This window comes from Vibrio sp. LQ2 (genome assembly GCF_023920125.1).
Classification (GTDB): Bacteria; Pseudomonadota; Gammaproteobacteria; order Enterobacterales; family Vibrionaceae; genus Vibrio; species Vibrio fluvialis.
Genome location: NZ_CP085308.1, coordinates 1 through 56,392, shown reverse-complemented (window position 1 = coordinate 56,392; position 56,392 = coordinate 1). Strand labels below are relative to the sequence as shown.

Here is a 56,392-nt window from a genome sequence, read left to right as displayed (position 1 = left end):
GTACCATGAGTTGCACTTTAATCTGCACCATCCGATCGCGAGTATCACCACTGACATTAAAGACAAACGGTTGGGCAATGTTGACGTAAGATACCGGATCAACCGGCACTACCGCTTCCTGAGCCGCTTCCGCCGGAGCATTTTCACTGCTGTCTGAGCCCATCAGAAAGAATGCAGCACCGCCTCCGCCAAGCAATAACACCACGGCTGCGATGATAATAACCAACATCTTCTTTTTGCTCTTCGGGGCTTCTTGTGGGAGTTCTTCAACAGCCATAACTTACTCTATGTCGTTATTTTCTATTTAGTTTAAGCGTAATAACTGATTCCATCACGCTTTGATGCCACATTCAAATCAAGTTTGACGTCTGTATCAAGATTTTCTTCACCGCCAAAGTGTTCATTGCCTGCGGTTTGACCACTCTGACCTCCGCCACCTGCGGCGTAGCGCTGCTGCTGTCCCGAGTTCTGTTGTTGAACAGAGGTATCCGCCAGCTGTACGCCTTGTTGGGCGAGCATCTCTCTCAGCCTTGGCATCGAGTGTTCCAGCGCATCACGCGCCTGCTGGTTGGATACGGTAAACTGCACGCTGGCACCATCACCATGCATGTTCATGCGAATGTGTAAACGACCGAGTTCAGGCGGATCCAAGCGAATATCCACATGCTTAAGGTTTTTCGACATCATGACCTGAACGCGCTCTGCCATATCATCGGCGCTCATCTCCTTGCTGAGATGCAAAGGAGCCGATTGCTGAGGTTGCATCTGGTCGGCACGCAAGGTTTGAGTCGCGCTCAAGCCTTGCTGACCTGCAGCCGCCGCCACCTGATGCGCCAATTGGCCATCACTGCCGTGTGCTCCACGCAGCTCTTCGATGCCACCCAAACCTTTGGCACCTAACGCGGCTTTCAATGCTGCCGGGTTGAAGGCTTCGGTTTTGGCCATCATCTCCGGCGTCAACATCGGGTTAAATTGTGCCGCCGCCGGATTAAGCGGGGAAGCATTCTGCGCCTGATTTAAAGGTTGTCCCGCAACATCGGCGCTGAGTGCTGATTGCGCTTGAGTGACCGCTTGTTGAGCTGGCTGCAGTTGATGCAGAGGCTGCTGCGCAGTCGCCCCATGTTGAGCGGCCATGGCGATCTGCGCCTGTAATGCCGGTTTTGCTTTGGCAGCGAGATCGGTATCAGTGAAATCGGCCGACAGCGGTCCACCCGGCATGCTTGCCTGAGCTTGATCTACGTTGGCTTTGGCCCATGGCACCGCTGCCGCTTCCATCGGTGATAACGGCATCGCATCAGTGTCCATCAAGGGTGCGGTTTGCGAAGCTGGCGTGCTGGCAGGCTGCGCAGCCATCATTGCAGCAAGTTCGCTGTCACTGATGGCGTGCACGTTTTTATCGGCTTTCGCCTGTTGATCCACAGAAGGAGCCAAGGTGTCATCATCTAGGGCAGTGCCAGATAAAGGTTTCTCAGCCGGAGGCAATTGTGCCTCAACGTCCATATCTTTGGCGACGTCTGCCTCTTGAGCAGATTTTGCTGCCACAAACTGAGGGTTGGATAACTGAGCAGAGACAGGCAGATCCGAGGTCTCGCTTGAATCGACAGGCGCCGCTTTAGCTGCAGCAGAGTGCTTTGTTTGCGTCGTCAACTCAACACTTTGTTCCTCGGTAGCCGTCGCCTCATGAGGCAAAGTCTTGCCGTTATGTTTGGCCAGTGCCTGATTCGCTTTCTGCAAGCGTCCGAGCAGTTCATCACCATCACTCATCGCCTGCGCCGTTTTTGCCTGAACATCCTGCTCAGTGGTGTTGACATCTTTGGCAATAAAAAGTTTTAAATTCTCTGGAATTTCAGCAACTTCGGTCGCCGATTGTTCACCATCAGCGGTGGCAGAGCTTGCTTTGGTGTCGGATTCGCTGTTGCCTTGTTGCAGGACGGCATCGACGCTTTTAGCTGCATTTTCGGCCTCAACCGCCTTACCAGCTTGGCTTGATTTGCTGTTCGCTGCCACAGATTCGCTGTCACTCCCCTCTGCACTCGATTTCGAGCCGAACAGTAATGCAGACAGTTTACTCAGGAACCCGCTGTTATCTCCGGCTTCGCCCTCTGTAACACTTTGTCCTGTGGCACCTTTAGCCACACTGGTGACTTTGGTGTTATCGACTGAAGAGGTTGAATTGACATTCATATTCACTAGCTCGCATTTCGTACTGCACAGAACGCTACCGCAACACAGACTGCCAGTAGCACAGAGTTTTCAAACTTACTGCTTGTACTTTTGCAAAAAGCACGCCAATACAAATTAATCCCAACGGGAATCAGCGAAAGTTGGAACCAGTGCGACGTCGGTTGAAACTGAGCGTCGAAAATTCATCCATTAATTTCTGCTCACGTTTTTCCTGCAGGCGGGCTTTCTCTGTCTGCTTTTTCTCGATGAGCCACTCGTAGGAGCGGCGCTGCTTACGTACGGCCATCCAGTGCTGCTCACAATTCTCAACCTGAGTCTTGAAGTGCTGCTCCGCATTGCGCTGCTTCGCCAGTGTTTCATCGAGCTGAGTCAGAAATCGGTTGAGGTGACCGTACTGGCTGGCCGTGAGCCCCGCCTGACCACGTTCAACCAGTTGTTGGCAGTACTCAAGGCGATACTGCTCAATCTGTTTAAGCTGATGATAGTAGCCGTCGAGCTCGCTGCGCGCTTTGCTCAGAGCCATCACCGCTTTATCTTCATTATCCCGAGCCTGATCGAGCAGGAATTCCAACGCGTTGTCCATTCAGTTACCCCACACTGAGCACATTTTTCAGCATGCTGATGCACATCTCGTACGGCACCGAATCTTTCATGCCTTGCTGCAGATAGTTATCCAGTTTAGGTTTGAGAGTAAACGCGCTGTCAATCGCCTTATCAGTGCCAGGTTTATAAGCACCGATCGAGACCAAATCCTGATTTTTACGGCAGATAGACAGAATTTGTCGTACCGCCTTTGACATCAGAACGTGTTCATCGGTGGTGATTTGCGGCATCACCCGGCTGACGGATTTCTCCACGTCAATGGCTGGATAGTGGCCAGCATCGGCCATTTCACGCGACAACACGATGTGACCATCGAGGATCGCTCGCGAGGCATCGGCAATCGGATCCTGCAAATCATCGCCTTCGGTCAGTACGGTAAAGAATGCCGTAATCGAGCCTTGATGTGGACCGCCGTTACCAGCTCGCTCCACCAGCGCTGGCAGTTTCGCAAACACCGATGGCGGGTAACCTTTGGTCGCTGGTGGCTCCCCCACCGAGAGCGCGATTTCACGCTGTGCCTGAGCAAAACGAGTCAGCGAGTCCATCAGCAACAGCACATCCAAGCCCTGGTCACGGAAATACTCGGCAATCGTCAGTGCCGTTTGACACCCTTTCAGGCGCATCAGCGGCGAGGCATCAGCAGGTGCTGCGACCACAACGGAGCGTTGGCGGCCATCGACACCCAAAATTTCTTCAATAAATTCTTTAACTTCTCGGCCCCGTTCACCAATCAGCCCGACCACCACCACCTGTGCGGTGGTGCCGCGGGTCATCATGCCGAGCGTGACCGATTTACCCACACCAGAGCCGGCAAACAAGCCGATACGCTGACCTTTGCCCACCGTGAGCAAACCGTTAATGGCTTTAATCCCTACATCGAGCGGTTCACTGATCGGCTTACGTGCCAGCGGGTTAATCGGTTGAGCATTGAACGATGCGCGTTGGTCGGTATAAATCGGCCCCAATCCATCGAGGGGGTTGCCCACCCCGTCAATCACGCGGCCAAGCAGTTCCATCCCGACGGGCAGTCCCGCCTCTTCCGTCAACGGCGTGACTTTGGCCCCCGGCAGCACACCTGTGATTTGCTCGCTCGGCATCAGAAACAGGCTGTCTCCGGAGAAACCCACCACTTCGGCTTCCATTTCACCGGACATAGTCTGCACCCGACACAACGAGCCAATTGGCGCGCGGCAGCCAGTCGCTTCCAGTGTCAAGCCGACGACGCGAATCAGTTTGCCCGAGGCAATCGGACGGCTGGTCAGCCCTTCGGTTTTGTACTGTGCTAAACGGTCAGCCAATGACAGCATTATTCGTTACCCTGCTGATGACGATTGGTGCCACAGAAACTGTGCAGAACATTGCGAATGCGATCTTCCATTCGGTAATTAACACTCGACTCACCCGCTTCAATCTGAACATCGCCACGATTGAGCGCTGGCTCACTGACCAACGTCCAGTTGCGCAGATCGAGTTCCTGTTCACCGTAAGCCTGTCGAATGATGGCGCAATCTTCCGGATTGAGTTTGAGCGTAATGGCGTGGCCGGAAATAGGCAGCGCCTCTACCGATGCTTTGACCGTATCGAGGATCACCTGAGGATTAGTTTGCACCTCGACATGCACCACTTCTTTCACCAGCGTCAGCACCATGTCGACCAACTGCTTTTCAACCTGAGCATTCATCAGCTCCAGTGGCTGGGCAAACTGGTTCGCCAGGCCAATAAAGGTTTGCACGTGCTCTTCAATCACTGACTGACCCGCTTGCAGACCTTCATCTTTGCCCGCCGCCAAGCCTTCTTCGTGACCCGCCTGAAAACCAGCATCTTTGCCTTGCTCAAAACCTTGTTGATAACCTTCAGCCTGACCTTGTTCGATACCTTCCTGATAAGCAACCTGCTTGATCAGTTCGATGTCTTGTTCTGTTAGCTGAACTGGCTCTTCGTTTTCCGGTTCATCGAAACTCGGCATCCAGCTCGGGTCGTAGTTCATTGCCGTTTCACGGGCTTGCTTGTGCGTTTCCGCGCCATAGTCCGGCAGGCCCCACTTTTTCGGAGGCTCCACTGTGTTATCCGAACCGAGACGAATAAAACCGCGTTTTCTTTCACCTGACATGGTACACCTACCCAAAGATAAAAAGGGCCTGCTAATTAAGCGGGCCCTTGGCATTACAAGAATTCGTCTGCCCCGCCAGACAACATGATTTCTCCGTTGTCGGCCATACGGCGGGCAATCGCCAAAATTTCTTTCTGTGCGGCTTCCACATCCGAGACCTTGATTGGTGGCATCGCCTCCAGGTCGTCTTTCATCAGTTCAGCAGCACGTTTCGACATGTTCTTAAAGATCTTGTCACGCAGCGCATCGTCGGCACCTTTGAGTGCTTTTTGCAGCACATCTTGCGGAACGTCGCGCAGCAGTTTCTGAATACCCTGATCGTCGACTTCGACCAGGTTTTCGAACACAAACATCAGATCCTGAATCTGCGTTGCCAGGTCTTCGTCCTGATCGCGCATCTGGTCCATCAACACGCCTTCGATATTGTTGTCCAGATAGTTCATGATGTCGGCTGCCGCTTTCAGGCCACCAATCTTCGCCGCTTGCGCGCCCGCTTGACCGGCAAACTGTTTCTCCATGATTTCGTTCAACTCGGCCAATGCCGATGGTTGAACTTCTTCCAGGTTAGCAATACGCATCATCAGATCGAGGCGGTCACGTTCGGAGAACTGCGCCAGAATTTCCGCAGACTGATCCGGGTCGAGATACGACAGAACGATGGTTTGAATTTGCGGGTGTTCGTTAACAATAATGCTGGCCACCTGACGTGGGTCCATCCATTTCAGTGAATCCAGACCTTTCGAGCCGGTACCCAACAGAATTTGATCCACCAGGTTGTTCGCTTTGTCTTCACCCAGAGCAGCAATCAGCGCGTTACGCATAAAGTCTTCGCTGCCCATACCAATATTGGTGTATTTCTGAATGTCTTCCAGGAAGGCACGGTGCACCGCACTCACTTTGTCCTGGCTCAGATCTTTCGCTCGCGCCATGGCACTACCCACGCGCTGAACCTGCTTCGGTTCTAAATGGCGAATAATCCCGGCGGCGTCTTCTTCATTGAGACTGAGCAGCAGAATCGCCGCTCGCTCTTCACCGGGAATACTCGAGATGTCTACAGATGATTCGACCACTTCTCCACCATCTTTCTTTACAATTTCGTTAGGCATTTTGCATCCAGTTCTTCACAACTTGAGCCGCAAGTTCAGGCTCGTTGGCCACCAGAGCACGTACTGCTTTGAGTACATCCTCGTCCTTGTGCAGATTTGGCAGGTCAATACCTGAACCAAACTCGAACAGTTCTCCACCTTCAATATCACTGCCGATTAAGCTGGTTTCACCACCCATCCCCATAGGCAAGCCATCCGGACCGTACAGCTGCTCGTCGTCTTCTGCTGCTGGGTTGAGCAATTTCTTCATCGCCGGGCGAACCAGTACCAGAACCACCACGATGATCACCAGTGCACTTGCCAGCCAACGAATCCAGTCGCTGAAGTTCGGGTTATCCCAAATCGGCACATCAGCCATTTGTTCAACTTCCGGCTCAGCAAACTGCATGCTCAATACGTTCAGCAAGTCACCACGGTTTTCGTTATAACCCACGGTACCAATCAGTACCTGACGGATGGAACTGAGTTCGCTTTCGCTCAGCGGCGTATACGTAATTTCACCCGTGTCCGGATTCACGTTGGCGCGGTTTTTCACTGCGACCGCAACGGTTTGACGGTTGATCACGCCCGTTTGCTTACGCTCGTGGCTGATGGTGGTATCGAGTTCAAAGTTGCGCGTCGCTTCTTTATGCACCGAGCCCTGGCCCATGACTGAACCGTCTTTCATCTGTGCCACGTCTTGTGGGATCGAGGCATCGGCTGGTGGCTGATTGCTCAGTGCGCCAGGTACACCCGCCACCACGTTACCGTTGTTGTAATCTTCCAGCGTGTATTCGCTGCGAGTCGATGGCGTGTTGGGGTCAAAACGTTTACGAGTCTGTTCGATGGCGCTGAAGTCGAGTTCAATATCAACCTGTGCGGTGTAGTTGCCAAGGCCCAGAATCGGAATCAACACGGAGTCGATTTTGTCACGCAGGTTTTGCTCCTGCTTGCGCTCCATCTCCTGCTCTTTACGACGTGCAGAGGAGACCGGATCCTGAGACCCCGAGCTGAGTAGTCGACCATGTTGATCGGTCACGGTCACGCGGGTCGGGGTCATGCCCGGAACCGCACTGGCGACCATATCGACAATTGAGTCCACTTCTTCTTGTTTGAGGTTGGTGCCAGTACGCAATGTCAGAAAGACCGATGCCGACGCTTCCTGATTGTGACGGACAAATACGCTTTGCTTTGGCAGCGCCAAAAGTACGCGAGCTTTGTTGACCTGACGCATCTCTTCAATGGCTTTACCGAGCTGACGTTCACGACTCAGCTTAAGGCGTTCCTGTTCAAGACGTTGAGAAACACCAAAGCCCATGTCTTGCAGCAGAATGTCATCACCGGCTTGGCGGGACTGATTCAGTCCGGCACGCACCATGTTCAGTTTGAGGCTGTTGTAGTCGCTGTTCGGCACCAGAATGGTGTTGCCATCCAGCTTGTATTCTTGTTTCTGCTGATCCAGGTAATCCAGTACCGGAATCAGTTCTTCCGTTTCATAAGCACCGAGTGGACGCATTTCCGGCTCTTTGACCCAGAAAAACAGCATCACAATCAAAGCAACACAGATAGAGATCGACAGCACCAGCACAATCTGACGCAACAGGTCGAGATCGCCCATTGCGAAATCAAGTTTGGAGGAGCTCTTTTCGTCCATATCCGGGTTTTGTACGCCACCGTCCAGATCAGTGCTGGACAGCAGTGAATGGTCACCACCGTTGGACAATGCCAGATCCGTTGTTTGCTTATCATCAGCCACAGTTCACACCCTACACTTACACTGGCATGTTCATCAGTTCTTTATACGCATCAACAAGTTTGTTGCGTACCTGAATCGTGGCCTCAAAGGCCACACTCGACTTATTACGCGCAATCATAACGTCCGATAGCGACACACCTTCGTCACCACGGTCAAATCGCATCTGTAAATCGCTGGAGGTTTTCTGCAATCCATTCACATTATTGATGGCCTGAGTGAGCATATCGCCAAAGTCAGCGCCAACTTTTTGTCCTGTTGCTGCCGGACGGCTGTTGGCAGCTTCTACCATCATCGCCTGCATTTCGCTTTGTAAGCCGTCTAGTCTCATCATTACCTCTGATGCCAATTCTTTGACTCAAACCAATCTCTGGTTACTATTGCAGCAATTAATGTGCCACTCTCCGTACGGGACTCCGTTAACCGGGAATATCAATGCCTGCATCGCGCATTTTAGCCAGTTTATAGCGTAATGTGCGAGGACTAATCCCAAGCTTTTCAGCCATTTCTTTGCGCCGACCGTGACATTCCACCAGAGTTTCCATGATGATGGCGTATTCCTGATCGCGCAGCTCACCGCCCAGACCTGCGCCGCTGCTGATTGCTTTGGCAAAATCCACTTCAGCGACCGGTTTGATTTCCGGTGTGGCCACTTCGCCGCTCTCGACGACCTGCTGCAAGCTCGACGCATCCTGCCAATCAAGGCCTTCCAGCAGAATGTGCTCCTGATCGATGTTGTCTTGCTCGCTCAAAATCAGCGCGCGCTGAATGACGTTGTCGAGTTCCCGTACGTTACCCGGCCAGTTGTAGGCAAGCAGCTTGCCAATCGCCGCGGACGAGACTTTCGGGACCGCCAGACCAAGCTTTTTGCAGTGACGCTCAACCAGATGATTGGCCAGCGGCTCAATGTCACCTTTACGCTCACACAGCGCTGGCCAGGCGATTGGGAACACGTTCAGGCGGTAGTACAGGTCTTCACGGAATTTTTTCTCTTGAACATACGACTTAAGATCACGGTTACTGGTCGCCAGCACGCGCACATCAAGTTTGATGCTCTTGCGGCTGCCAAGACGCTCCACCTCACGCTCTTGCAGCACACGCAGCAGTTTCGCTTGCAGGTTGAGATCCATTTCGCTGATTTCATCCAGCAAAATCGTTCCGCCCTGAGCCTGTTCAAACTTACCCGGACAGGCCTGAACTGCGCCAGTAAACGCACCTTTTTCGTAGCCAAACAGGGTGGCTTCCAACATGTTGTCCGGAATCGCCGCACAGTTGATCGCGACAAACGGGCCATCTTTGCGCGGTGACGCATTGTGAATGTAACGCGACATCACTTCTTTACCCGAGCCACTAGGGCCCAGAACCATCACGTTGGCATCCGTTTTAGCCACTTTCTCTGCTAAGGCCAGTAGTTTCAGGCTCTTCTCATCCGCGACCACCGCATCACCGTTATCGTCAGATTTAACGGGGGCGTATCGGCTCACCATGTTCAGCAGCACTTCCGGCGCAAAAGGTTTCGCCATGTAGTCTATCGCGCCCTCTTTCATCGCCGAGACCGCATCTTCGATGTTGGCGTATGCTGTCATCAGCAGCACAGGCAAGTTCGGCCAATGCTGTTTAATGTTACGCAGCAGCGCCAGACCACCCATGCCTGCCATCTGCACATCAGACACCACGATATCCACCGGATAGGTTTTCAGTTTGACCAAAGCGTCTTCGGCGCAATCGGCCTCCAGCCATTCGTAGCCAGCCAGAGCCAGGGTGTCTACCAGGGCTTCGCGTAGACCTTCGTCATCTTCAACGATTAAGACTTTGCTTTGAGCCATCATCATTCTCCAGTGTCTGATTGAGAAATTGGTGGTTGACGGTCCAGAGGCAGGCACATGGTAAAACACGCACCATCCCCCGGTTCAGAAATCAACTCGAGTCGGCCGTCGTGAGCACGACAAACCATTTGTACAACCGCAAGACCCAGGCCCGTGCCCTGAGAGCGGGTAGTAAAGAAAGGCTCCATGATTTTTTGCTGCAGCTCTTTCGCAACTCCCGGACCATTGTCCTGCACAGAAATTTTTAGCTCGCCGTTTACCGGACGGAAAAAGACATCGATTTGCGCACCTTTGCCAACAATCTGAATCGCGTTCATGACTAGATTACTCAGCGCTGATGCAATCGCATTGACGTTGCCCAGCAAGATCGTCTCTTCCTGCTCGACTTCCTGACCATAATCGATGCCATTATTTTTGACCGCCGTTTCGATCATCGGCATAAATTCGGTCACCAGTTCCGCCAGCGAGAACGGCTTAATCACTTTGTTGTCGCCACCTTTGGCGAACAGCAACATATCGTTGACCTGCTTTTCCAGGTCGTGCAGACGATCGAGCAGTTTCGTCTGAAAACGCTCGCGGGTCGGCGGCGGTAAATTCGGTGCTGACAGATTGGCAGCATAAAGCATGGCACTCGACAAAGGCGTGCGAACCTGATGCGCCAGCGAGGCCACCATACGCCCGAGCGATGACAGACGCTGCAGATCACTGATACGCGACTGCAACAAACGCGTTTCGGTCAGATCGGTAATCAGGATCAACTGGCCCGTTGCCGATGCGGAAATCGCCAGACGTACTTTGCGTCCGTTCCGCAGTGAAATCTCATGGCCGTCATCTTCACGCGGCGCAAACGCAGTATGAATCACGGTATACCAGCGCTCGCCCACCAGCGGGACTTCTAACAAGCGGCGCGCTTCCGGATTGGCTTCACGAACAATACCCTGGGTATCAAGCAAAATAACGCCGGCTGGCATCACATCCAGCACCTGTTGGTAACGCTCGACCTGATGTTCCAGAGAGTCTAAATGTGAATGCTGTTCTTGCGCTGCGTCGTCCATCGTCGAAAATCTGCCTTTAAATACAACAATAGCCTGACACGCAAGATACATGCCAGGCTATTTACATTTATTTTCAATAACTTACTGCAATGACAATAAATTGACTCACCAATTATGAGGTTTAAGATCAACGTTGCATATTGTACTTGCGCATCTTTTCAACCAGTGTAGTACGACGCATACCCAGCATATCCGCGGCGCGAGCGACGACTCCACCCTGCGCTTCCAGCGCCTGGTTGATCAGGTTCACCTCAAGGTCGGCCAGTAACTCTTTAAGGTTGACCCCTTCCGGTGGCAACGATTGCGGCGCATCCATACGGCCATTGAGTTCTTCTTCCGGCTCGAAACTGAAATCTTCTGAGAAAATCTCTGCCAGCACATCACGCTCCTGCTCTTCCACCGAGCTGAAACGGCTCGGCTCAGGCTGGAATTCGGGAATATCACTGTAACGATATTTAGTCGGCAAATGGTTCACATCCACCAGACTATTCGGATAGAGGATAACCATTCGTTCCACGAGGTTAGCCAGCTCGCGCACATTGCCTGGCCAGTCGTGTTCCATCAATGAGTTGATTGAACGCGGCGTAAAGCAAATCGGCATGCCCCCTTCCGCTTCGAGACGAGTCATCAATTCCTGCAGTAAAAGCGGGATATCTTCTTTCCGCTCTTTTAATGCCGGCATCTCGATTGGGAACACATTGAGGCGATAGTAGAGATCTTCGCGGAAACGCTGGTCTTCAATCATCGATTCCAAGTCGCGATGCGTCGCCGCAATCACACGAACATTGGCTTTAATCGTGGAGTTGCCTCCTACGCGCTCGAAACAGCGTTCCTGCAATACGCGCAGTAGTTTTACTTGCATGCTCATCGGCATGTCGCCAATTTCGTCCAGAAACAGCGTGCCACCTTCAGCCAGTTCAAAACGGCCTTTACGAGCGGTTATTGCTCCGGTAAACGCGCCTTTTTCGTGACCAAACAGTTCGCTTTCCAGCAATTCAGCGGGAATCGCGCCACAGTTGATTGGCACAAATGGACCACCGCGACGGGAAGAATGATAGTGAATATTGCGGGCAACCACTTCTTTACCCGTGCCCGATTCACCGAGGATAAGCACATTGGCTTCAGTACCTGACACCTGTTCAATCAGATGGCGGACTTCCTGAATGCCATGGCTCTGGCCAACCAAGCTGCGGAACAGGGTATTTTTACGCGCTGTCGCCAGCACCTGAATACCTTTGCGTCCAAGGAACTCTTTGCAGTGTCTGAGCGCTTCGCTCAACTGAGGATAATTTAACGGAAATTCTAGCTCACCCACGAATTGCGGGAACTCTTCCAGAGAGTATGGCTGCTTATTAGCTACCAATAGAGGGATATGATTGGCTTTTGAAAGCGTTTCGGACAGAGACTCAGATAACGTTTGAGCACTGATCGAACCAAGAATGCAACCAGCCCAAACAGCAGACCAGTCAATCTGATCCAACTGTGAAGACTCAATCACCTCACATTGTTCCCCTACAAATTCTAATATGGTACTGAGACTCAGACGAATAGACGGATCGTCCTCGATCACAAGTAGTTTTGCTAAACCTTGCATAGGTGAGAATATTTGCCTTAATTCTGGGATGTTGTGGTTGTACCGTTGAAAATCATCGGCAGGCTTTTTAAATTTTAGTATTTGCCTGACTAAACGATAGACAATTTATGGAATTCAGCAACAAAAAAAAGCCACTTGGCTAGTTAGTGGCTTCTATTCTATTTAATTAAAAAAATAAGGCAACCAAGCAATTAGCTGGTGTGATGTCAGTTGAAAGTTTCAGAAATAACTCACAGTCCCACTTCTGAAGCAGTCAAATTGTGATATTCCGCAGGGATTTGGTCCCACGCTGACTTGATCTCACGAATAATGTCGATTACGTCATCCAGTGGCTGAGGATCGTTTTGATGGTTCGCCGCCGTGATTTGGGTGATCATGAACTCGTACAGCTGATCCAGATTCTGTGCGATATCGCCACCGTCATCCATTGAAAGACAGCTGCGCAGGCTGATGATGATGTCTAACGCCTTACCAAGACGTTCGCCTTTCACCGGAATGTTGCCCTGAGCCATTGCTGCTTTGCCCTGAATCAGGCGTTCGATGGCACCGGCCATTAGCATTTGTACGATTTTATGCGGTGAGGCCGCACTTAGCTGGCTATCCACTGATACTTTTTTGTACGCCTGTAAAGAACCACGCATAGTCTTCCTCTTTATAAAAACTTTTTGTATTGCTGAACCGATTTATTGCCGTGGCGATATTTATGGAGCGTTTTGCCTATCGCGGCGGTTTTTGACTGCATCAATTCAACAAGGAGTTGTGTATCTCGTACGGCACTGCGCCATTCATCTGAACGAGCGAAGTCCGGGTTGTCTGACGCGTAGGTCAGTAAGTCATGCAATAACTGTTCTCTGTTATCGACCAGCGCTGTAATTTCTTCAGTATTAATGTCGTCGACTGCAAGCTTATCTTTTAATTGGTGATTTAAATCACACAACGCTTGAAGTGTACCTTTCATATTACTGTCCTAGCGCATTCATCATGCTGGCAAGCTGCGACTGCATTTTGCCGGTGGCATCCTGCATGGCCGAAAACTTAGAATGAGTCCGTTTCTCTAAACTGTCCATGCGGCGATCCAGTGCAGACTGATCGTCAGACAAACGACGCGTCTGCTCACCTAGGCTCTTCTCGCGGGTACGAATTGAACCCGTCACACCGGTCATGCTTTGAATGGCATCTTCTACCCGTTTTGCAAAACCACGGTTGCCACCAAAGAAATCCCCCAGCTTAGTGAAATTGTTATTCAACTGGCGGTTGAGCATATCATAGTTGATTTCCAGCGTCCCTTGACGCGTGGTGGTGATACCAAATTCCGTCAGGCTTTTGAGCTCGTCCGGTGCCTGGTCAATCGATGACGAGAACACCGACTTGAGACGTGAGTCCGCACTGCGCACAATACTGTCGCCCGCGAGCGGGCCGGCTTGTCCGGTGCGAGGGTCAACACTGCTCAGTTCCTTACTTACCTGAAAGAACTGGTTATAGGCCGCAACGAATTGTTCTATATCACCACGCACACTGTCGCGGTCATACTCAATGCCGATTTCCGCGGGCTGTTCAACGTTGTTGGTTTTGCCTTTTAAGGTCAGATCCACGCCGTCAATCGCATCTTCAATCACGTTGTTGTGGCTGGACAGCTTAGCCACACCATCCAGCAGCACCAGCGAATCCTGACCCGCTTGTACCTGACTCATCCCTTTGTAGGCATCGAATGCTTCTTGCGCCGCTTTAAGTTCAGACTGCACTTGCTCGGCTTTTTCGAGCGCTTCACGCTCTTCAGGTGCCATCTTCGCGCGCTCAGCCTGCTTAGCTTGCTCCGGCGTCATTTTGCCGCTTTTGACCGCTGCATCAATCGCCGCCTGCTCTTTAGCCAGTTTAGCATCCAGTCTTGCTTGCGCTTCTTTCGGAGTCACATAAGAGTCGGTCAGTGTCCCTGAAGCGGTGTTGCTCCACCCCGGCACATCCGGTGCTTTCTCTAGCGCTTTGTCATCAAGTTCCGGCTCCGGCTCAGAATAAGAGTCCAACAACGTGCCGGACGCCGTTTCTGTCCAGCCCGGAATGCGATCTTCTGGCTTGAGATATTTGTTAACTTGACTGCCTGCGGCCGCGGCCGCTTTTAACGCCGAGTCCGGCAACTCGCCCGGGCTGCCATCCGGTTTTGGCTGACCGTTAGCGGCGGTTTGCGCCACGTTATCGATCTGCTCGGCGACGGATTTATCTACTTCACGTGCGGCATCACCAATTTTTTCTGCCACTTTAGCGGCAATTTTTTGCTGCTCTGGTGTCAAAGGGGCAAGGAGTTGCTGCGCCTGAGCACGGGCTTTTTCCAGATCTTTGACCCGGTCTTCTAACGTTTTATATTCGAGATGTTTGAGCGCATCGCCAGCTTGCGCGTCTGCGCGGATACTGATGCGATGGTCTTTACCTGAGACATTGGAAGCCACGATCAGGCGAGGGCCATCAACGTCGTTGATGACGGAAGCACGAACACCTGGGTTGGCTTTTTCGCCGTTGATACCACGAACGATATCAATCAGCTTGGAATCGGAGCGTACATCGACGCTGAAAGATTTGTCGCCAAGCGAAATATGCAGCTTACCCGGGCCAAACTTTGCGTCTTCCGGTAATACGTCGGACGCCAGTTTATGGCTTTGAGCAAGCTGCAACACATCGACTGCGTATTTGCCTGCGATTGCATCTGTGGTTGCGGTCGCTGAGACGACCTTGTCGTCAGAAGTATCGACTTTACGCACCGCGAAAGCCTTCTCCTGACGAAAGTTCGTCATTAGATTCTTCATCGTATCCAGCGACTCTCTGAGTCTGCCGTAGGCACTGATGCTCGAATCAATTTCGGTTCGCTTATTGTCAATGCTTTGCTGCTTAGGCACGCGCTCCGCATTCACAATTTTGCTGACCATTGAATTGATATCAAAGCCAGTGTTCATCCCCATTGGGCCTAAACTCATCCAATCACCTCAAAAAATACGATTACGCCTTCACCACTAACAGGCCCGATTTATGGTTCTGTTCCTTGGCTAGACGCCGCAATACTTCAAGCATTTCCTCTTCTGGGATTTGACGAATAATGTCGCCGGTTTTAGCTTCATAAATCGTCACCACTTCCCGTCCGGATTCTTCATCCACTCTGAACGCCAGTCCCTTGTTGATTGAAGTCACGAAGTCATTCATTCGTTCAACCATTTTTGCCCGTTGCTCTTCGTTAAGACGCTCCCGTTCCCGGGATTGTTCAACGGCGGCTTCCAGCGTCTGGTCCTGGCTGCGTTTCAGCTGTTCAGTAATGTGTTCCGAGACTTTTTCAGTCCGTCGCACTGAACGGTAGTCTTCCTTCGAATCGGAAGCGCTTTTCACGCTCTCATTTTCTGAAGCAAGTTTAATGCCACTTTGCGAGCCGTAAGGCTGGATGTTCGACGTGTATGATGATACTTCCATAACAATCTCCCCTCCACCTTATAGGTAGCACTACTACCACTACCCATTAAGCTCTTTTAACCGTATGGAATTAACCTAACAGGCTAAGAGCTGCAGATGGTGACTGCTTCGCTTGTGCCAGTACAGAAGTACTCGCTTGTTGCAGAATCTGCGACTTAGTCATCGCTGTGGTTTCACGGGCGTAGTCGGTATCTTTGATACGGCTGCGAGACGCGTTCACGTTTTCGTTGATGTTATCTAAGTTGCTGATTGCGTGGCCAAAACGGTTCTGGAACGCACCCAGAGATGCACGTTGGCTGTCCACTGACTTCAGAGCGCCATCCAATACGGCTACTGCTTCCTGAGAACCGGCAACGCTGGTCACATCGATATCTTTAACGGTCACGTCCTGCGCAGCACCAAAGCCGATTTCAGAACCCAGATCGCCGCCAATAGTCACATCACCAGTCACTTTTTGTGAAGATGCGAACAGTTGCAGTTTGCCGTCTTCACCGACCGATGCTTTTACGTCATCGCTCTGACCGTTGATGTAAGTTGCCACTTCTTCCAGATCATCACCTTTTTTCGCGGTGATGGTCAGTTCGCGGGCTTCGCCTTGTTTGTCAGTATAATTCAGAGTCAGGTCTTTCGCGTCGCCGACTGTCCAGTCTGCCGCTTTGCCTTCCTGTGCACGGTAAGATTTACCGCCCATCGCCGCGTTGTCTGAACGCAGGTTACCCATAGTCAGGTTCACTGCTTCGCCAGAGTCTGCGCCGATTTGGAATGATTTGCTGCCGAATGTGCCGTTCAGCAGTTTGTTACCACCGAAAGAGGTTGTTTCTGCAATACGGTTCAGCTCATCGTTCAGAGCTGAAACTTCTTCCTGAATCGCTTTACGTTCAGAACTTGAGTTCGAGCCGTTAGACGATTGCAGCGCCAGGTCACGCATACGTTGCAGAATGTTGGTGCTCTCATTCATTGCACCCTCAGCGGTTTGTGCAATAGAGATACCATCATTGGCGTTACGTACAGCCATGTCCAAACCACGACTTTGAGAAGATAAGCGGTTTGAAATCTGTAAGCCTGCAGCGTCGTCTTTTGCGCTGTTAATGCGGTAGCCCGAAGACAGACGTTCCATAGACTTCTGTACGCCGTCAGCTGCACCGTTTAGGTAACGCTGGGCGGTCATCGCCGAAACGTTAGTATTTACGTTGATTGCCATATTGTTGATCTCCTTAGGCGGATAGTTAGCGTGCCTTCGAGTCTCTCACCTCTCGTCGGCACACCTCATTTCTCTCGTATCCTTTAACGGCGAGAGATTCATATCCTTTAGGAAAAAAATTGGCTTTTTTTTAATTAATTTCGATTTGAACGAAAAACGTGATGGCAAACACAAAATTTCAGGCATAAAAAAATCCAGCCGAAGCTGGATTTTTCTGTTCAGTGTGGGGGATTAACCCAGCAGGCTCAGTGCTGCTTGTGGCGCTTGTTTTGCTTGAGCAAGAACAGAGCTTGATGCCTGAGAAAGAATCTGAGACTTGGTCAGTGCCGTTGTTTCTTTCGCGAAATCAGTATCTTTGATACGGCTCTTAGACGCATTCACGTTTTCGTTAATGTTGTCCAAGTTGCTGATCGCGTGGTTGAAACGGTTCTGGAACGCACCCAGTTCTGCACGGTGGCTGTCTACATATTTCAGCGCGGCATCCACAATCGCAACTGACTCTTGAGCACCACCAACGCTGGTCACGTCAATGTTGTCGACTGTCACTTGCTTGCCTTCTTTCATGCCCAGCTCACCAGCCAGACCGCCGCTGAACGATACGTCGCCAGAAACTTTGTTGTTACCTGCGAAGACTTGTAGTTGGCCTTTTTCGTTCACAGACGCTTTTACCATGTCTGTCTGACCGTTGATGTAAGTCGCCAGCTCTTCGATGTCATCGCCCGCTTTCGCGTTGATGTTGATCGACTGCTCGTTACCTTTGTCATCGTTCAGAGTGATGGTCAGGTCGTTTTTACCTTGCTCAACGCTCCAGTTTTTGTCTTTCGCGTTTTCAGCCTGGTAGCTTGTACCACCCATCATACGGTTGTCGCTGCGCATGTCTTTCAGAGACAGCATCACGGCTTCACCGTTGTCCGCACCAATCTGGAAAGATTTGGTTTGGAATGTGCCGTTCAGCAGCTTGTTACCACCGAATGAAGTGGTTTCTGCGATACGGTTCAGTTCGTCGTTCAGTGCAGTCACTTCTTCCTGAATCGCTACGCGCTCTGATTTAGAGTTTGAGCCGTTAGATGATTGCAGAGACAGGTCACGCATACGTTGCAGGATGTTAGTGGTTTCGTTCATCGCACCTTCTGCAGTTTGCGCAATTGAAATACCGTCATTCGCGTTACGTACTGCTACATCCAGACCGCGGCTTTGTACGTTCAAGCGGTTAGAAATTTGCAGACCTGCAGCGTCATCTTTTGCGCTGTTGATTTTAAAGCCAGAAGACAGACGTTCCATTGACGTTTGCTGAGCGCTGCTTGCGCTGTTCAGGTAACGTTGTGCTGTCATTGCTGATACGTTGGTATTTACATTCACTGCCATGGTGATTTCTCCAATTGATTTTCCGATGTTTCCGGTTTCCGACGTCTCGGAAAACCAAGTAGTTCTCTCAAAGTTACTTTCTTTAACGGCTCGGCCTGAAAAACCTTTAGAAAATTTTTAAGATTTTTTTGAAAAAACTTCCGTTGGCAGAGCAAACGTGATGAAAGAAAGAAAATAGGCAAAAAAGTCATTTTTATTGCTAAAGCTTTTACAAAGCGCGTCGATACAACTCAGTTTCACTTAGCCGCTAAGCAGCGTCAGCGCTACGTTTGGTTGATTTTTCGCCTGCGCCAATATTGATGTCCCCACTTGTTGCAGAATCTGTTGCTTGATCATTTGCGTGGTTTCTTTGGCGTAATCGGCATCTTTGATTCGGCTGTTCGATGCAGCGAGGTTTTCATGCACGTTGTCCAGGTTGCTGACCGCATGACCAAAGCGGTTTTGCAGCGCTCCCAGCTCCGCACGATGGCTGTCGACATACTTCATTGCCGTATCCAGCACTGAGACTGCGCGCTGGGCGCCGCCAACAGAGGTAATGTCGAGGTTATCGACGGCTTCGTAGCCTTTGAGGTTCATCTGCAACTCATCGGCTAAATTGCCGCTGAAAGACAAGGTGCCTGCGGTTTCTTTGCCTGCCATATAGATTTGCAGCTGGCCTTTCTCATTAACCGATGCAGACACTTTATCCGTCTGCCCGTTGATGTAAGTGGCTAACTGTTCAATATCGTCTCCCTGCTTGGCGTGAATGTGAATTTGCTCATCCTCACCCTGCGCATTGACATACGATATCGTTAATTGGTTACGCCCTTGCCCCACCTGCCATTGACTGTCGGCCTTGCTGGCAGCCACATAACTGAATCCCCCCATATTGAGGTCATCAGAGCGCATGTTCTTGAGCGACACCTGCACCGCTTCTCCGGATGATGCGCCAATTTGGAATGAGGTTTGACCAAACGAACCGTTGAGCAATTTTCGACCACCAAAAGAGGTTGTTTCGGCTATTCGGTTCATTTCATCGTTCAAAGCCCCCATTTCTTCCTGTAATGCTACGCGCTCCGCTTTACTGTTCGAGCCATTGGCCGACTGTAATGAGAGATCTCGCATGCGTTGCAGTAAGTTGGTGGTTTCTTGCATCGCGCCTTCAGCGGTTTGCATGATGGAAATGCCATCGTTGGCATTGCGTACAGCCACATCAAGGCCGCGCATCTGGGATTCAAGGCGATTGGAAATTTGCAGCCCTGCCGCATCGTCTTTGGCGCTGTTGATCCGTTTACCGGAAGACAACCGCTCCAACGACTGATTGAGCAAATCGGTCGCGGTGTTTAAATGCCGATGCGCGACCAGCGCTGAGACATTAGTGTTTACCGTGATAGCCATGTGCGTGACAGAGTCCTTGGGGTTATTTCTCTTCTAGCAGGACTATCGGCCGGGAATGGGGAATCTTTAGAACAAAAAAGCCAGGCTGTGAGCCTGGCTTTGGGATTCAGAACGCCGATTACGCTTTGAGGCTGAGTGCTTGTAGCATCTCTTGTGATGGCGCAAAGAAGTAGGCCCCCGTCACCGCCTGCGTAAAACGCAGCAGTTGGTCAGTTTTACCATCGGTCACGCCGTACATACTTTCCATCATGGTTTTGATGTTGTGCAGTGTGTGGCAGTAGGCAATAAACAGCAGGCCATGGTCGCCACTGGCGCTGCCATACGGCAGGCTGTGGCGCAGAATTTTCAGCCCTTTACCCTCTTCTTTAATATCGACGCGGCCAACGTGTGACGCAGCAGGAACATTGTCCAGTTCCACCGAATCCGGTTTAGTACGGCCAATCACTTTTTCCTGCGCAGAGACGTTGAGGCGGTTCCACGCTGGCAGATTGTGCACAAAGCGCTGCACCATCACATAGCTGCCGCCAGCGAACTCACCGTCCGCCACAATCGCGACTTCACGACGTTTTTCCTCTTTCGGGTTTTCAGTGCCATCGATAAAGCCCGTCATGTCGCGGGCGTCCAAATAGCGGAAACCGTAGGTTTCATCAACGACATCAACATCTTCTGCGATTTCGGTCAGGCATTTACGCATGACATAAAACAACAGGTCGTGGCGCTTTGAGTGGCAATGGATCAGTACGTCAACATCGGTACTCGGTGCCATAGTGCTGCCTTCGCCCAACACCGGGAAATCGATCAGCTCTTCTGGCATCGGGGCTTCAAAGCGTTGCCAGAAAGCTTTGGTGAAGGCGACAGAGAGCGTCAGTTCTGCGCCCGGTTGATTGGCATTCACTTCATCCACCAGAGCAGGCAGTGCTTGCAACTGAGCAAGAACCTGTGTGTGGTTGCGTTTAATTTTTAATATGCTGTACAGAGCAAATGGCTCCGCTTCTGGCAAAATAGCCGACTGTGGCGTTGACATGTTAAGTCCTCACTTTTTCTTTTTTGCTCAGTGTGTACCCAATACGACAAAGGGTATGCTTCAAATTCATTCTACGTCTTGATACCGATCATGGCTTAGCCATCAGCGGCGACAAAAAACAGTCACGCACGCTGCGGCTGCGATAAACGTATAAAATTAACCATAATAGAATCAACAAGGTAAGCGCATTCGCCCAATGAAAAGCTCCGTGTTGCAGGTAGACATGGTAGCCCGTCTGAATAAACTGCACGCTCGCTGTCAGCAGCGTCAGCCAGCGCCCGGTTCGAAACAACGCATTAATCCAACGCCGCTCCGGATGACGCAGACTGATAAGCCACATTAGTGCAATCCCCGGCACGCCCGCCACCAGCCCGATGTAAAGCGCCGCATTACCGGGATAAACGAAACTCAGAATCTGCGAACCACTGTCGCGGCTCACGCCTGCAACCACGAACACAATCCAGGCTCGCGCCAGAAACAGCCATCCCAGCCACAACCAGGTTGGAGCCTTGAGATATCCGTGGGTATCATATTGTTCGATGGCGTAACGCACGTTGTTCTTTCGCTGTTGGTTATTGCCTTCCACTTTAGCGCAATGATTTCAAATAGCTATACGTGAGTATGAGATTTTGGTGACAAACTGCGACCGTGATACTCTAGGCAAAACTTAAGGGACACCAAGCATGACCAATAAAATTGTTCCATCGCCACAAACCCAACAAGAAGCGATGAAAGTGGCCAAGGCGACTCAAAAGCCGGGCCAGACCAAAGAGCAGACCAAGCTGATTGCACAAGGCATTGAAAAAGGCATTGCGCTGTATAAAAAACAGCAAAAAGAAAAACATCGCCAGGCCGATCGCGCTCGTAAAAAAGCACTGAGAACCAAACGATCTGCCATACACGAAGACATTGATTCCGAGATTGGTTACGAAGACGAAGTAACGCCATCCAAAACCCTGCAATGGCTGCCGTGGGGGCTGCTTATCGCCAGTTGGGTCGGTTTCATTCTGTTCTGGATGCAAAACAGCGCGCAATAGTGCTCCGGCAAAGCAAGTACACTCTCTCTCCGTTTCCAGAGTTGTTACCTGACGCACGTGACACGTCACTGGAAACGATTACAATAAGACCAACTCTAGCGATAACGTGCTTTGCGTGAAGGCGTTCTGCGTTGAAAACTCGCAGTGAATCTCATTTATCGCCCAGAAACCATTCATTGTTTGCGGTCCGCCAGAAGAACAGTGTTTAATTTACCTAATGCATTGATAAAGGTTGAATTTCCATGGCTACCATTAAGGATGTCGCGAAAGCGGCTGGTGTATCCGTTGCTACCGTTTCCCGTGTCATCAATAAATCACCGAAAGCCAGTCAGGCGTCGATTGATTCCGTGACCAAGGCGATGCAAGAACTGGGTTATCGCCCCAATGCTGCTGCGCGAGCACTGGTTAGCCAAAGCACCAATACGATGGGCGTGCTGGTTTCTGATGTGTCAGACCCATTTTTCGGCACCTTAGTCAAAGCCGTCGATACTGTGGCTCGTCAGAATGGTAAACATCTGTTGGTGGGTAACGGTTATCACAAGGAAGAAGATGAACGCCGCTCGATTGAGCTGCTGATCAATAACCGTTGTGATGCACTGGTGATTCATTCCAAAGCCTTGTCGGATGAAGAGCTGATTGCGTTCGCCAAAGAGGCCAAAGGGATGGTAGTGATCAACCGTCACATTCCGGGCATGGAAGATCGCTGTATTTCCCTCGACAACCATAAAGGGGCGTTTCTCGCGACCGAGTTTCTGATTCGTCAGGGCCACAAGAAAATTGCCTGCATCGCGTCCAGTCACTCGATTGCCGATGCCAATGAACGGGTTACTGGTTATCTGGATGCGCTCAAAGCCAATCATCTCGATTTACCTGAGACCTACATCGAGTACGGTGAACCGAGCAGTGAAGGCGGAGAACAAGCCATGCTGTACCTGTTGACCAAAGGTATCGATATCACAGCGATCGTCGCTTACAACGACAACATGGCCGCTGGCGCCCTATCGGTCATGGAAGAAAACGGCATCGAATCACCAGGGCAGATTTCGATTGTCGGTTTCGATGACGGCTTGATTGCCCGATACGTAAAACCGCGCCTGACCACCGTGCGTTACCCGATTCAGATGATGGCGGAAAATGCCGCTCAATTAGCGCTGCAACTGGCCAAAGATGAAAGCCTGGTCGATGACAGTCCGAAACGCTATTCGCCAACCATGGTAAAACGCGACTCGGTTAAATCACTCAACGACTAAGCGGAAATCGAAGAAAAACAAAAGGCTTACCCAAAAGGTAAGCCTTTTTCTCTCCCATCGCATTATCCCTGAATTGCAGGGAAAAGATCCCCATAGGCAAAACGTAAGCTGTGCCGATTTACCACTCCCCCAAGCGTAAATCCGCCTGAGCACGCTGATGGAGTCCTGACCAGCGGCTCACCTCTGAAGCTCCCGTTTGCCATGGGAAAATGACTTCGTGAACACAGGCATCAACCGACACCCGCTCGAACGCCACGATAGCCATTCAAGTGACGATCACTCGAATTCTTTTACCAGGCCAGCACCTTCTTTGGCCTGACACACATAAATGGTTTCTTTCAAGCCAGTTGCGGCCTGATATTGCTGCTCGATAGCGACTTTGACATCGTTGACCAACGCAGGTGGCACCAGCGCTACCACGCACCCACCGAAGCCGCCTCCAGTCATACGTACGCCGCCTTGCTCACCGATCACGGCTTTGACAATCTCAACCAGGGTATCGACCTCTTTGACGGTAATTTCAAAATCATCACGCATGGACGCATGTGATGCAGCCATCAGTTGGCCCATGGTTGCCATGTCGTTGGCACGCAGTGCATCCGCCGCGGCTAACGTGCGATCATTTTCCGTAATGATGTGACGCGCGCGCTTAGCCACCACTTCGCTCAACTCAACCTGACGACGCGTAAACTCTTCAATCGTTACGTCACGCAATGCTTTCACGCCAAAAATACGCGCCGCTTCTTCGCACTGCTGGCGACGGGTGTTGTATTCACTGTCGACCAGGCCACGCTGCTTATTGGAGTTGATAATCACAATCGCCATATCTTCCGGCATCGATACCGCTTGCGTCTCCAAACTGCGGCAGTCGATCAGCAGCGCATGATTCTCCCGCCCTTCGGCAGAAATCAGCTGATCCATGATGCCGCAATTGCAGCCGACGAACTGGTTCTCGGCCTGCTGGCCATTGAGTGCCACCTCGGCTTGCGAGATATCCAGCGCAAACAGCTCTTTAAACGTCTGACCGATGACCACTTCCAGCGCCGCCGAGGAGCTCAACCCCGCGCCTTGCGGCACGTTACCGCTCACTGCGATGTCGGCGCCGCCGAGGGCATAACCACGTTCAAGCAGAAATTTCACCACGCCGCGAATGTAGTTGGCCCACATTTTATCCGCTTGAAATTCAATTGGCGCGTCGAGCGCAAACTCATCCTGCGCATTGGCATAATCGACCGCAATGATGCGTACGCGGTTATCATCACGCTTGGATGCCGCCACCACGGTTTGGTAGTTAATCGCACATGGCAACACAAAACCGTCGTTGTAATCGGTGTGCTCACCAATCAGGTTAACCCGGCCCGGCGCCTGAATAACATGGCTCGGCGCAAAACCCAGGACGTGTTCGAAGGAGCGAATCACGTTTTGAATCAGTTCAGACATAGGACTTTCCACAATTCTCTTCACGAGTACCACCACAGGGTACTCTGGTGTTTATTCGTTATTAAGGCTGTTCTTTGTAGTGAACATCGCTCAGTTCACGCAGGCGCTGCGCGGCCTGTTCCGGAGTTAAATCTCGCTGAGTTTCTGCCAGCATTTCATAGCCCACCATAAACTTACGCACGCTCGCACTGCGCAGCAGCGGCGGATAGAACAGTGCGTGTAACTGCCAGTGTTCTATATCGCTGCCGTCGTCAAAAAACGGCGCATAATGCCAGCCCATTGAGTACGGGAATGAGCACTGGAACAGGTTGTCATAGCGACTGGTCAGCTTTTTTATCGCCAGGGCTAAATCGTCGCGCTGATCATCGCTCAGTTCACTCATGCGGCGAACGTGGGTTTTCGGCAGCAGCATGGTTTCAAATGGCCACGCTGCCCAATATGGGACCACTGCCAGCCAGTGCTCAGTTTCCACCACATTACGTGAACCATCGGCCAATTCCGCTTGCACATAATCCACCAGCAGATTGCTGCCCTGCTGATCGAAGTAGGCTTTCAGGTGTTGGTTTTTACGCTCAATTTCATTCGGCAGAAAGCTGTTGGCCCAGATCTGGCCATGCGGGTGCGGCTGAGAACACCCCATCGTCTCGCCTTTGTTTTCGAATGCTTGTACCCAGACATACTCTTTACCAAGTGCTTCAATCTGCTCGTTCCAGGTATCAATCACGCCGCGAATCTGCGCCAGTGGCAGCTCAGGTAGCGTTTTGCTGTGATCCGGTGAAAAGCAGATCACGCGGCTCAGCCCACGCACCCCTTGAATTTTAAACAACGGACTGCGGGATGGCGGTGCGTCCGGCGAATCCGTCATCAGCGCGGCAAAATCATTGTTGAAGACGTACGTACCGGTGTAAGCCGGGTTCACGTCGCCCGACACACGCGTATTTCCCGGGCACAAGAAACAGTGATGATCGTAGCTTGGAAGCTCTGCAGTTGACGGTTTTTCATCCTGACCGCTCCAAGGGCGTTTCGCGCGATGCGGAGAAACCAACACCCATTGCCCGCTCAACGGGTTATAACGGCGGTGTGGGTGATCCACCGGATTGAATTCTATCGTCGACATTTGTGTCATGACCCCTGCTTAAACGTCGTATCCCTGAGGATTATTTGATTGCCAGCGCCAGGTATCCGCCGTCATGTCTGCCAAGCTCAGTTTCGCCTGCCAGCCTAGTTCACGCTGCGCCTTTTCAGTACTGGCCCAACACTCGGCAATATCGCCCGGACGACGCGGACAAATTTCATAAGGCACCGCCTTGCCACACGCCTGGCTGAAGGCATTGACCATATCCAGTACGCTGGAGCCTTTACCCGTACCCAAGTTATAAATATGCAGACCGGCTTGTGTGCCGACCACCTGCAACGCGGCGATGTGACCATCGGCCAGATCCATCACATGAATATAGTCACGGACGCCAGTGCCATCCGGTGTCGCGTAATCATTGCCAAACACCGCCAGTTTTTCACGGCGCCCCACGGCAACCTGAGCAATAAACGGCATCAGGTTATTCGGAATGCCTTGGGGGTCTTCCCCCATGGTGCCTGACGGATGCGCGCCAACCGGGTTAAAGTAACGCAGCAGAGTGATGCTCCATTCGGGTTCAGCAAGCACTAAATCTGACAAGCACTGCTCCACCATGTACTTGCTGCGGCCATACGGGTTGGTGGTCGCGCCTGTTGGAGAAGTTTCGGTAATCGGTACAGTTTGTGGGTCACCATAAACGGTCGCCGACGAACTGAACACTAGACTTTTCACGCCCGCTTTACGCATGCTGCGCACCAGCACTAACGTGCCGTTGACGTTGTTGTCGTAGTACTCAATCGGCTTGCTGACTGACTCCCCCACCGCTTTGAGGCCGGCAAAGTGAATCACGGCTTGTACGTCGTGCTTGGCAAAGACGGAATCCAGGAACGCTTCATCACGAATATCACCCTGATAAAATGCCGGGCGCACCCCCGTTAAGGCTTCAATTCGATTCAATACTTCTGCTTTTGCATTGCACAAGTTATCGACCATGATTGGGGTCATCCCCGCCGCAATCATCTGCACACATGTGTGGCTGCCGATGTAGCCCATACCGCCAGTGATTAGAACGTCCACCTGTCACCTCTCCGCTGATTTGAATTGCATTGAGTCTATCAGCAGCCCAGCGCCGACTTCTGTGATTACACTCTCAAAGTGAAAACGTTTCCACAAACATTCACACCGAGGTGACTATGCTATTATTGGAATTAGATACTACTGAAAAATAAGAGGAAGGCCATTAGGGCAAACGTTTCCAGAAAACAACATGCCTGCATTGAGCGGTAACCAAACCACACAATACAGACTGAACACGGTGAATGAACGACTTTACGGAAGGGAAGAAAGAAGAAAGCCAGCACAGGCTGGCTTGTTATGCACTAAATCCTAAACTCGCGGCGATATCACATCTGCGATCCAGAACCCATTGACTGTCAAAGGGCCCCCAATCTGACAACTGATAATAGCCGTCATTGTGGCGCCGACCGTCCTGAACGAACATCAGTTCAATGCCGATCCCCGGCAGGGCTTTAAGTACGTCCTGAATAGTACGACGAGGCCACCCCGTTTTCTCGATTAACTTCGGAACATTAGGCCGTTCCAGACTTTCAACAAGCAAGGCTAAATAAAGGCGCCTTGCAAAAACAGGACTCAATTCCATTGATTACCTCCTAATCTGTGCAAGGCACATTATTTCTGTTTTGCCAGTAAGTTTGTTGAGTTCGATCAATAACTCTCCAATCCTAGTCAATAGCCGTGGATTTTTTTTATTCAGTAAAATATCTGCATCACACTTTTGTCAGATGACAGGCTTCCTGTTAGGATTTGGCAAACACCAAAATAAGCAGCATTCAAAGGATTTTTATGACCATCACGATGTACGGTATCCCCAACTGCGACACGATAAAAAAAGCGCGCAAATGGCTGGAAGCACAAGGCGTTAATTACCAGTTTCACGACTACCGCAAAGACGGTATCGATGCAGCGCTGGTGAGCGAGTTTTGTCAGGCTCTGGGCTGGGAAAATGTGCTCAACAAACGTGGCACCACTTTTCGCCAACTGAGCCAAGAGCAGAAAGACACCCTCAACGCTGACACCGCTATCAACCTGCTGGTTGAACAACCTGCGATGATCAAACGCCCGCTGCTGCGCGTTGATGGTGATCTTCATCTAGGCTTCAAAGCCGAGCAATACGCTTCTCTTTTCTCTTAATACAAGGATTTCAAGGATGACAGACAGCCCTGTACTGGCTCTCGCAAAAGATTTAATCAGCCGCCAATCAGTGACGCCGGTCGACGCCGGTTGCCAGGACTTGATGATTGAGCGTCTTAAAGCACTCGGATTTGAAATCGAAATGATGGTGTTTGAAGACACCACCAACTTCTGGGCCCGCCGTGGCACGCAAGCACCGCTGTTTGCGTTTGCTGGTCACACAGACGTGGTTCCGGCTGGCCCTCTGGCTCAGTGGCACACTCCACCGTTTGAGCCAACCGTGATTGATGGTCATTTGCATGGCCGCGGCGCTGCGGACATGAAAGGCTCACTGGCATGCATGGTGGTGGCCGTGGAGCGTTTTATCGCTGAGCATCCGGATCATGCTGGCTCGATTGCGTTTCTGATTACCTCGGATGAAGAAGGCCCGTTCATCAACGGCACCACGCGTGTGGTGGATACCCTGATGGCCCGCGATGAGAAAATCGATATGTGTGTGGTGGGGGAACCTTCAAGCACACATGCCGTTGGCGATGTGGTCAAGAACGGCCGCCGTGGCTCCATCACGGGCGATCTGACCGTAAAAGGCGTGCAAGGTCACGTGGCTTACCCGCACCTGGCCAACAACCCGGTTCATCAAGCTCTACCTGCATTGGCGGAGCTGGCCGCAACCACCTGGGATGAAGGCAACGAATACTTCCCACCAACCAGTTTCCAGATCCCGAATCTGCAGGCCGGCACTGGCGCGTCAAACGTGATTCCGGGCGAGTTTCATGTGCAGTTTAACTTCCGTTTCAGTACCGAGCTGACCGATGACGAAATCAAACGTCGCGTACACTCAACACTGGATGCGCACGGCCTGGAATACGACCTCAAATGGACGCTGAGCGGTCACCCGTTCCTGACTGACACTGGCGCGCTGCTCGATGCGGTGGTAAAAGCGGTGGGTGAAGTGAATCATCAGGAACCACAACTGCTAACGACAGGTGGAACGTCTGACGGCCGCTTTATCGCGCAAATGGGAGCGCAGGTGGTTGAACTGGGTCCGGTAAACGCCACCATTCACAAAGTGAACGAGTGCGTCAACATTGCCGATCTGGAAAAACTGACCGACATGTATCAAAAAACTCTGGAGAATCTACTCGCCAAATGATGACACCTGAGCAGCTGACCGGACAAACCGCGTCGCACCTTGTTGAAGTGATGGTGGGCCAGAAGGCATTTCTGGTTCATCCGCAAGTCAGCGCGGATCTGCTGTCTCTGAAACAGGCGGCGGATGAGGCGGGTTTTGTGTTCAACATTGCCAGTGGTTTTCGTCCGTTTGAACGCCAACTGGCGATTTGGAACCGAAAAATGTCGGGGGATACCGCCATTTTGGACGTCAACAGTCAGCCGCTCGACACTAGCCACTGGTCTGAAGCCGACAAAGTGCACGCCATTTTGCGCTGGTCTGCCCTGCCCGGTGGCAGCCGTCATCATTGGGGGACTGATTTTGATGTGTTCGATCGCAGTGCTCTGCCCCCGGGCGAAACATTGCAGCTCGAACCCTGGGAATATCTCGAGGCGCATCAGCGTCCGTTTTATCAATGGTTGAAGACTAACCTCGCCCGCTTCGGCTTCTTCTTTCCGTATCGGGAGAAAGGCTCAGGAGTGGCATTTGAACCATGGCACATCAGTCATCGTATCGTCAGTGAACAGTGTCTCCAAGCGCTGACACTGCCGGTGTTGGCACAGCAATTGGCGTCAGCCCCCATTTTAGGCAAGCAGTGCGTGCAACAAGACCTTGGTCAGATCTACACTCAGTACATCACTCAGATCAGCCGAGGTGAAAGTGTATGATGGATTTTCTGTTTAATCCGTGGGTGATCACCATCGTTATCGTGTGTGTGTTTGTCGGCAATATTGCTGCACTTAAGTACACTGCGACGATGAAACTGGGTCAGATGGGTAAGAAGAGCGATCTCGACAAACTCAATGAGCTCGACAAGCAAAATCAGTCATCCGCTTCTGATAAAGAAACAAAAAAGGGACGCTAGCGTCCCTTTTCTATTTGGCTTTCCTGCCCGCTTACTGCTGAGCTGTTTTTTTCTCATCAACGATGGCGGCCAACACTGGCACCATTTCTTTCAGCAATTCTTCCTCAACCGGTTTACCCGCTGAGTTGGTCACGTTGATGGAAGTACGGTTACCCAAATCACCAAACAGGAAGGTGTAAGTGCCTGACCCTAAGTTCATTGGTTTCACGCCGATATCATTCCAGAATTCGTCATCTGGCGACGCGTATTTTGCTTTCATCGTACCTTGAGACTGGTTACGTTCCTCAATCTTGAAGCCCATCTTAGGCAGCAGATCAGGCAGACGTTGCCACAGCACATCATAAGGAGTACGGGCGATGATCACCGGGAAGCCACTGCGGTCTGAACCCATGGTAACCGGAATCTGTTTCACCAGCTCTTGCGCTTTACGCGCCGCTTCAGCTCGCACATCCTGATCGTAACGAGACGTCACCAGGTTAGTCATAAAGGCGTTATAGCGCTCTTTGTTGGTCGCAGTCACCGGCTTCTGTTTGCCGCCCTCACGCCAGTCAATCAGAGAGATCTTAAATCCGTAGCGGTTGTTGGCTTCAACGCGGCTCAACTCGTAGCGGCTACCCATTTCCGTATCTTCGTCTTCGGAGACCCAAGTCACCCAATCAGTTTCGATATGGTTAGCGTTTTCCTGTAGCGCTTTGATGTTGTGCTCTTGCATCATGGTCTTCGCCACCTGCCACACTTTGTCCGCTTCATCTTTACGGATCATCCACAAAGTGACTTCGCCATTCTGGCGTTCAGCGCGAGCACCGGGAATCAGTTCCAGCACTTGCTGCGGCGGGCGAATATCAACCACTGGGCCGATGCCACCTTTAAAATCACCTTGGGGAATATCGTAATCGGGATAAAACTGCGGCGTTGCGTCTTGCGGCAAAACCCACTGTTTGAAATCTTTCGTATCCAGGTAGGCAAAATCATTTTTGGCTTGGCGGCGTTGCGTCGGAGTGCTCGAACAGGCACTCAAAACCAAAACAGCCAGTGATCCAACCACCAGCTGGCGCGATAACTTCATTGAAACTCCTAAAATTTGCCGAGGCATGAAAACCTCGGCATTGTAATGGATAGCGCCTTATAAAATACAGGCTTCTGTCATTGCTTGGGCAACAAGTGGGCGCGCTTGTTCAGAGAGTTCCGTTAAAGGTAGACGCAGATCACCTTCTGCAATCAGACCCAGCTTGTGTGCTGCCCATTTCACTGGAATTGGGCTTGACTCGACAAACAGGCCTTTGTGCAGTGGCATCAGGCGTTGGTTGATGACTTCTGCTTCATCAAACTTACCTTCCAGTGCCAGGTGCATCATTTTTGCCATATCGGCAGCAGCGACGTTATTCGTTACTGAAATCACACCCTGGCCACCCAGTTTCACAAACTCCAGACCGGTTGCATCGTCACCGCTGAGCAGTACGAAATCGTTACCACACAGTTCTCGGTGCAACGCCACGCGGCTTAAATCACCTGTTGCATCTTTGAGTGCGACAATGTTTTTTAGTTCCGACAAACGTGCAACAGTTTCTGGACGCAAGTCAACTGCGGTACGGCCTGGTACGTTGTAAAGGATGATTGGAATATCGGTTTCTTGTGAAATCGCTTTGTAGTGCTGGAACAAACCTTCTTGAGTCGGTTTGTTGTAGTAAGGCGTTACGCTCAGGTAGCCGGCAATGCCTGTGTTGTTCAGCAGACGGCTGAACGTCACGGATTCGTGAGTAGCATTAGCTCCGGTACCGGCGATCACCGGAATACGGCCGTCCGAGAACTCGACGGTCTTTTCAACAACTTTGACATGCTCTTCGATAGTGAGTGTGGATGACTCACCGGTTGTTCCTACAGAAACAATGGCGTCAGTACCGGCTTCGATGTGGTAGTCTACCAGCTTCTTCAGGCTAAGATAGTCAACCTCACCGTCGTGGTTGAAAGGTGTAATTAACGCGACGATACTTCCTGAAAACATGTCTATCTCCCTAGATTGATAACTTCTGCATGGTACTGCATGGGGCTTGAAAAACACAAGGGGGGAAATTCGCTTAAACAGCCCTTATGAGTGAATATTTATCAGATGTTAGACTTTAGGCCAACTCTGCCTTTTGCTACCGAGTTATACACCCCTTGAAAATCCCCTTGTCAGACACACGTGATTTTGTGAAAACGCATACAGAAAAACACGTTTTGTTCCGCTCTTTCTATACTTTAACTGTGTTAACATGCCGAAAAACACTAAGCGAAGCGACTCTATGACTCAACATTTAGTGATCACCGCCGTGGGTACTGACCGGCCAGGGATTTGCAACCAAGTAGTCAAACTGGTAACCCAGGCTGGCTGTAATATTATCGACAGCCGAATTGCCCTGTTCGGAAATGAATTCACCCTCATCATGCTGGTTTCCGGCAATGCCAACAGCATCACCCGCGTGGAAACTCTGCTGCCCCTGTTAGGTCAGGAGCAGGATCTGATCACCATGATGAAGCGCACGTCGCCGCATGCTCAGCAGGCCAACGCGTACACGGTGGAAGTCTATGTCGAATCGGATGACAAACCCGGTCTGACAGAAAAGTTCACCCAGTTCTTTGCTGATCGCAACATTGGCATGGCGTCACTCAGCGCGCAGACGATCGATAAACTCAAGCTGGAACGGGAAACCAACCAGTTCCAAATCGCGATTACAGCGCACGTTGATAGTGACTACAATCTGATGCAGTTGCAGGAAGAATTTGATGCTTTGTGTCAGACGTTTGATGTACACGGGTCGCTTAATTTCATTAAAAACAGCTTATAAAAACGAAAGGAAGAACCATGAATACACTCAAGGCAGGTTCGCCAGCTCCGGCTTTCTCTCTTCTCGATCAGGACGGCAACACCGTTTCGCTGTCTGATTTCGCCGGCAAAAAAGTCCTGTTCTACTTCTACCCGAAGGCCATGACTCCGGGTTGTACTGTGCAAGCGCAAGGCATGCGTGATGTGAAAAGTGAATTGGATGCCCATAACGTTGTGGTCTTAGGTGTGAGCATCGACCCGGTAAAACGTTTGGGTAAGTTCATCGAACGTGACAACCTGAACTTCACTCTGCTGTCTGACGAAGATCACGCTGTCGCTGAGCAATTCGGCGTGTGGGGCGAGAAGAAGTTTATGGGCAAGGTGTATGATGGCCTGCACCGCATCAGTTTCCTGATTAACGAAAACGGCGTCATCGAACACGTTTTCGACAAGTTTAAAACCAAAGACCACCACGAAGTGGTTCTGGATTATCTGAACAACAAATAATCACCACGCCACTATTTCGTGCGATTGCTTAAATGATTAAATTGCATAAATAATCAAAAAGGCCAGTCTTAAAGACTGGCCTTTTTCGTTACGGATTGCGGAAACTACACGATGAATTTATTCAGGATTGCATCCTGCTCACGCACGTTTTCGGTCTGTACTTGCATTGCGATGTTGGCCTCTTCCGCTGACTCAGAAACCTGAGTCGACAGATCTTTGATCTTCACGGTGTTGTTGTTGATCTCTTCCGCCACCAGGCTCTGCTCTTCAGCCGCCGAGGCAATCTGGATATTCATATCGCTGATTTGTTGAATCGCATTCCGGATACGTTGCAGTGCCGCATCCGCCAGTTGCGATTTCGCCACCGCATCTTCCGCCGTCGATTTACTCTCGTTCATCGCCACCGACACCGAGCTCGCGCCCGCTTGCAGTTGCTCAATCATGCTGCGAATTTCAGTCGTGGATTGCTGTGTACGCTGCGCCAGCGTGCGCACTTCGTCGGCAACTACGGCAAAACCACGACCTGATTCACCAGCACGCGCAGCTTCGATGGCCGCGTTCAACGCCAGCAAGTTAGTCTGGTCAGCAATGTCGTTGATCACTTTCAAAATGGTTTCGATGTTCGCCGTCGCCGATTCGAGGCCGCGTACTTCTTCTACCGCCATTTCGATGTGCGCCGATAAGCGGTCAATCGACTTAGTGGTGTCGCTGACCACGCGTGAACCTTCAACCGTTGCATCGTCCGCTTCTTTCGCTGCTGACGCGGCACCCTGGGCATTATTGGCCACTTCGGTTGCCGTCACTGCCATCTCGTGCATCGCCGTGGCCAGTTGTTCCAGCTCGTGCAACTGAGCACGCATCGCTTCAGCAGAGCCGTGCACGGTGCCCATCGTTTGCTCCGCTCCGCGCATGATCTCTTCACCGATAGCTTTCGACTGCTTAATCTGATGTTGCAGCGTTTCGGTAAAGATATTGAACCCCTTCGCCAGTTCAGCAAACTCTTTGTCGGTATCGGTGCTCAAACGTTTCGTCAGATCGCCCTGACCCGACGCCACATCCTGAATCGCATCATTGAGTACGCCCAATGGACGCATCAGCACTTTGATCAGCAGGCTCAGACCAATCACGCTCAGCACCAGACCAATAACAGTGTAGATGATGGAGCTGTTACGCAGATCGGAGACCGCAGCAAACGCAATTGACTCATCGATAATCGCACCAATGTACCAGTTCTCGCTTGGCACCAGAGTAAAGTTGACCATAAACGGATGACCATCAATCTCAATGCGCTGCGTTCCTTCTTTCAGTTGCACCTGAGGGAGATAGGTATTGAGCTTCTGACCGTTGTTTTTGGTGTCAGGGTGCGCAATGGTAGTGCCGTCAGCGGTCACGATAAACAGGTAACCAGCGTCAAACAGGTTGATCGAGTTAACCAGATCCGCCAACTTGGTTAGCTCCAGATCGTAGAACATTGCCGCTTTGAACTGTCCGTTCTCATAAACTGGGGTACCAATCGAAATGATGGTTTTCTTGGTCGAGACGTCGACATAAGGATCGGTAACGGTCAGTTTGCCGACTCTCTTCGCATCGACGAACCAAGGACGTTTACGCGGGTCGTAATCGGCGCCCGGTTCCCAACCGTCGTCATTTTCGACCACGGTGCCGTCGGCATCATAGCCCAAACCCACCGCTAGGAAGCTGCTCTTGAGTTTTGGTTTCTCAAGCACATTTTTCACGTAAGCACGATCTTCGGGGTTAAGCTCCAGCACTTCCGTCATCGACTGAGCCAGCGCTTTTTTGCTGGTCATTTCTGATGTGATGGTGTTTTTCACCCCAGCCACCATTTCTTTCAGGCTGCTGTTGACCAGAGACTCAACTTCCGAGCGAACGGTGCTGAGCTGTTGAATAGATAAAAGTAAAATAACGATTAATAGTAGCGCGGATGATGCAGCCACAATTTTTTGGCTAAATCTCATAGTTTCCCTCAACTCACAAGCTCTAAGTGGATTTCCATTTTTTATAGTTATTAGTTGTTATATCGACTAGCCAAATCGGAACTTGAGGAACAGTAACATCCCTTAACCTATATTTTACTCAATAATTTTGATCTCGCTTCACGAATGCTAAAAAACAAACGCCCCATCAAAAAATGATGAGGCGTTCATGTAACAAGCAGATAAGGCTATGCGTTAGGCTGCGGTGGCTCTTCTTCAATACTTGGCAGGGCGTTCCACACTGCTTTCACCAAAGTTGCCAATGGAATGGCAAAGAATACACCCCAGAATCCCCAGAGTCCGCCAAAGACCAGCACTGCGACGATAATCGCCACCGGATGCAGGTTCACCGCTTCAGAAAACAGCACTGGCACCAGCACGTTACCATCCAGAGCCTGAATGATGCCGTAGGCGATCAACAGATAATAGAAAGGTGGTGTCATTCCCCACTGGAACAAGCCGACAATCGCCACCGGAACGGTGACCGCTGCCGCCCCAATGTATGGAATCAACACGGAGAAACCCACAGCGACTGCCAGCAACACTGAATAGCGCAGATCCAAAATGGCAAACGTCACATAGCTGACCCCACCGACAATCAGGATCTCCAGCACTTTGCCGCGAATATAGTTTGAGATTTGCTGGTTCATTTCGTCCCAGACTTTGGTCGCCAGCTTACGGTTGCGCGGTAACACACCACGCACCATGCTCAGCATTTCCTGTTTATCTTTAAGCAGGAAGAACACCAGCAGCGGCACCAGAATCAGATACACCGCTAATGTGGCGATGCTGACCAGTGAAGCCAACGAACCTTTCACGACCGACTCGCCCATTCCCAACGCTTTATTTTTCGCGTTGATCATGATGGATTCAACAATTTGCAGGTTGGCCAGTTCAGGATAACGTTCCGGCAACGTAGCAATAAACTTCTGCAGGCCGTTATACATGTTCGGAATGTCGTTCACCAGATTGACGATCTGCTGCCAAATGGTGGGCACGAGGCCAAACACCGCCAGCAACATCAGGCCGGTAAAGATCAAAATCACCAGAATCACCGACAGCGTGCGCGGGATTTTCATACGGCACAATTGCACCACCGGCCATTCGAGCAGATACGCCAGCACAATCGCCACCAGCAAAGGAGCAATCAGATGACCAAAGAAGTAAATCGTGATGAAGCCAAAAAACAGAATAGCGACAAGGCTGACTGCATGGGGATCGGAGAAACGTCGTTTATACCAACGACTCACCATTTCAAACATTGGAGGCTGTCTCCTTTATGACATGAAGCGAGAAATGCTCAGTGAACGTCTGGCTCTGACAGACAAATTGCTGTCTTAGCAAGTAGGATTCGATATCGCGCTTGGAACTTGGGTCGCTAAGCAGAATGGTCACCGATTCACCATCTTGCAGCTGGGCGGTGTGACGTTTCGCAAGTAATAACGCCATTGGGCAACGCTGCTGACGCAAATCGAGAATATTCGGTTCCATTCTGTCGCTCAATCCTTAATATAGGTGAGACATTGTATAGCCTTTTACGCTGGGTGCCAGTTTTTCTCTCCCGCTAAAAATCGTTACAATTCATTGCTTACTTATTCCTATCCATCGGTGAGGTGATAGGGAAACCAATCCATTCTGACAATGTCTTATATCCAAACGACCTGAAGTTGCAGATAGGCGATTGAACAGAGCCGCCCCGCTGTAACTTCGTGAAGAACTGGGGATAGTGGAAGATGATTTTGGAGTATCACCTATAACTATGATAGTAAAACGTACTCGCTCATTCGTGTGCCTTTGCCTTGCTGCCGCTCTGGCGACGCCTTCGCTGACCTATGCCGACACCATTGAGCTGCCGGATATCGGCACGGTGGCCGGTTCGACCCTGACCATCGATCAGGAGCGCATTTACGGCGATGCTTACATGCGTATGCTGCGCAACAGCCGCCCGGTCATCAATGACCCGGTGCTGAACGAATATATCGACTCTTTGGGCCATCGTCTGGTTGCCAACGCCGACGATGTGAAAACCCCGTTTACCTTTTTTATGATTCGCGACCGCGACATCAACGCCTTTGCCTTCTTCGGCGGTTATGTCGCGCTGCACTCCGGGCTGTTTTTGCATGCGCAATCGGAGAGTGAACTCGCCTCCGTCATGGCGCACGAAATTGCGCACGTGACCCAGCGCCATCTGGCGCGCAGTATGGAAGATCAGGCGCGCCGCTCTCCGGCAACCATTGCCGCTTTGGCAGGCTCTCTGCTGTTGGCGATTGCGGCTCCGGAAGCGGGGATCGCCGCGATCACCGCCACAACGGCGGGCAACATGCAAAGTCAGATCAACTACACACGCGCCAACGAAAAAGAAGCGGATCGCTTCGGTATTGCCACTCTGGCCAAAGCCGGATTTGACGTCAATGCCATGCCACGCTTCTTTGGCCGTCTGGCGGATGAATACCGATACGCCAGCAAACCGCCACCGATGCTGCTGACTCACCCGCTGCCGGAAGACCGGATCACCGACAGCCGCGCCCGCGCCCAGCAATACACACCGGTGCGTCTGCAACCATCACTCAACTATCATCTGGCGCGCTCGCGAATTGTGGCCCGCTATGCAGGTATCGACAGCGATGCCGCTCTCGACTGGTTTAACCGCACGCAGAAAAAGGCCGAACCTTCACTGCACCCGGCTTTTGAATACGGCAAAGCGCTGGTTTATGTCGATACCAAACAGTACGCCAAAGCAGAACCCCTGCTGGATGCCCTGCTGAAAAGCGACCCTTACAACGGATTCTATCTCGATGCGGTGTCCGACCTTTATCTCGCCACCGATCGTCCGGAAAAAGCACAAGCTTTATTGAGTTCAGCTCTGAAACAGAAGCCGAATAACGCCGTGCTGACCATCAATTACGCCAATGCGATGATGAAGGAAGAAAAATACGCCGACGCGATTCGCACTCTCCAGCGTTACACGCACGATAACCCGAACGATACCAATGGCTGGCAACTGTTGTCCGAAGCCAATATTCGTTTGGGTAACAGCGCGGAAGATTTGGCCGCCCGCGCCGAAATTTTTGCCCTCAAGGCCAACTGGAACAAAGCCATTCAGTTTTATACTCAGGCCAGCCAGCTAGCCAAGCTGGGCAGTTTAGAACAAGCGCGTTACGACGCACGCATCGACCAATTGATGGTGCAGCGTGACCGATTCTTGTCACTCCAATAACAAAAAAACGATGAAGGAAAAATTATGTCAGTCGTGATTTATCACAACCCTCGATGTTCAAAAAGCCGTGAAACACTGGCATTGCTGGAAGAGAAAAACATTCAGCCACAGGTCGTCAAGTACCTTGAAGAGCCACTGAGTGTGGCGCTGCTGAAAGAACTCTATGCTCAACTGGGTCTGACTCAGGTTCGCGACATGATGCGCACCAAAGAAGATCTGTACAAAGAACTGAATCTGGCGGATGTCAGCCTGTCTGATGACGCTTTGTTTGCTGCTATGGTTGAAAACCCGAAACTGATTGAACGCCCAATCGTCGTAGCCAACGGCAAAGCGCGTCACGGTCGCCCACCGGAGCAGGTACTGGACATTCTATGAGTTGTCGTCTGGTTGTGCTGTATTACAGCCGACATGGTGGTACACAGGCGCTGGCGCGCCAGATTGCCCGAGGCATTGAATCGGTAGCGGGCTGTGAAGCTGTGCTGCGTACCGTACCTGAGCTGACGGAACGAGACGGCCTGACTGACGATCCTAGTCTGACGTTGGATGAGCTTCGTCACTGCGATGGTCTGGCGATGGGCAGTCCGGTGTGGTTTGGCAATATGGCCGCTCCGCTCAAGCATTTCTGGGATCAAACGACGCCGTTGTGGCTCAGTGGCGATCTGATTGATAAACCCGCGTGTGTGTTTACCACCTCATCGACACTGCACGGAGGTCAGGAAACCACTCAGCAAACCATGATGATGCCGCTGCTGCATCACGGCATGCTGGTGCTGGGGATCCCCTACTCAGAACCCGCGCTGCACACCACAACGGCTGGCGGCACGCCTTATGGCGCGAGCCATGTTTCAGGGCACAACGACCGTATCACCAGCGATGAAAGCACGCTGGCTCAAAGTTTAGGAAAACGCCTTGCAGTGATTGCAAGCCAATTAAAGGAAAAACCATGAGCGTCGAAATGTCGCCACGCACCACGCTGTTTCGCTGGCTTGCGCTTGGCGGGAACTTGTCTCTCTTAGGCTGGATTGCCTTGTGGCAACTGGAGTTATCTCCTCATCCACACATCAACCCGGTGACGCTGACGGTTGCCTGGCTGATTCCCCTGCTGCTGCCGTTACCCGGCATTCTGGCAGGAAAGCCATACACCCATGCGTGGGCCAACTTCATTCTGATGTTCTACTTTCTCCACGCCTTTACCATTTTGTATGTTGATGGCGGCGAACGGTTGCTGGCAGCGGTTGAACTGTTGCTGACTCTGGTCGCCTTCATGGGTAACATTCTCTATGCCCGTCATCGCGGCAAAGAACTGGGACTCAAACTAACCAAGCTGTCGGAAGTAGAAAAACAAGAACGGGCCCGTTTTGATAACAAGCAGTAGCCTCCTGTTTTTGAACAACTTGTGATAAAAAAAGCGCCTCTTCAGGCGCTTTTTTTATGTTCGACTTGTTAACCCAGCCATTGAAAATAGAGCGTCTGGATGGTCGGTTCTGCTGGCGTGGTTTCTGGCTGCACTTCTGTCGCGGCTTCAACCGGAGTTAATACCGGTTCCACATTTTGAACAGGCAGCTCAATAGTCTCTCCGGCTGGCACTGCCGCATCATCAACCACCGGAACTGCATCAGATGGCGCCACTTCAGGTTCCGGCATCGGTTCGATCGGCGCTTCGCCTTTTTCCACTCGTCCCATACGCAGTACTTCCTGCTCAAACTCACTTTCGCTGGTCAGCAGATGCACTTTAAACGTCACATTATTTCCCTGAATTTTCAGAATATCGAGTGACGCTACTGAGCTCAGACGTTTCAGATTCTCTTCCAGCGTGAAGAAAGAGATAGCACCGTTCACTGGCTTAAATGATGCCAGCACAGCTTCTGAGGATTCGCTGCTGACCAATACGGCATTTTTCTTCGCGTAGTAATCACTCAGCTCATCCACCATGTCTGCGGCCGCGCTGTCGCCAGAGGCCTGGCCGCTGATTGGGCTTTTTGGTGCCGCAATCATGTTGGCCGCATTTTGGTCGTAGAGTGTCCAGCGCAGATTCGAGCCTTGTGCACGCACCACCAACACCGCGTCGGTCGGATAGCGTTGACTTGCCAAACTGATTGGCTGGGAAAATCCGCCCCAGAGATCAGACACCTGCACCCCGGTGATATCATCAAAATCACCGACAGGAACTGTGATTGGCAGACCACGCAACTGCGCGCTGGCTTTCAGTTGATTGAGCAACGATGTATTCGCATGCTCCCAGCTGATGCTGCGATCGTAATTGGACTCTTCCACCAGCCACACCAGCAGATTGGCACGATTTTCCGGCCAGAATGGCAACTGTGCCTGAGTCAGCAAGGTACGAATATGCGGACCACTAAAGCCCATACGAATCGTTTTGGCGTCGCCTTGCTGGCCATAGCTGATTTGATTCAGATACTGAGAATTCTGGCGCAGCGCTTTTTGAATGACACCGTTGGTGACCGACTCTTTATCGCCCGTGGCGCGGACGATAACTTGCTGCATGCCGCTGATTCGTGCAGCCGCATCCGCATTGTCTTGCTGCTCATCAATCACGACTTCTGTTTGATATAAATTGACTTTCGTCAGCGCAAACGCGGGCAGACTCATCAGCCCGACCATCAACAAAGCTAAGTAGCGCATAGTGTTCCTAGGTCCTCAATTGTGAAGGTTGATGATAAGCAACTATCCCCCTTCGGGCAAGGAAACGCCGCCAGTATCGCGTCAAAAACTCCCCAATTTACACAATGGTATTTCGCCGGAGTAAACTAAAAATAATCAAAATTTTGATCCAGTTTAAATGGCAATCGATTGCAAAAGTGATAGAATCCCGCGAATTTTGTTCAGTATCAGGGAAAATACAATGAAAAATGCCATTCAAGGCGCACAGATGCTATTTGTCGCATTTGGTGCTCTGGTTCTTGTACCGTTGTTAACCGGTCTTGATCCTAACGTTGCACTTTTCGGTGCTGGTATCGGCACCCTCCTCTTCCAAATCATTACTCGCCGCTCCGTTCCAATCTTTCTTGCTTCTTCTTTCGCTTTCATCGCTCCTATTATGTACGGTATCCAAGCTTGGGGTATTGCTGCAACCATGGGCGGCCTGATGGCAGCTGGTGCGGTCTACATCATTCTGGGTGTGGTGATTAAAGTGCGTGGTGTGGAGATCATCCACAAGTTGCTGCCACCTGTGGTTGTGGGTCCGGTGATCATGGTGATCGGTCTGGGTCTGGCTCCTGCTGCGGTCAACATGGCACTGGGTAAAACCGGCGACGGCTCGGTACAACTGGTCAACGGTGACGCGGCATTGTGGATCTCATGCGTATCGCTGCTGGTGACGATTGTCATCAGCGTGTTTGCAAAAGGTTTCTTCAAACTGCTGCCAATTTGTGGTGGTATCGCGGCGGGTTACGCACTGTCTCTGTACTTCGGTGTGGTCAGCTTTGCGCCGGTTCAACAAGCCGCGTGGTTTGCACTGCCAAACTTTACTTTCCCTGAATTTAACATTAACGCCATTCTGTTCATGATCCCGGTTGCGATTGCACCGGCGGTTGAACACGTAGGCGATATGCTGGCTATCTCTAACGTCACCGGCAAAGACTACATCAAGAAACCTGGCCTGCACCGCACTATCGCGGGTGACGGAGTGGCAACGATGGCAGCCACTTTCCTTGGCGCGCCACCAAACACGACCTACAGTGAAGTCACTGGCGCTGTGATGCTGACCAAAGCCTTCAACCCAGTCATCATGACCTGGGCAGCCGTGACAGCCATTGTTCTGGCGCTGGTGGGTAAACTGGGCGCGCTGCTGCAAACCATTCCGGTTCCGGTGATGGGCGGCATCATGATTCTGCTGTTCGGTTCTATTGCCACAGTGGGCCTGAACACGCTGATCAAAAACCACGTGGATCTGCACAAATCACGTAACCTGGTGATTGTTGCGGTGACGCTGGTGTTTGGTATCGGCGGTATGGCTTTCGGTATCGGTGAGTTCAGTCTGCAAGGCGTGAGCTTGTGCGGTATTATCGCGATTATCCTGAACCTGGTTCTGCCACATGACTTGGGCGAAAACCACATTGTTGATAATGCACAAATGGAAGAAGGTCAGAACTGATCGCTTCCTGAATATAAGAACGGCCTCATCTGAGGCCGTTTTTTTATGTCACACGCTTAAGCGTCCTGACACAGGTCGACAAACTGTGCGCGGGTCAATGAGGCCAAATCCTTAGGCGCTAGCTCAATTTCCAGCCCACGTTTACCGGCGCTGACACACATGGTTGGCAGGGCCTCTGCGCTGATGTGAATGAAGGTCGGCAACGCTTTCTTTTGTCCGAGAGGGCTGATGCCTCCCACCACATAACCCGTTGTCTTCTGAGCAATGTCCGGATTCGCCATATCGGCCTTTTTCGCTTTTGCCGCTTTGGCCGCGAGTTTTAAATTCAGTTTCTGCTCCACCGGAATCACCGCGACAGCCAGATTCTTCTCCTCACCATTGAGACAAAACAGCAGTGTTTTGAATACTGTTTTCGGATCCTGTCCCAATGCCTGTGCGGCTTCTAAACCGTAACTGCTGTGGTTGGGATCGTGCTCGTACTGGTGAATGGTGTGAGAAACTTTCTTTTTCTTCGCAAGATTAATCGCTGGAGTCATGGTGAATCGGTCCTTTATACCAATCAGGATAAGCCCATCCGGGCCTATAGTGATTCGTACCAATGAGATAAAAAAACAGGCGATGCGCCAAAGCACATCGCCTGTTAGTTAAAGGGATTCAACGAGTTGAGTCAACGCTTTCCTGATAGCAAAACGTTTTCGTTACTTATAAACAATCTCGCCTGCTGGTGCGAAGCGGTTAACATCTACCGGGCTGTTCGCTTCCAGGTAATCTTTCAGCACTTCCGCGTCCACGAAACCTGTGTTCACAAAACCCGGGTGATCCGTGATTTTCGGATAACCGTCACCGCCCGCAGCGTTGAAGCTTGGCACAGTGAAGCGATAGTTCTCATCCAGACGCAGCTGTTTGCCACCGATGAACACATTCGACACTTTGCCTTCCGCTACCGTCATTGTGATGCCAGCAAATTGTGCGTAGGCACCAGAGTCCACTGGCTTGGTTGCCACCACGTTAAGGTAGTCCATCACTTCCTGGCCCGTCATGTCCACATAGCTCACGATGTTGCCAAATGGCTGTACTTTCAACACGTCTTTGTAGGTTACATCACCAGCAGGAATGGAATCACGCACGCCGCCTGAGTTCATGATGGCAAAATCCGCTTTAGCGCGTTGCATGTGCGCCATCGCGATCATTCGGCCCAGGTTGGTTTGTTGGAAACGCACCACATCGCGGTCGCCTTCCAGCTTACCGTTGGTTTCTGCAATCTTGACATTCAGCTGAGCCGAACCTTTTTCCTGATATGGGCGCAGGAACTCGAGCATCGCTTGGTCTTCTTTGATTTCAGACGTTGCAAATACGCGCTTGCTTTCACCGTTGACCTTCACTTTTTTCTTCAGGTTAACCGGGATCAGGTTGTAACTCACCATATTCAGTTCACCGTTACGGAATTCGTAATCGGCACGGCCCACGTATTTACCCCACTCGTATGCCTGAACGATGTAAGTCCCGTTTTGAATGTCCGGTTTACACTCGTCACCCGGAACGAAGTTTTTCTTCACCAGGTTCGGGCCTTCCATACAGACCGGCTCTTGCGAGTGACCGCCAACGATCATATCCAGTTCACCCGCAGGCAGGAAGCGCGCCAGTGCTACGTCGCCCGGCGCATTGATGCCGTGTTCGCCATTTTGGTAGTGGCCCATGTGCGTTACCGCGATGATCAGATCCGGATGCTCGTTATCTTTAAGCTCTTCGATCACTTTTTTCGCTTCCGCTTTTGGATCGCGGAAATCGATGCCACCGATGTATTCCGGGTTGCCAATCTTAGCGGTGTCTTCCGTCGTCAGACCGATAACCGCAATCTTGATGCCCTGCTTGTCGAAAATGTGATAAGGCTGGAACAGGCGTTTGCCCGTTGCCTTGTCGTAAGTGTTAGCCGACAGCATAGGGAAGTTTGCCCACTCTTCCTGCTTAAACAGGACTTCAAGCGGGTTATCGAATTCATGGTTACCGATCGCCATCGCGTCGTAACCAATCTGGCTCATACCTTTAAAATCAGGCTCTGCATCCTGCAGGTCAGATTCTGGTACACCAGTATTGATGTCACCGCCCGACAGCAGCAACACACTGCCGCCTTGCGCTTCAACATCGGCACGAATCTGGTCAATCAGGGTCTTACGCGCAGCCATGCCGTATTCACCGTAGTTATTTTGCCAGAAGCGTCCATGATGGTCATTGGTATGCAGAATGGTCAATTTGTACGTTTTGTCTTGTTGCCATTCATGCGCTGGCTGCGAAGCACAACCAGCCAGCGATGCAATAATCGCTGCACTTAACACGGATTTCAGGAGTAAGCCTTGTTTCATTGTCATACCTTTCAACTGATGGGGGTCCACTGCTTTTCTGTTCAAATTGTAGTCAGCTGGCGTGCACTTGGAGCGTACACCCAGCGCCAACCGACTGATAAAACATGAACTAATTTAAAGTAAGCTTGATGATGTGACAGCTTGGTTTCATAACTATGTGAAACTCATCACTATAAACAGCCACACTTAATGCGTTAGATTATCGACAAAAAGTGGCTGGCAATGTGAAGATGAAGGAATTTTCGCCAATTGTCTGCGCACAAGCGGCAAAAACGAGCACGCAAGCGTTTACTCAACAAGCCGAATAACAGGCACAAAAAAACCGCCCGAAGGCGGTTTTTTTCATTCCGTTAGCGAATGTCGATTGGCGCGAAGCTTTTCACCAGATCGTCCAGCGCTTTCATCTGTGCCAGGAATGGCTCCAGTTTATCGAGTGGCAGCGCTGACGGACCGTCACATTTCGCCTGATCCGGATTTGGATGCGCTTCAATAAACAGACCCGCAATACCCGTTGCCAGGCCCGCTTTCGCCAGTTCAACAGTTTGCTCACGGCGACCGCCTGAAGCTGCGCCCGATGGGTCACGCATTTGCAGTGAGTGCGTCACGTCAAAAATAATTGGGCTGCCGTTGGACGCTTTTTTCATCACGCCAAAACCCAGCATATCGACAACCAGGTTGTCATAGCCGTGGCAAGAACCGCGTTCACACAGAATCACTTTCTCGTTGCCACACTCTGCGAATTTTTCCACGATGTTGCCAACCTGACCCGGGCTCATAAACTGAGGTTTCTTCACGTTGATCACCGCGCCGGTTTTCGCCATTGCTTCCACCAGATCCGTTTGACGCGCCAGAAAAGCTGGCAGCTGAATCACGTCCACCACGTCCGCAACCGGTTGGGCCTGTGCTTCGGTGTGTACGTCAGTGATGATTTTTACGCCGAAGGTATCTTTCAGTTCCTGAAAGATTTTCATGCCTTCTTCCAGACCTGGACCACGGTAAGAGTGCACCGAACTGCGGTTCGCTTTATCAAACGAAGCTTTGAATACATAAGGAATGCCCAATTTGTCCGTCACCTGAACGTAGTGCTCACAAATACGCATCGCCATATCGCGGGATTCCAGCACGTTCATGCCTGCAAACAGGGTAAACGGCTTGTCGTTGGCTACCGGAATATCACCGACGTGAACAATTTTCTGTTCCATTCTCTTTTCTCTTCGTTGTGATTAATGCAAGGTCACATGATTGTGACTGAGTGCATTGAGTTGAGTTTTCAATAATTTTGCTGCCGGATCGTCCGGGCACTGATCAATAAAATACTGATAATCCGTCAGCGCGATCTGGTGGCACTCCAGTTGCTGGTAGATAAAGCCACGGTCGCGAATTTCGTACGGGTCATCCGGAACAAACGTCAGTGCCAGATCGGTACATCTCAGTGCCAGAGTATAGCGCTCTTCGCGCAGCAGGGCACTTTTCACCAGCGCAAGCCAACGACCAATAATGGTCGGGTGATCGGCGGGCTTCAAATGCTCCGCTTTGAGTTTGGTCAGCGGCCCTTTGTGGCCAATCAACCACGCCTGCAAAGTATGGCGGGAAACGTACTCCCCGGAAAACGGGTTAATGTAAAGCGGCGTTTCGCCCGGCCAGCTTAGCTCCAGCAGGAACTGAGTCGGAAAGGTAATACCTTGCAGCGGAAAGCCCAGTTGGCGACCGAAATAGAGCAGCAGCGCGCCCAGGCTGACCGGAATGCCTTTTCGACGCTCCAGTACTTTATCAATAAACGCATTGTGGGATTCGTAGTACGCTTCGCGGTCACCACTAAACCCCCACTCAAAATAGAACAGGCGCAGAAACGATTCAAAACGCTGCTTCTCGTCACGTTCGTTAACCAGAGTCAGCTCCGCGTCATCCAGTAATCGTTTCAGCTCGATGCGTGCCCAGTCGACCCGGGTATCAGGATTGATGGCCTTATTCAGCGCAAGAGCACCATCCACCAGCTCCATCGCATCAAAATCTTCATCAAACAAATCCAGCATCACACAACTCTATCTGTGAATTTCATTAAAACAGGCTATCCGCTTAGCCAAAGAACATCGGTACTTTCGTTACGGCAATCTTGCCGGCAATCGCCAGCCAGCCCAGCGCACCAAAGAAGGCAAACGTGCGCAGCAGTTTGTTGCGACCCAGTTTCAGCGCAAAGAAGCCCAGTGCGATGTAAGCCAGTACGCTGGTCAGTTTGTCCGTCATCCATGGCGCAGCAGCGGTAAACGGCACAAAACCCGTCACAAAGATCAGGCCGATACCGGATAGCAGCAGGAAGGTGTCCACAATATGAGGAAACACTTTCAGGAATTTATGTTGGCGTAATTCTGAGTCCATCATCATCAGAACGTAACGTACCGACAGCAGCAGAGCGCTCAGGCCGATCGTCAGCAAATGAAAATTTTTTAATCCTTCGTACATTGTCTTCCTCGTTAGTAGTTATATTGGCCCAGCGTAACGCGATCGTTACCGGCATAATCCTGCTCGGTGACCACCTGCTGATAGCCCAGTGCCTGCATGATGGTTCTCACGCTGGCACCTTGATCGTAGCCATGCTCAAACGCCAGCCAGCCGCCGTTTTGTAAGTAATCTCGGCCAGCGTCGCTGATGTGTTTGATGTCGGCTAAACCGTTGTCAGCCGCAACCAGCGCAGTTTTCGGCTCAAAGCGAACATCGCCCTGCACCAGATGCGGATCGTTTTCTTCGATATAAGGCGGGTTGGAGACTATCAAAGCAAACTTTGTACCGCGTGATAAGGGTTCAAACCAACTGCCCTGCAAAAACGTGACGTTGGTTATGTGCAAACGGTTAGCATTGTCAGTAGCCAGTTGCTGCGCTTCATCACGCAGGTCGATGCCCACCACGCGGCGGTGAGGCAACTCTGACGCCAGCGCCAACGCAATCGCGCCCGTGCCAGTGCCTAAATCGAGAATATCGCCTTCAAGTGTCTGCGCTTTTTCCAGCGCCACTTCCACCAAACGTTCAGTGTCAGGACGAGGGATCAGGGTAGACGGCGACACTTTCAGCGGCAGCGACCAGAATTCACGCTCACCGATAATGTAGGCAACCGGCTCACCGGTGATCCGGCGCTGCAGCAAAGCATCAAACATCGCCTGAATTGGCGCGTCGAGTACTTTGTCTGGCCAGGTGAGCAAATAGGAGCGGGGTTTATCCAGTGCGTGGCAAAGCAGCACCGCGGCATCCAATGACGGCGAGTCGCTGCCGCTTTGCGTCAATTGCAAAGTCGCCGCCTTAAGGGCGGCTTCTATGGTCAAAGACATCGATCAGTTTTGCTCAGCCAGAGCGGCCAACAGGTCAGCCTGGTGCTCTTGAATGACAGGATCCACCAACGATTGCAGATCGCCTTCCATCACTTCGCTCAAACGGTAAACCGTCAGGTTGATGCGGTGATCAGACACGCGGCCTTGCGGGTAGTTGTAAGTACGAATGCGGTCACTGCGATCGCCCGAACCCAACAGGTTACGACGAGTATCAGAAATTTCCGCTGCACGCTTCACCTCTTCCGCCTGAGCAATACGCGCTGCCAGTACCGACATCGCCTTGGCTTTGTTTTTGTGCTGTGAACGTTCGTCCTGACACTCAACGACAATACCAGTTGGTAAGTGGGTAATACGAATCGCAGAATCGGTAGTGTTAACGTGCTGACCACCCGCACCTGAAGAGCGGAATGTGTCAATTTTCAGGTCCGCTGTACGGATTTCCGGAATTTCGGCTTCTGGCACTTCTGCCATCACTGCAACAGTACACGCTGAAGTGTGTACGCGGCCTTGAGATTCCGTCGCAGGAACACGTTGCACACGGTGACCACCGGATTCAAATTTCAAAATACCGTACGCGCCATCGCCGTTCACTTTTGCGATCATCTCTTTATAGCCGCCGTGTTCCGCTTCGTTCGACGACATCACTTCGATGCGCCAACCGCGTTTTTCTGCAAAACGGCTGTACATACGGAACAGGTCACCAGCGAAGATGCCCGCTTCATCGCCGCCCGCACCAGCGCGGATTTCGAGGAAACAGTTGCGGTCATCGTTCGGATCTTTGGGCAGCAGCAGAATTTGCAGCTCATCGCTCAAGCGCTCAATCGCGGCTTTAGCCAGTTTGATTTCTTCTTGCGCCATTTCGCGCATTTCTGCGTCGTCTTCTTTGGCCATCTCTTCAGCTGCAATCAGATCTTCCTGCGCTTGCTGGTAAGCCTGAAAACAGTGAGTGATCTCCTCAAGCTGTGAGTACTCTTTTGACAGAGCACGGAACTTGTCCTGATCACCGATAACCGCTGGATCGCCCAGCAGATGTTGAACCTCTTCATAACGCTCAACCAGGGATTCAAGCTTTACTAAAATCGACGCTTTCATAGTTTCTTCTTTAAACGAATAAGGAGTAGATGTTTATTGTGGGTCATCAAGACCCAGACTTTGTCTGATAATGGCCAGTTTAGCTGGCTCGCCCTGCTCCGCGGCGGTTTGCAGCGCGCGCGTCGGGGTGTGGATCAGTTTGTTGGTCAGTTTGTTGCTCAGTTCAATCAGCAGCTTTTCCGCATCGCCGCCTGCCGCTAACGCTTGTAAGCTCTTACTCAGCAAATCTTCACGGATTTCATTGGCCGCTTTACGGTAGTCACGAATACTGTCGACCGCTTGCAGCGAACGCATCCAGGTCATGAATGCCGCGCTCTCTTCGCTGACAATCGCTTCGGCCTGAATTGCTTCGACCTTACGCTGCTCAATATTACTATCGACGATAGACTGCAAATCATCCACCGAATAGAGATAAGCATCGTTCAAATCACCGACCTGGGATTCGATATCACGCGGTACGGCAATATCGACCAGCAACATAGGCTGGTAACGACGCGCTTTAAGGGCGGTTTCCACCATACCTTTGCCGATGATCGGCAGCGGACTGGCGGTTGAACTGATCACAATATCGGCGTATGCCAGATAGTCGGGAATTTCGTTGAGGGCAATCACTTCCGCATCAAACTGCTGCGCGAGATTCATGGCCCGCTCACGAGTGCGGTTAGCCACGATCATGCGTTTGCAGTTGTGCCCTGCCAGATGTTTGGCCACCAATTCGATGGTTTCTCCGGCACCAACCAGCATGACAGTGGCATCGGAAAGTGATTCGAAAATGTGTTTTGCCAGTGTGCAGGCGGCATAGGCCACCGACACTGCGCTGCCACCAATCTCCGTTTCAGTACGGACACGTTTGGCAACAGAAAACGCTTTTTGGAATAACTTTTCCATTGAGGAGTCAACGGCACGGCTTTCCCGCGAGTCAGCATACGCCTGTTTGACCTGGCCCAGAATCTGCGGTTCGCCCAGCACCAGAGAATCCAGGCCGCACGACACACGCATCAGGTGGCGAATGGCCGCCTGCTCTTCATGTACATAAAGGCTGGGTTTAAGATCTTCGGCACTGACCTGATGAAACTGAGACAACCATTCGATCACTTTGTTCTTGCACGAAGATTTCACATCACAGTAGATCTCGGTCCGGTTACACGTCGACAGGATCACGCTCCCGTTGACGAATGAACTGTCAGACAGCTGCCCCAGAGCTTCAGACAACTTGTCTGGGCCAAAAGCAACTTTTTCTCGCAATTCAACCGAAGCCGTATTGTGATTGATTCCAATAGCAAGCAAGGACATCTATCGAGGGTTCTCTGGTAAGAAATGGACTAGGCGCAGAATTTTACTTGATGACCCTGTTTATTGAAAGGGTCAACGGGATTTGTTTTCCCGAGTTCGTGATATCAATGATATAGTGAAGACCGTTTCACCGTTTTGACTGGATAAATAACGAGCATTTTATGACGCTTAAGCCACGTATTTACCTGATCGTTGCGCTGCTGATGACCCTATTTGGCTGTAGCAGCGTGCCGGAACCCATCGCCGATGTGAAGTGGCAATCCCACCAGGCGCGCCTGACCAGCATTGCGCAGTTTAAATTGGTCGGCAAACTCGGTTATATCTCCCCGGAGCAGCGCCAGTCCCTCAATTTCCAGTGGCAAAAATCAGCCGAAAACAGCCAGCTGCGCCTGACCAATTTCCTTGGCCAGACAGTACTCAATCTGACCATTTCACCGCAGGGCGCGCGAGTGGAAACCTATGATGAGCAAGTATTCACCGCTCCAAGCGCTCAGCTTCTGGTACGCCAGCTGACCGGGCTTGATATTCCGGTTGATCTGCTGCAGGACTGGATCCTCGGTCTGCCGTCTCAGGCTGACAACTACGCCTTGAATGCCAACAATACGCTGGCAACGTTAGATAAACACGCTGGCAGCTACAGTTGGCATGTTGATTACGCCCGCTATCGTGAATACCCGTGGCAGCAATCTAACCTGCCATTGCCGGACAAGCTCAAACTGACTCAAAACCAGACTTCAATTAACCTCGTGATCTCAAAATGGACACTGACGCCATGATTTCAGGCCCGATACTTAATACGCCGACCAGCTGGCCTTCGCCAGCCAAGCTCAATCTTTTCCTCTACATCACTGGCCGCCGCACCGATGGTTACCACGAGCTGCAAACCCTGTTTCAGTTTCTCAATCATGGCGATACGCTGACGATCACGGCCAACACCAGTGGTGAAATCGAACTGACACCGGAACTGCCGGGCGTAAAAACCGAGGAGAATTTAATCTGGAAAGCCGCCACCGCGCTGCAACGCGCCAGCCGTTGTTCTTTCGGTGCAAAGATTGAACTCAATAAAGTGCTGCCGATGGGCGGGGGTATTGGCGGCGGTTCATCCAATGCTGCCACGGTGCTGGTTGCGCTCAACTTCTTGTGGCAAACCCACCTGAGTGATGATGAACTGGCACAAATCGGTCTCGCGCTTGGCGCAGACGTTCCCGTGTTTGTGCGTGGTTTTGCCGCGTTTGCTCAAGGCGTCGGTGAACAACTCTCTCCTGTTGAAGTGCAGGAGAAATGGTACTTAGTCGTGCGTCCGGACGTTTCGATCGCGACCAAAGATATCTTCACCCATCCACAACTGACAAGAAACACAGTGAAGCGAGATCTGGCAACGCTTCTTGACACTTGTTACGAAAACGATTGCGAAAAAATTGTCCGAATGCTTTACCCAGAGGTTGATAAGCAACTTTCATGGCTGCTACAATACGCGCCGTCAAGATTGACCGGGACGGGATCTTGCGTTTTTGCTGAATTTTTGAGCAAGAAAGAAGCGGAAGCTGTCCTTGCCGAACTCCCTGACAACGTCTCTGCGTTTATTGCCCTTGGGCGCAATGTTTCACCGCTGAAAGAGACGCTGGCTGATTACCAATCGGCCCACACCCAATCTATTTAAAAACTGGACGCAACCCTGAGGTTTCCACCGTGCCTGATATGAAGCTATTTGCTGGTAACGCCACACCCGAACTAGCCCAACGTATTGCTGAACGTCTCTACATTTCTCTTGGTGATGCGACTGTTTCCCGTTTCTCTGACGGCGAAGTCGCAGTACAAATCAATGAAAATGTTCGTGGTAGCGATGTATTCATTATTCAATCAACTTGTGCACCAACCAACGACAACCTGATGGAGTTGGTGGTAATGATTGATGCAATGCGCCGTGCTTCAGCAGGCCGTATTACTGCTGTAATCCCTTACTTTGGTTATGCTCGTCAAGATCGCCGTGTGCGTTCAGCCCGTGTGCCAATTACTGCAAAAGTTGTTGCAGATTTCCTTTCTAACGTCGGCGTTGACCGCGTTCTCACTATCGACCTGCACGCAGAGCAAATCCAAGGCTTCTTCGACGTACCAGTAGATAACATTTTCGGTACTCCAGTTCTGCTGGAAGACATGAAAGCACGCAGCCTGGAAGATCCAGTGGTGGTTTCTCCGGATCTGGGTGGTGTTGTTCGTGCACGTGCAACGGCAAAAGCGCTGGGTGACATCGACATCGCTATCGTCGACAAACGTCGTCCACGTGCTAACGTGTCTGAAGTGATGAACCTGATCGGTGATGTTGAAGGTCGCGACTGTGTGATCGTTGACGACATGATCGACACTGGTGGTACGCTGTGTAAAGCGGCTGAAGCACTGAAAGAGCGTGGAGCAAAACGTGTCTTTGCTTACGCAACTCACGCGGTATTCTCAGGCAACGCTGCGAAAAACATCAAAAACTCTGTGCTTGACCAAGTGATCGTGACTGACTCTATCACTCTGTCAAAAGAGATGGCAGCAACAGGCAAAGTAACTCAACTGACTCTGTCTACCATGCTGGCTGAAGCGATTCGTCGTATCAGCAACGAAGAATCTATCTCAGCGATGTTTAACTAATAAGCTTCGCTCAGATTTCCTCTTCTGAATTGGGCGCTTCATCTTCGGATGAGGCGCTTTTTATTTCTCAGCGCATGAGAAAAAGCAGAGTATCGCCCCGCGCGTCTTTTCTGTGCTATCATACCGCGCTTTTTCGTTTCCGAAGGGATCCTAGCCTTGAGTCAACCAATTAAATTACTTGTCGGTCTGGCCAATCCGGGGCCGGAATACGCCAATACACGACACAATGCCGGCGCATGGGTCGTGGAAGAACTGGCTCGCATTCACAACGTGGTGCTGAAAAATGAGCCGAAGTTCTTTGGTTTAACCGGTCGTATTATGGTCAACGGCGAAGATCTGCGTTTGCTGATCCCCACTACGTTTATGAATTTATCCGGTAAAGCCATTGCCGCCCTGGCAAAGTTTTATCAGATCAACCCCGAAGAGATTATGGTCGCTCATGATGAGCTGGATCTGCCTCCGGGCGTTGCTAAGTTTAAAAAAGGTGGCGGCCATGGTGGTCACAATGGGTTGAAAGACACCATTAGCAAACTGGGCAACAACAAAGAATTTTACCGTCTGCGGATTGGCATTGGCCATCCGGGACACAAAGATAAAGTAGCAGGCTATGTGTTAGGCAAAGCTCCCGCCAAAGAGCAGGAGTGTCTGGATGCCGTGGTGGATGAATCCGTTCGCTGCCTCGACATTTTAATTAAAGATGGCCTCACCAAAGCGCAAAACCGCTTACACACGTTCAAAGCTGAATAAGGTTACAGTCATGGGTTTTAAATGTGGCATCGTTGGTCTTCCAAACGTTGGTAAATCAACACTTTTTAATGCACTCACTAAAGCAGGTATCGAAGCGGCAAACTTCCCGTTTTGTACTATCGAACCAAACACTGGTGTGGTACCAGTACCGGATCTGCGTCTGGATGCGCTGGCAAAAATCGTAAATCCTGAACGTGTTCTGCCAACCACCATGGAATTCGTAGACATCGCAGGCCTGGTAGCCGGCGCGTCAAAAGGTGAAGGCTTGGGTAACAAATTCCTGGCAAACATTCGCGAAACTGACGCGATTGGTCACGTTGTACGCTGTTTTGAAAACGAAAACATCGTGCACGTAGCAGGTAAAGTATCTCCTATCGAAGACATCGAAGTGATCAACCTGGAACTGGCAATGGCTGACCTTGACAGCTGTGAACGCGCCATTCAGCGTCAAGCCAAGCGTGCAAAAGGTGGCGACAAAGACGCGAAATTCGAACTGACCGTGCTAGAAAAACTGCTGCCAGTTCTGACTGAAGGTGGTTCTGCACGTACCGTTGCGCTGTCTAAAGAAGAGCTGGCAGCCGTTGGTTACTTGAACTTCCTGACCCTGAAGCCAACGATGTACATTGCAAACGTGGCAGAAGATGGTTTTGAAGACAACCCATATCTGGATGCGGTGCGTGAGTTCGCAGCCCAAGAGAACAATGTGGTTGTTCCAGTATGTGCGGCGATTGAATCTGAGCTGTCTGAACTTGAAGAGGACGAGCGCGATGAGTTCCTGGCTGATCTGGGTATCGAAGAACCAGGCCTGAACCGCGTGATCCGCTCAGGTTACGATTTGCTTAACCTGCAAACTTACTTCACCGCGGGTGTAAAAGAAGTGCGCGCTTGGACCATTCCTATCGGCGCCACCGCTCCTCAGTCTGCAGGTAAGATCCACACAGACTTCGAACGCGGCTTTATCCGTGCCGAAGTGATCGGCTATGACGATTACATTCAGTTCAACGGTGAAAGTGGCGCGAAAGAAGCCGGTAAATGGCGTCTTGAAGGTAAAGATTACATCGTAAAAGATGGCGACGTAATCCACTTCCGTTTCAACGTATAAGCGCCCGAAAATACGATTGCTCAAAAGCCAACCAAAGGGTTGGCTTTTGTTGTTTCTGGCGCGAAGAAATCTGAAAAATCAGGCACAGATAAAGGTAATGAATCTGTTGTTTTGGTAGCAGTTTTTGATCACAAACACGCCTCTTTGTTTAAAAAAAACCCGAACAGTCAGTTTCAGGGAATTTATTCAAAAAAACTATTGACGCTCCTGAACCATATCCGCATAATGCGCTCCGTTCTCAGCGATAAGGCAACTTAAAGCCAAGGACAAATTTGTTGGCTACGTAGCTCAGCTGGTTAGAGCACATCACTCATAATGATGGGGTCACAGGTTCGAATCCCGTCGTAGCCACCATTTCCTAAGTACTTTTCGCATGGCAACATGACAAAGTCTTTAGGAAATAATGCGGAAGTGGCGAAATTGGTAGACGCACCAGATTTAGGTTCTGGCGCCGCAAGGTGTGAGAGTTCAAGTCTCTCCTTCCGCACCATATTAAGATAACGAAAGTTATCGCTGTAGGTCTATCGCCAAGCGGTAAGGCAGCGGCTTTTGATGCCGCCATTCCCTGGTTCGAATCCAGGTAGACCTGCCATATTACACCTTGTCTGAGGTTATCAGACACATACTGAATTTGCGGTGGTGGCGGAATTGGTAGACGCGCTAGCTTCAGGTGCTAGTGTCCGTTAGGACGTGAGGGTTCAAGTCCCTCCCTCCGCACCAAATTCAGTATATTTGTAGGTCTATCGCCAAGCGGTAAGGCAGCGGCTTTTGATGCCGCCATTCCCTGGTTCGAATCCAGGTAGACCTGCCATAATTCTTTAAGTTTCAATACGATGTAAAAACTATTGGAACTACAGACGAGATTGTATTATAGTTTCTCGCTCTGAAAAGATGGCTACGTAGCTCAGCTGGTTAGAGCACATCACTCATAATGATGGGGTCACAGGTTCGAATCCCGTCGTAGCCACCATTTATTTCGAGTTAACAACTTAAGTTGCGACTCTGAATGCCGGGACGCGGAAGTGGCGAAATTGGTAGACGCACCAGATTTAGGTTCTGGCGCCGTAAGGTGTGAGAGTTCAAGTCTCTCCTTCCGCACCATCATCCCGATATTCTAAAAACTGTTTCTGCGGAAGTGGCGAAATTGGTAGACGCACCAGATTTAGGTTCTGGCGCCGCAAGGTGTAAGAGTTCAAGTCTCTTCTTCCGCACCATATTCAGATAACGAAAGTTATCGCTGTAGGTCTATCGCCAAGCGGTAAGGCAGCGGCTTTTGATGCCGCCATTCCCTGGTTCGAATCCAGGTAGACCTGCCATATTACACCTTGTCTGAGGTTATCAGACACATACTGAATTTGCGGTGGTGGCGGAATTGGTAGACGCGCTAGCTTCAGGTGCTAGTGTCCGTTAGGACGTGAGGGTTCAAGTCCCTCCCTCCGCACCAAATTCAGTATATTTGTAGGTCTATCGCCAAGCGGTAAGGCAGCGGCTTTTGATGCCGCCATTCCCTGGTTCGAATCCAGGTAGACCTGCCAT

General features: G+C 51.1%; 57 protein-coding genes and 11 tRNA genes (1 of these 68 cut by a window edge). 29 read left to right on the top strand and 39 right to left on the bottom strand.

Annotated features, from left to right (window positions below; all coding sequences use genetic code 11):
• From fliL to LGV68_RS00245, 20 genes are all read right to left on the bottom strand, one after another.
• On the bottom strand, positions 1–277 hold the 5' portion of the coding sequence (fliL, locus tag LGV68_RS00340; protein WP_252536028.1) for a flagellar basal body-associated protein FliL. Its footprint begins 221 nt before the window's first position; the window shows 277 of its 498 coding nt (coding positions 1–277); it begins with the start codon at positions 275–277; its stop codon lies off the left edge, out of view.
• 32 nt (positions 278–309) lie between these two features.
• Positions 310–2,184 carry a flagellar hook-length control protein FliK gene (locus tag LGV68_RS00335; RefSeq protein WP_252536027.1) on the bottom strand — a complete coding sequence of 625 codons (1,875 nt, stop codon included), beginning with the start codon at positions 2,182–2,184 and terminating at the stop codon, positions 310–312.
• A gap of 130 nt (positions 2,185–2,314) precedes the next feature.
• Positions 2,315–2,767, bottom strand: a complete 453-nt coding sequence (fliJ, locus tag LGV68_RS00330; protein WP_020331173.1) for a flagellar export protein FliJ — start codon at positions 2,765–2,767, stop codon at positions 2,315–2,317.
• Positions 2,768–2,771: 4 nt separating this feature from the next.
• A complete protein-coding gene (gene fliI / locus LGV68_RS00325; RefSeq protein WP_020331172.1) occupies positions 2,772–4,094 on the bottom strand; it encodes a flagellar protein export ATPase FliI in 1,323 nt (440 codons plus the stop codon).
• Positions 4,094–4,897, bottom strand: a complete 804-nt coding sequence (fliH, locus tag LGV68_RS00320) for a flagellar assembly protein FliH (RefSeq protein ID WP_222763570.1) — start codon at positions 4,895–4,897, stop codon at positions 4,094–4,096. The genes fliI and fliH overlap by 1 nt, the downstream gene beginning before the upstream one ends.
• 53 nt (positions 4,898–4,950) lie before the next feature.
• Complete coding sequence (fliG, locus tag LGV68_RS00315; protein WP_020331170.1) at positions 4,951–6,003, bottom strand: flagellar motor switch protein FliG; 1,053 nt, start codon at positions 6,001–6,003, stop codon at positions 4,951–4,953.
• Entirely contained in the window at positions 5,996–7,738 is a 1,743-nt protein-coding gene (gene fliF / locus LGV68_RS00310; RefSeq protein WP_158125311.1) for a flagellar basal-body MS-ring/collar protein FliF, read from the bottom strand. The genes fliG and fliF overlap by 8 nt, the downstream gene beginning before the upstream one ends.
• A 16-nt stretch (positions 7,739–7,754) precedes the next feature.
• Positions 7,755–8,066, bottom strand: a complete 312-nt coding sequence (fliE, locus tag LGV68_RS00305) for a flagellar hook-basal body complex protein FliE (protein ID WP_020331168.1) — start codon at positions 8,064–8,066, stop codon at positions 7,755–7,757.
• Positions 8,067–8,154: 88 nt separating this feature from the next.
• The gene (locus tag LGV68_RS00300) at positions 8,155–9,561 is read right to left on the bottom strand and encodes a sigma-54 dependent transcriptional regulator (RefSeq protein ID WP_024373501.1); all 1,407 of its coding nucleotides are present in this window, start codon (positions 9,559–9,561) and stop codon (positions 8,155–8,157) included.
• Between the two features lie 2 nt (positions 9,562–9,563).
• Positions 9,564–10,616, bottom strand: a complete 1,053-nt coding sequence (locus LGV68_RS00295; protein WP_252536026.1) for an ATP-binding protein — start codon at positions 10,614–10,616, stop codon at positions 9,564–9,566.
• 127 nt (positions 10,617–10,743) lie between these two features.
• Complete coding sequence (locus LGV68_RS00290; RefSeq protein WP_024373502.1) at positions 10,744–12,210, bottom strand: sigma-54 dependent transcriptional regulator; 1,467 nt, start codon at positions 12,208–12,210, stop codon at positions 10,744–10,746.
• A gap of 230 nt (positions 12,211–12,440) precedes the next feature.
• A complete protein-coding gene (gene fliS / locus LGV68_RS00285) occupies positions 12,441–12,851 on the bottom strand; it encodes a flagellar export chaperone FliS (RefSeq protein WP_020331164.1) in 411 nt (136 codons plus the stop codon).
• 11 nt (positions 12,852–12,862) lie between these two features.
• Complete coding sequence (locus LGV68_RS00280; RefSeq protein ID WP_252536025.1) at positions 12,863–13,168, bottom strand: flagellar protein FliT; 306 nt, start codon at positions 13,166–13,168, stop codon at positions 12,863–12,865.
• Between the two features lies 1 nt (position 13,169).
• Positions 13,170–15,173, bottom strand: coding sequence for a flagellar filament capping protein FliD (fliD, locus tag LGV68_RS00275; protein WP_020331162.1), 2,004 nt, complete (start codon positions 15,171–15,173; stop codon positions 13,170–13,172).
• 22 nt (positions 15,174–15,195) lie between these two features.
• The gene (gene flaG, locus LGV68_RS00270) at positions 15,196–15,657 is read right to left on the bottom strand and encodes a flagellar protein FlaG (protein ID WP_020331161.1); all 462 of its coding nucleotides are present in this window, start codon (positions 15,655–15,657) and stop codon (positions 15,196–15,198) included.
• 70 nt (positions 15,658–15,727) lie between these two features.
• Positions 15,728–16,858, bottom strand: a complete 1,131-nt coding sequence (locus LGV68_RS00265; RefSeq protein ID WP_020331160.1) for a flagellin — start codon at positions 16,856–16,858, stop codon at positions 15,728–15,730.
• Positions 16,859–17,089: 231 nt separating this feature from the next.
• Positions 17,090–18,223: a flagellin gene (locus LGV68_RS00260; protein WP_020331159.1), complete on the bottom strand. Its 1,134-nt coding sequence runs from the start codon at positions 18,221–18,223 to the stop codon at positions 17,090–17,092.
• A gap of 240 nt (positions 18,224–18,463) precedes the next feature.
• Positions 18,464–19,600: a flagellin gene (locus LGV68_RS00255; RefSeq protein WP_252536024.1), complete on the bottom strand. Its 1,137-nt coding sequence runs from the start codon at positions 19,598–19,600 to the stop codon at positions 18,464–18,466.
• A gap of 118 nt (positions 19,601–19,718) precedes the next feature.
• Positions 19,719–20,624, bottom strand: coding sequence for a Dyp-type peroxidase (locus LGV68_RS00250; protein WP_143682631.1), 906 nt, complete (start codon positions 20,622–20,624; stop codon positions 19,719–19,721).
• A gap of 88 nt (positions 20,625–20,712) precedes the next feature.
• Complete coding sequence (locus LGV68_RS00245) at positions 20,713–21,177, bottom strand: DUF2919 domain-containing protein (RefSeq protein WP_032082237.1); 465 nt, start codon at positions 21,175–21,177, stop codon at positions 20,713–20,715.
• A gap of 130 nt (positions 21,178–21,307) precedes the next feature.
• Between LGV68_RS00245 and LGV68_RS00240 the strand changes: the two genes are divergently transcribed.
• Entirely contained in the window at positions 21,308–21,661 is a 354-nt protein-coding gene (locus LGV68_RS00240) for a DUF2956 domain-containing protein (RefSeq protein ID WP_208552184.1), read from the top strand.
• A gap of 242 nt (positions 21,662–21,903) precedes the next feature.
• Positions 21,904–22,911 (top strand): substrate-binding domain-containing protein, encoded by a 1,008-nt coding sequence (locus LGV68_RS00235; RefSeq protein ID WP_020331152.1) that lies wholly within the window; start codon positions 21,904–21,906, stop codon positions 22,909–22,911.
• A gap of 118 nt (positions 22,912–23,029) precedes the next feature.
• Here LGV68_RS00235 and LGV68_RS00230 read toward each other — a convergent pair whose 3' ends face one another.
• The 5 genes from LGV68_RS00230 to LGV68_RS00210 form a co-directional block, all read right to left on the bottom strand.
• On the bottom strand, positions 23,030–23,176 hold the full coding sequence (locus LGV68_RS00230) for a hypothetical protein (protein ID WP_155393353.1): 147 nt from the start codon (positions 23,174–23,176) through the stop codon (positions 23,030–23,032).
• A gap of 11 nt (positions 23,177–23,187) precedes the next feature.
• Positions 23,188–24,351 carry a galactokinase gene (galK, locus tag LGV68_RS00225; RefSeq protein WP_222801485.1) on the bottom strand — a complete coding sequence of 388 codons (1,164 nt, stop codon included), beginning with the start codon at positions 24,349–24,351 and terminating at the stop codon, positions 23,188–23,190.
• 61 nt (positions 24,352–24,412) lie between these two features.
• Positions 24,413–25,468 carry a UDP-glucose--hexose-1-phosphate uridylyltransferase gene (locus tag LGV68_RS00220; RefSeq protein WP_252536796.1) on the bottom strand — a complete coding sequence of 352 codons (1,056 nt, stop codon included), beginning with the start codon at positions 25,466–25,468 and terminating at the stop codon, positions 24,413–24,415.
• An 18-nt stretch (positions 25,469–25,486) separates the two neighbouring features.
• Positions 25,487–26,503 (bottom strand): UDP-glucose 4-epimerase GalE, encoded by a 1,017-nt coding sequence (gene galE / locus LGV68_RS00215; RefSeq protein WP_172570574.1) that lies wholly within the window; start codon positions 26,501–26,503, stop codon positions 25,487–25,489.
• Between the two features lie 295 nt (positions 26,504–26,798).
• Positions 26,799–27,086 carry a helix-turn-helix domain-containing protein gene (locus tag LGV68_RS00210; protein WP_020331146.1) on the bottom strand — a complete coding sequence of 96 codons (288 nt, stop codon included), beginning with the start codon at positions 27,084–27,086 and terminating at the stop codon, positions 26,799–26,801.
• Positions 27,087–27,289: 203 nt separating this feature from the next.
• Between LGV68_RS00210 and LGV68_RS00205 the strand changes: the two genes are divergently transcribed.
• The 4 genes from LGV68_RS00205 to LGV68_RS00190 are packed head-to-tail and all read left to right on the top strand — an operon-like array spanning position 27,290 to position 29,673.
• Entirely contained in the window at positions 27,290–27,637 is a 348-nt protein-coding gene (locus LGV68_RS00205) for an ArsC family reductase (RefSeq protein WP_020331145.1), read from the top strand.
• Between the two features lie 16 nt (positions 27,638–27,653).
• The gene (gene dapE, locus LGV68_RS00200; RefSeq protein ID WP_222733465.1) at positions 27,654–28,790 is read left to right on the top strand and encodes a succinyl-diaminopimelate desuccinylase; all 1,137 of its coding nucleotides are present in this window, start codon (positions 27,654–27,656) and stop codon (positions 28,788–28,790) included.
• Positions 28,790–29,476, top strand: coding sequence for a M15 family metallopeptidase (locus tag LGV68_RS00195; RefSeq protein ID WP_024373510.1), 687 nt, complete (start codon positions 28,790–28,792; stop codon positions 29,474–29,476). Before dapE ends, LGV68_RS00195 begins: the two co-directional genes overlap by 1 nt.
• Positions 29,476–29,673, top strand: a complete 198-nt coding sequence (locus tag LGV68_RS00190; RefSeq protein ID WP_024373511.1) for a DUF2897 family protein — start codon at positions 29,476–29,478, stop codon at positions 29,671–29,673. The genes LGV68_RS00195 and LGV68_RS00190 overlap by 1 nt, the downstream gene beginning before the upstream one ends.
• A 31-nt stretch (positions 29,674–29,704) precedes the next feature.
• Here the strand turns inward: LGV68_RS00190 and bamC are convergent, their stop codons facing one another.
• Both bamC and dapA read right to left on the bottom strand, forming a co-directional pair.
• Positions 29,705–30,739 (bottom strand): outer membrane protein assembly factor BamC, encoded by a 1,035-nt coding sequence (gene bamC / locus LGV68_RS00185; protein ID WP_020331141.1) that lies wholly within the window; start codon positions 30,737–30,739, stop codon positions 29,705–29,707.
• A 57-nt stretch (positions 30,740–30,796) separates the two neighbouring features.
• Complete coding sequence (gene dapA / locus LGV68_RS00180) at positions 30,797–31,675, bottom strand: 4-hydroxy-tetrahydrodipicolinate synthase (protein WP_024373512.1); 879 nt, start codon at positions 31,673–31,675, stop codon at positions 30,797–30,799.
• Positions 31,676–31,955: 280 nt separating this feature from the next.
• Between dapA and LGV68_RS00175 the strand changes: the two genes are divergently transcribed.
• The gene (locus LGV68_RS00175; protein WP_020430660.1) at positions 31,956–32,498 is read left to right on the top strand and encodes a glycine cleavage system protein R; all 543 of its coding nucleotides are present in this window, start codon (positions 31,956–31,958) and stop codon (positions 32,496–32,498) included.
• Between the two features lie 17 nt (positions 32,499–32,515).
• The gene (gene bcp / locus LGV68_RS00170) at positions 32,516–32,983 is read left to right on the top strand and encodes a thioredoxin-dependent thiol peroxidase (RefSeq protein ID WP_020331138.1); all 468 of its coding nucleotides are present in this window, start codon (positions 32,516–32,518) and stop codon (positions 32,981–32,983) included.
• A 104-nt stretch (positions 32,984–33,087) separates the two neighbouring features.
• On the opposite strand, the gene LGV68_RS00165 is transcribed toward bcp, so the two are convergent.
• From LGV68_RS00165 to LGV68_RS00155, 3 genes are all read right to left on the bottom strand, one after another.
• Positions 33,088–34,959, bottom strand: a complete 1,872-nt coding sequence (locus LGV68_RS00165; protein WP_252536023.1) for a methyl-accepting chemotaxis protein — start codon at positions 34,957–34,959, stop codon at positions 33,088–33,090.
• A gap of 206 nt (positions 34,960–35,165) precedes the next feature.
• Positions 35,166–36,239, bottom strand: a complete 1,074-nt coding sequence (locus LGV68_RS00160; RefSeq protein ID WP_020331136.1) for an AI-2E family transporter — start codon at positions 36,237–36,239, stop codon at positions 35,166–35,168.
• A complete protein-coding gene (locus LGV68_RS00155; protein ID WP_020331135.1) occupies positions 36,232–36,468 on the bottom strand; it encodes a sulfurtransferase TusA family protein in 237 nt (78 codons plus the stop codon). The genes LGV68_RS00160 and LGV68_RS00155 overlap by 8 nt, the downstream gene beginning before the upstream one ends.
• A 268-nt stretch (positions 36,469–36,736) precedes the next feature.
• On the opposite strand from LGV68_RS00155, the gene LGV68_RS00150 reads away from it, so the two are divergent.
• Genes LGV68_RS00150 through LGV68_RS00135 form a run of 4 tightly spaced genes read left to right on the top strand, consistent with a single transcriptional unit; the run spans position 36,737 to position 39,569 of the window.
• Positions 36,737–38,194 carry a M48 family metallopeptidase gene (locus LGV68_RS00150; protein WP_020430656.1) on the top strand — a complete coding sequence of 486 codons (1,458 nt, stop codon included), beginning with the start codon at positions 36,737–36,739 and terminating at the stop codon, positions 38,192–38,194.
• Between the two features lie 24 nt (positions 38,195–38,218).
• Positions 38,219–38,569, top strand: a complete 351-nt coding sequence (arsC, locus tag LGV68_RS00145; protein WP_020430654.1) for an arsenate reductase (glutaredoxin) — start codon at positions 38,219–38,221, stop codon at positions 38,567–38,569.
• Positions 38,566–39,141 carry an NAD(P)H:quinone oxidoreductase gene (wrbA, locus tag LGV68_RS00140; RefSeq protein ID WP_252536022.1) on the top strand — a complete coding sequence of 192 codons (576 nt, stop codon included), beginning with the start codon at positions 38,566–38,568 and terminating at the stop codon, positions 39,139–39,141. Before arsC ends, wrbA begins: the two co-directional genes overlap by 4 nt.
• Positions 39,138–39,569, top strand: a complete 432-nt coding sequence (locus LGV68_RS00135; RefSeq protein WP_020331131.1) for a DUF2069 domain-containing protein — start codon at positions 39,138–39,140, stop codon at positions 39,567–39,569. The genes wrbA and LGV68_RS00135 overlap by 4 nt, the downstream gene beginning before the upstream one ends.
• A gap of 68 nt (positions 39,570–39,637) precedes the next feature.
• Here LGV68_RS00135 and LGV68_RS00130 read toward each other — a convergent pair whose 3' ends face one another.
• Entirely contained in the window at positions 39,638–40,837 is a 1,200-nt protein-coding gene (locus LGV68_RS00130; protein WP_252536021.1) for a DUF2066 domain-containing protein, read from the bottom strand.
• Between the two features lie 220 nt (positions 40,838–41,057).
• On the opposite strand from LGV68_RS00130, the gene LGV68_RS00125 reads away from it, so the two are divergent.
• The gene (locus LGV68_RS00125) at positions 41,058–42,308 is read left to right on the top strand and encodes a uracil-xanthine permease family protein (protein ID WP_020331752.1); all 1,251 of its coding nucleotides are present in this window, start codon (positions 41,058–41,060) and stop codon (positions 42,306–42,308) included.
• A 56-nt stretch (positions 42,309–42,364) separates the two neighbouring features.
• Here LGV68_RS00125 and ybaK read toward each other — a convergent pair whose 3' ends face one another.
• The 8 genes from ybaK to hemA form a co-directional block, all read right to left on the bottom strand.
• The gene (gene ybaK, locus LGV68_RS00120) at positions 42,365–42,844 is read right to left on the bottom strand and encodes a Cys-tRNA(Pro) deacylase (protein ID WP_024374803.1); all 480 of its coding nucleotides are present in this window, start codon (positions 42,842–42,844) and stop codon (positions 42,365–42,367) included.
• 162 nt (positions 42,845–43,006) lie between these two features.
• The gene (ushA, locus tag LGV68_RS00115) at positions 43,007–44,668 is read right to left on the bottom strand and encodes a bifunctional UDP-sugar hydrolase/5'-nucleotidase UshA (RefSeq protein ID WP_252536020.1); all 1,662 of its coding nucleotides are present in this window, start codon (positions 44,666–44,668) and stop codon (positions 43,007–43,009) included.
• 350 nt (positions 44,669–45,018) lie between these two features.
• Positions 45,019–45,870 (bottom strand): 3-deoxy-8-phosphooctulonate synthase, encoded by an 852-nt coding sequence (gene kdsA, locus LGV68_RS00110; RefSeq protein WP_020430645.1) that lies wholly within the window; start codon positions 45,868–45,870, stop codon positions 45,019–45,021.
• A gap of 21 nt (positions 45,871–45,891) precedes the next feature.
• A complete protein-coding gene (locus tag LGV68_RS00105) occupies positions 45,892–46,701 on the bottom strand; it encodes a SirB1 family protein (RefSeq protein ID WP_020331748.1) in 810 nt (269 codons plus the stop codon).
• A gap of 43 nt (positions 46,702–46,744) precedes the next feature.
• Positions 46,745–47,128 carry a SirB2 family protein gene (locus LGV68_RS00100; RefSeq protein ID WP_252536019.1) on the bottom strand — a complete coding sequence of 128 codons (384 nt, stop codon included), beginning with the start codon at positions 47,126–47,128 and terminating at the stop codon, positions 46,745–46,747.
• A gap of 11 nt (positions 47,129–47,139) precedes the next feature.
• Entirely contained in the window at positions 47,140–47,988 is an 849-nt protein-coding gene (gene prmC, locus LGV68_RS00095; protein WP_038129519.1) for a peptide chain release factor N(5)-glutamine methyltransferase, read from the bottom strand.
• A 3-nt stretch (positions 47,989–47,991) separates the two neighbouring features.
• Positions 47,992–49,080 (bottom strand): peptide chain release factor 1, encoded by a 1,089-nt coding sequence (prfA, locus tag LGV68_RS00090; RefSeq protein ID WP_252536018.1) that lies wholly within the window; start codon positions 49,078–49,080, stop codon positions 47,992–47,994.
• A gap of 33 nt (positions 49,081–49,113) precedes the next feature.
• Positions 49,114–50,373, bottom strand: coding sequence for a glutamyl-tRNA reductase (gene hemA / locus LGV68_RS00085; RefSeq protein ID WP_020331744.1), 1,260 nt, complete (start codon positions 50,371–50,373; stop codon positions 49,114–49,116).
• A gap of 161 nt (positions 50,374–50,534) precedes the next feature.
• Here hemA and lolB point away from each other — a divergent pair, with 161 nt between their 5' ends.
• The 16 genes from lolB (at position 50,535) to LGV68_RS00005 (ending at position 56,391) form a co-directional block, all read left to right on the top strand.
• The gene (gene lolB / locus LGV68_RS00080; RefSeq protein ID WP_020331743.1) at positions 50,535–51,149 is read left to right on the top strand and encodes a lipoprotein insertase outer membrane protein LolB; all 615 of its coding nucleotides are present in this window, start codon (positions 50,535–50,537) and stop codon (positions 51,147–51,149) included.
• Positions 51,150–51,160: 11 nt separating this feature from the next.
• Complete coding sequence (ispE, locus tag LGV68_RS00075; RefSeq protein WP_222803078.1) at positions 51,161–52,033, top strand: 4-(cytidine 5'-diphospho)-2-C-methyl-D-erythritol kinase; 873 nt, start codon at positions 51,161–51,163, stop codon at positions 52,031–52,033.
• 29 nt (positions 52,034–52,062) lie between these two features.
• On the top strand, positions 52,063–53,007 hold the full coding sequence (locus LGV68_RS00070) for a ribose-phosphate pyrophosphokinase (protein ID WP_020331741.1): 945 nt from the start codon (positions 52,063–52,065) through the stop codon (positions 53,005–53,007).
• A gap of 156 nt (positions 53,008–53,163) precedes the next feature.
• Complete coding sequence (gene pth / locus LGV68_RS00065; RefSeq protein ID WP_020331740.1) at positions 53,164–53,754, top strand: aminoacyl-tRNA hydrolase; 591 nt, start codon at positions 53,164–53,166, stop codon at positions 53,752–53,754.
• 10 nt (positions 53,755–53,764) lie between these two features.
• Positions 53,765–54,856, top strand: coding sequence for a redox-regulated ATPase YchF (gene ychF / locus LGV68_RS00060; protein ID WP_020331739.1), 1,092 nt, complete (start codon positions 53,765–53,767; stop codon positions 54,854–54,856).
• Positions 54,857–55,133: 277 nt separating this feature from the next.
• Positions 55,134–55,210: transfer RNA gene (locus tag LGV68_RS00055), tRNA-Met, on the top strand.
• 51 nt (positions 55,211–55,261) lie between these two features.
• Positions 55,262–55,346: transfer RNA gene (locus LGV68_RS00050), tRNA-Leu, on the top strand.
• 27 nt (positions 55,347–55,373) lie between these two features.
• A tRNA-Gln gene (locus LGV68_RS00045) sits at positions 55,374–55,448 on the top strand.
• 41 nt (positions 55,449–55,489) lie between these two features.
• Positions 55,490–55,576, top strand: a tRNA-Leu gene (locus tag LGV68_RS00040).
• A 16-nt stretch (positions 55,577–55,592) separates the two neighbouring features.
• Positions 55,593–55,667, top strand: a tRNA-Gln gene (locus LGV68_RS00035).
• Positions 55,668–55,749: 82 nt separating this feature from the next.
• Positions 55,750–55,826, top strand: a tRNA-Met gene (locus LGV68_RS00030).
• A 46-nt stretch (positions 55,827–55,872) separates the two neighbouring features.
• Positions 55,873–55,957: transfer RNA gene (locus LGV68_RS00025), tRNA-Leu, on the top strand.
• A gap of 28 nt (positions 55,958–55,985) precedes the next feature.
• Positions 55,986–56,070, top strand: a tRNA-Leu gene (locus LGV68_RS00020).
• Between the two features lie 27 nt (positions 56,071–56,097).
• A tRNA-Gln gene (locus LGV68_RS00015) sits at positions 56,098–56,172 on the top strand.
• 41 nt (positions 56,173–56,213) lie between these two features.
• Positions 56,214–56,300, top strand: a tRNA-Leu gene (locus LGV68_RS00010).
• Positions 56,301–56,316: 16 nt separating this feature from the next.
• Positions 56,317–56,391, top strand: a tRNA-Gln gene (locus LGV68_RS00005).
• The last annotated feature ends 1 nt before the right edge of the window (position 56,392 follow it).

What these genes read in the sequence shown, in the direction of transcription:
- LGV68_RS00335 (WP_252536027.1), bottom strand. Translation starts at nt 2,184, where the DNA reads ATGAATGTCAATTCAACCTCTTCAGTCGATAACACCAAAGTCACCAGT.
- fliJ (WP_020331173.1), bottom strand. Translation starts at nt 2,767, where the DNA reads ATGGACAACGCGTTGGAATTCCTGCTCGATCAGGCTCGGGATAATGAA.
- fliI (WP_020331172.1), bottom strand. Translation starts at nt 4,094, where the DNA reads ATGCTGTCATTGGCTGACCGTTTAGCACAGTACAAAACCGAAGGGCTG.
- fliH (WP_222763570.1), bottom strand. Translation starts at nt 4,897, where the DNA reads ATGTCAGGTGAAAGAAAACGCGGTTTTATTCGTCTCGGTTCGGATAAC.
- fliG (WP_020331170.1), bottom strand. Translation starts at nt 6,003, where the DNA reads ATGCCTAACGAAATTGTAAAGAAAGATGGTGGAGAAGTGGTCGAATCA.
- fliE (WP_020331168.1), bottom strand. Translation starts at nt 8,066, where the DNA reads ATGAGACTAGACGGCTTACAAAGCGAAATGCAGGCGATGATGGTAGAA.
- LGV68_RS00300 (WP_024373501.1), bottom strand. Translation starts at nt 9,561, where the DNA reads ATGGCTCAAAGCAAAGTCTTAATCGTTGAAGATGACGAAGGTCTACGC.
- LGV68_RS00295 (WP_252536026.1), bottom strand. Translation starts at nt 10,616, where the DNA reads ATGGACGACGCAGCGCAAGAACAGCATTCACATTTAGACTCTCTGGAA.
- LGV68_RS00290 (WP_024373502.1), bottom strand. Translation starts at nt 12,210, where the DNA reads ATGCAAGGTTTAGCAAAACTACTTGTGATCGAGGACGATCCGTCTATT.
- fliS (WP_020331164.1), bottom strand. Translation starts at nt 12,851, where the DNA reads ATGCGTGGTTCTTTACAGGCGTACAAAAAAGTATCAGTGGATAGCCAG.
- LGV68_RS00280 (WP_252536025.1), bottom strand. Translation starts at nt 13,168, where the DNA reads ATGAAAGGTACACTTCAAGCGTTGTGTGATTTAAATCACCAATTAAAA.
- fliD (WP_020331162.1), bottom strand. Translation starts at nt 15,173, where the DNA reads ATGAGTTTAGGCCCAATGGGGATGAACACTGGCTTTGATATCAATTCA.
- flaG (WP_020331161.1), bottom strand. Translation starts at nt 15,657, where the DNA reads ATGGAAGTATCATCATACACGTCGAACATCCAGCCTTACGGCTCGCAA.
- LGV68_RS00265 (WP_020331160.1), bottom strand. Translation starts at nt 16,858, where the DNA reads ATGGCAATCAACGTAAATACTAACGTTTCGGCGATGACCGCCCAGCGT.
- LGV68_RS00260 (WP_020331159.1), bottom strand. Translation starts at nt 18,223, where the DNA reads ATGGCAGTGAATGTAAATACCAACGTATCAGCAATGACAGCACAACGT.
- LGV68_RS00255 (WP_252536024.1), bottom strand. Translation starts at nt 19,600, where the DNA reads ATGGCTATCACGGTAAACACTAATGTCTCAGCGCTGGTCGCGCATCGG.
- LGV68_RS00250 (WP_143682631.1), bottom strand. Translation starts at nt 20,624, where the DNA reads ATGTCAACGCCACAGTCGGCTATTTTGCCAGAAGCGGAGCCATTTGCT.
- LGV68_RS00240 (WP_208552184.1), top strand. Translation starts at nt 21,308, where the DNA reads ATGACCAATAAAATTGTTCCATCGCCACAAACCCAACAAGAAGCGATG.
- LGV68_RS00235 (WP_020331152.1), top strand. Translation starts at nt 21,904, where the DNA reads ATGGCTACCATTAAGGATGTCGCGAAAGCGGCTGGTGTATCCGTTGCT.
- LGV68_RS00230 (WP_155393353.1), bottom strand. Translation starts at nt 23,176, where the DNA reads ATGGCTATCGTGGCGTTCGAGCGGGTGTCGGTTGATGCCTGTGTTCAC.
- galK (WP_222801485.1), bottom strand. Translation starts at nt 24,351, where the DNA reads ATGTCTGAACTGATTCAAAACGTGATTCGCTCCTTCGAACACGTCCTG.
- LGV68_RS00220 (WP_252536796.1), bottom strand. Translation starts at nt 25,468, where the DNA reads ATGTCGACGATAGAATTCAATCCGGTGGATCACCCACACCGCCGTTAT.
- LGV68_RS00210 (WP_020331146.1), bottom strand. Translation starts at nt 27,086, where the DNA reads ATGGAATTGAGTCCTGTTTTTGCAAGGCGCCTTTATTTAGCCTTGCTT.
- LGV68_RS00205 (WP_020331145.1), top strand. Translation starts at nt 27,290, where the DNA reads ATGACCATCACGATGTACGGTATCCCCAACTGCGACACGATAAAAAAA.
- dapE (WP_222733465.1), top strand. Translation starts at nt 27,654, where the DNA reads ATGACAGACAGCCCTGTACTGGCTCTCGCAAAAGATTTAATCAGCCGC.
- LGV68_RS00195 (WP_024373510.1), top strand. Translation starts at nt 28,790, where the DNA reads ATGACACCTGAGCAGCTGACCGGACAAACCGCGTCGCACCTTGTTGAA.
- LGV68_RS00190 (WP_024373511.1), top strand. Translation starts at nt 29,476, where the DNA reads ATGGATTTTCTGTTTAATCCGTGGGTGATCACCATCGTTATCGTGTGT.
- bamC (WP_020331141.1), bottom strand. Translation starts at nt 30,739, where the DNA reads ATGAAGTTATCGCGCCAGCTGGTGGTTGGATCACTGGCTGTTTTGGTT.
- dapA (WP_024373512.1), bottom strand. Translation starts at nt 31,675, where the DNA reads ATGTTTTCAGGAAGTATCGTCGCGTTAATTACACCTTTCAACCACGAC.
- LGV68_RS00175 (WP_020430660.1), top strand. Translation starts at nt 31,956, where the DNA reads ATGACTCAACATTTAGTGATCACCGCCGTGGGTACTGACCGGCCAGGG.
- bcp (WP_020331138.1), top strand. Translation starts at nt 32,516, where the DNA reads ATGAATACACTCAAGGCAGGTTCGCCAGCTCCGGCTTTCTCTCTTCTC.
- LGV68_RS00165 (WP_252536023.1), bottom strand. Translation starts at nt 34,959, where the DNA reads ATGAGATTTAGCCAAAAAATTGTGGCTGCATCATCCGCGCTACTATTA.
- LGV68_RS00160 (WP_020331136.1), bottom strand. Translation starts at nt 36,239, where the DNA reads ATGTTTGAAATGGTGAGTCGTTGGTATAAACGACGTTTCTCCGATCCC.
- LGV68_RS00155 (WP_020331135.1), bottom strand. Translation starts at nt 36,468, where the DNA reads ATGGAACCGAATATTCTCGATTTGCGTCAGCAGCGTTGCCCAATGGCG.
- LGV68_RS00150 (WP_020430656.1), top strand. Translation starts at nt 36,737, where the DNA reads ATGATAGTAAAACGTACTCGCTCATTCGTGTGCCTTTGCCTTGCTGCC.
- arsC (WP_020430654.1), top strand. Translation starts at nt 38,219, where the DNA reads ATGTCAGTCGTGATTTATCACAACCCTCGATGTTCAAAAAGCCGTGAA.
- wrbA (WP_252536022.1), top strand. Translation starts at nt 38,566, where the DNA reads ATGAGTTGTCGTCTGGTTGTGCTGTATTACAGCCGACATGGTGGTACA.
- LGV68_RS00135 (WP_020331131.1), top strand. Translation starts at nt 39,138, where the DNA reads ATGAGCGTCGAAATGTCGCCACGCACCACGCTGTTTCGCTGGCTTGCG.
- LGV68_RS00130 (WP_252536021.1), bottom strand. Translation starts at nt 40,837, where the DNA reads ATGCGCTACTTAGCTTTGTTGATGGTCGGGCTGATGAGTCTGCCCGCG.
- LGV68_RS00125 (WP_020331752.1), top strand. Translation starts at nt 41,058, where the DNA reads ATGAAAAATGCCATTCAAGGCGCACAGATGCTATTTGTCGCATTTGGT.
- ybaK (WP_024374803.1), bottom strand. Translation starts at nt 42,844, where the DNA reads ATGACTCCAGCGATTAATCTTGCGAAGAAAAAGAAAGTTTCTCACACC.
- ushA (WP_252536020.1), bottom strand. Translation starts at nt 44,668, where the DNA reads ATGAAACAAGGCTTACTCCTGAAATCCGTGTTAAGTGCAGCGATTATT.
- kdsA (WP_020430645.1), bottom strand. Translation starts at nt 45,870, where the DNA reads ATGGAACAGAAAATTGTTCACGTCGGTGATATTCCGGTAGCCAACGAC.
- LGV68_RS00105 (WP_020331748.1), bottom strand. Translation starts at nt 46,701, where the DNA reads ATGCTGGATTTGTTTGATGAAGATTTTGATGCGATGGAGCTGGTGGAT.
- LGV68_RS00100 (WP_252536019.1), bottom strand. Translation starts at nt 47,128, where the DNA reads ATGTACGAAGGATTAAAAAATTTTCATTTGCTGACGATCGGCCTGAGC.
- prmC (WP_038129519.1), bottom strand. Translation starts at nt 47,988, where the DNA reads ATGTCTTTGACCATAGAAGCCGCCCTTAAGGCGGCGACTTTGCAATTG.
- prfA (WP_252536018.1), bottom strand. Translation starts at nt 49,080, where the DNA reads ATGAAAGCGTCGATTTTAGTAAAGCTTGAATCCCTGGTTGAGCGTTAT.
- hemA (WP_020331744.1), bottom strand. Translation starts at nt 50,373, where the DNA reads ATGTCCTTGCTTGCTATTGGAATCAATCACAATACGGCTTCGGTTGAA.
- lolB (WP_020331743.1), top strand. Translation starts at nt 50,535, where the DNA reads ATGACGCTTAAGCCACGTATTTACCTGATCGTTGCGCTGCTGATGACC.
- ychF (WP_020331739.1), top strand. Translation starts at nt 53,765, where the DNA reads ATGGGTTTTAAATGTGGCATCGTTGGTCTTCCAAACGTTGGTAAATCA.